This window comes from Ensifer sp. M14 (genome assembly GCF_003355565.1).
GTDB lineage: Bacteria > Pseudomonadota > Alphaproteobacteria > Rhizobiales > Rhizobiaceae > Ensifer.
The window spans coordinates 11090-68760 of the sequence record NZ_QJNR01000013.1 but is presented as its reverse complement, the minus strand read 5'-3'; the positions used below and the strand labels follow the sequence as shown (position 1 = coordinate 68760).

46 protein-coding genes and 3 pseudogenes are annotated in these 57671 nt (G+C 59.3%); 31 read left to right on the top strand and 18 right to left on the bottom strand.

From position 1 onward, the window contains the following. Nucleotides 1-21: 21 nt before the first annotated feature. The 3 genes from BLJAPNOD_RS28340 to BLJAPNOD_RS28330 are packed head-to-tail and all read left to right on the top strand — an operon-like array spanning nt 22 to nt 3448. A complete protein-coding gene (locus BLJAPNOD_RS28340) occupies nt 22-954 on the top strand; it encodes an ABC transporter permease (protein WP_077504504.1) in 933 nt (310 codons plus the stop codon). A gap of 5 nt (nt 955-959) precedes the next feature. Continuing rightward, nucleotides 960-2519, top strand: coding sequence for an ABC transporter ATP-binding protein (locus BLJAPNOD_RS28335; RefSeq protein ID WP_115422323.1), 1560 nt, complete (start codon nt 960-962; stop codon nt 2517-2519). 32 nt (nt 2520-2551) lie between these two features. Next, nucleotides 2552-3448 carry a LysR family transcriptional regulator gene (locus tag BLJAPNOD_RS28330; RefSeq protein ID WP_077504505.1) on the top strand — a complete coding sequence of 299 codons (897 nt, stop codon included), beginning with the start codon at nt 2552-2554 and terminating at the stop codon, nt 3446-3448. Between the two features lie 833 nt (nt 3449-4281). Here BLJAPNOD_RS28330 and BLJAPNOD_RS28320 read toward each other — a convergent pair. Further along, on the bottom strand, nt 4282-8862 hold the full coding sequence (locus tag BLJAPNOD_RS28320) for a putative Ig domain-containing protein (protein WP_147294602.1): 4581 nt from the start codon (nt 8860-8862) through the stop codon (nt 4282-4284). Between the two features lie 590 nt (nt 8863-9452). Between BLJAPNOD_RS28320 and BLJAPNOD_RS28305 the strand changes: the two genes are divergently transcribed. Together BLJAPNOD_RS28305 and BLJAPNOD_RS28300 are read left to right on the top strand one after the other, a co-directional pair. Next, entirely contained in the window at nt 9453-9758 is a 306-nt protein-coding gene (locus BLJAPNOD_RS28305) for a hypothetical protein (protein WP_115422273.1), read from the top strand. 128 nt (nt 9759-9886) lie between these two features. Continuing rightward, nucleotides 9887-11602: a GMC family oxidoreductase gene (locus tag BLJAPNOD_RS28300; RefSeq protein WP_115422272.1), complete on the top strand. Its 1716-nt coding sequence runs from the start codon at nt 9887-9889 to the stop codon at nt 11600-11602. A 141-nt stretch (nt 11603-11743) separates the two neighbouring features. Here BLJAPNOD_RS28300 and BLJAPNOD_RS28295 read toward each other — a convergent pair whose 3' ends face one another. After that, on the bottom strand, nt 11744-13837 hold the full coding sequence (locus BLJAPNOD_RS28295; protein ID WP_115422271.1) for a mechanosensitive ion channel family protein: 2094 nt from the start codon (nt 13835-13837) through the stop codon (nt 11744-11746). 475 nt (nt 13838-14312) lie between these two features. Between BLJAPNOD_RS28295 and BLJAPNOD_RS28290 the strand changes: the two genes are divergently transcribed. Continuing rightward, complete coding sequence (locus tag BLJAPNOD_RS28290; protein WP_115422270.1) at nt 14313-14798, top strand: CYTH domain-containing protein; 486 nt, start codon at nt 14313-14315, stop codon at nt 14796-14798. Between the two features lie 344 nt (nt 14799-15142). Here the strand turns inward: BLJAPNOD_RS28290 and BLJAPNOD_RS28285 are convergent, their stop codons facing one another. Then, complete coding sequence (locus tag BLJAPNOD_RS28285) at nt 15143-15814, bottom strand: pentapeptide repeat-containing protein (protein WP_244611133.1); 672 nt, start codon at nt 15812-15814, stop codon at nt 15143-15145. A 495-nt stretch (nt 15815-16309) separates the two neighbouring features. After that, entirely contained in the window at nt 16310-16720 is a 411-nt protein-coding gene (locus BLJAPNOD_RS35735) for a hypothetical protein (RefSeq protein ID WP_199566050.1), read from the bottom strand. Between the two features lie 405 nt (nt 16721-17125). On the opposite strand from BLJAPNOD_RS35735, the gene BLJAPNOD_RS28275 reads away from it, so the two are divergent. Next, nucleotides 17126-17650, top strand: coding sequence for a universal stress protein (locus BLJAPNOD_RS28275; protein WP_244611129.1), 525 nt, complete (start codon nt 17126-17128; stop codon nt 17648-17650). 50 nt (nt 17651-17700) lie between these two features. Here the strand turns inward: BLJAPNOD_RS28275 and BLJAPNOD_RS28270 are convergent, their stop codons facing one another. Continuing rightward, complete coding sequence (locus BLJAPNOD_RS28270; RefSeq protein WP_147294601.1) at nt 17701-17919, bottom strand: hypothetical protein; 219 nt, start codon at nt 17917-17919, stop codon at nt 17701-17703. Between the two features lie 253 nt (nt 17920-18172). On the opposite strand from BLJAPNOD_RS28270, the gene BLJAPNOD_RS28265 reads away from it, so the two are divergent. From BLJAPNOD_RS28265 to BLJAPNOD_RS28255, 3 genes are all read left to right on the top strand, one after another. Further along, entirely contained in the window at nt 18173-18700 is a 528-nt protein-coding gene (locus BLJAPNOD_RS28265) for an Hsp20/alpha crystallin family protein (RefSeq protein WP_115422268.1), read from the top strand. A 68-nt stretch (nt 18701-18768) separates the two neighbouring features. Beyond that, on the top strand, nt 18769-19599 hold the full coding sequence (locus BLJAPNOD_RS28260; RefSeq protein ID WP_077504514.1) for a universal stress protein: 831 nt from the start codon (nt 18769-18771) through the stop codon (nt 19597-19599). Between the two features lie 269 nt (nt 19600-19868). Continuing rightward, a complete protein-coding gene (locus BLJAPNOD_RS28255) occupies nt 19869-22595 on the top strand; it encodes a cation-transporting P-type ATPase (protein ID WP_115422267.1) in 2727 nt (908 codons plus the stop codon). 143 nt (nt 22596-22738) lie between these two features. Here the strand turns inward: BLJAPNOD_RS28255 and BLJAPNOD_RS28250 are convergent, their stop codons facing one another. After that, nucleotides 22739-24361, bottom strand: coding sequence for an MBL fold metallo-hydrolase (locus BLJAPNOD_RS28250; protein ID WP_115422266.1), 1623 nt, complete (start codon nt 24359-24361; stop codon nt 22739-22741). 79 nt (nt 24362-24440) lie between these two features. Further along, nucleotides 24441-25430 carry an ornithine carbamoyltransferase subunit F gene (locus tag BLJAPNOD_RS28245; protein ID WP_115422265.1) on the bottom strand — a complete coding sequence of 330 codons (990 nt, stop codon included), beginning with the start codon at nt 25428-25430 and terminating at the stop codon, nt 24441-24443. Nucleotides 25431-25717: 287 nt separating this feature from the next. Between BLJAPNOD_RS28245 and BLJAPNOD_RS28240 the strand changes: the two genes are divergently transcribed. Then, nucleotides 25718-26155 carry a hypothetical protein gene (locus BLJAPNOD_RS28240; RefSeq protein ID WP_077504517.1) on the top strand — a complete coding sequence of 146 codons (438 nt, stop codon included), beginning with the start codon at nt 25718-25720 and terminating at the stop codon, nt 26153-26155. Here the strand turns inward: BLJAPNOD_RS28240 and BLJAPNOD_RS28235 are convergent, their stop codons facing one another. Then, nucleotides 26156-26887, bottom strand: coding sequence for a response regulator (locus BLJAPNOD_RS28235; RefSeq protein ID WP_077504518.1), 732 nt, complete (start codon nt 26885-26887; stop codon nt 26156-26158). It abuts the gene before it with no gap. A 140-nt stretch (nt 26888-27027) separates the two neighbouring features. On the opposite strand from BLJAPNOD_RS28235, the gene BLJAPNOD_RS28230 reads away from it, so the two are divergent. From BLJAPNOD_RS28230 to BLJAPNOD_RS28205, 5 genes are all read left to right on the top strand, one after another. Beyond that, complete coding sequence (locus tag BLJAPNOD_RS28230) at nt 27028-27810, top strand: helix-turn-helix domain-containing protein (protein ID WP_115422264.1); 783 nt, start codon at nt 27028-27030, stop codon at nt 27808-27810. Beyond that, nucleotides 27767-29674, top strand: a complete 1908-nt coding sequence (locus BLJAPNOD_RS28225) for a PAS domain-containing sensor histidine kinase (protein WP_244611128.1) — start codon at nt 27767-27769, stop codon at nt 29672-29674. The genes BLJAPNOD_RS28230 and BLJAPNOD_RS28225 overlap by 44 nt, the downstream gene beginning before the upstream one ends. 670 nt (nt 29675-30344) lie before the next feature. After that, nucleotides 30345-31019 carry a BON domain-containing protein gene (locus BLJAPNOD_RS28215; RefSeq protein WP_115422262.1) on the top strand — a complete coding sequence of 225 codons (675 nt, stop codon included), beginning with the start codon at nt 30345-30347 and terminating at the stop codon, nt 31017-31019. A 52-nt stretch (nt 31020-31071) separates the two neighbouring features. Beyond that, nucleotides 31072-31545, top strand: coding sequence for an NUDIX domain-containing protein (locus tag BLJAPNOD_RS28210; RefSeq protein WP_115422320.1), 474 nt, complete (start codon nt 31072-31074; stop codon nt 31543-31545). A gap of 88 nt (nt 31546-31633) precedes the next feature. Continuing rightward, entirely contained in the window at nt 31634-32161 is a 528-nt protein-coding gene (locus BLJAPNOD_RS28205) for a GNAT family N-acetyltransferase (RefSeq protein ID WP_077504522.1), read from the top strand. 36 nt (nt 32162-32197) lie between these two features. On the opposite strand, the gene BLJAPNOD_RS28200 is transcribed toward BLJAPNOD_RS28205, so the two are convergent. Then, on the bottom strand, nt 32198-33436 hold the full coding sequence (locus tag BLJAPNOD_RS28200; protein WP_077504523.1) for an MgtC/SapB family protein: 1239 nt from the start codon (nt 33434-33436) through the stop codon (nt 32198-32200). Between the two features lie 237 nt (nt 33437-33673). Between BLJAPNOD_RS28200 and BLJAPNOD_RS28195 the strand changes: the two genes are divergently transcribed. The 11 genes from BLJAPNOD_RS28195 to arsK all read left to right on the top strand — a co-directional run bounded on the left by BLJAPNOD_RS28195 (nt 33674) and on the right by arsK (nt 44668). Beyond that, nucleotides 33674-34510, top strand: coding sequence for a universal stress protein (locus tag BLJAPNOD_RS28195; protein ID WP_077504524.1), 837 nt, complete (start codon nt 33674-33676; stop codon nt 34508-34510). An 85-nt stretch (nt 34511-34595) separates the two neighbouring features. Next, a complete protein-coding gene (locus BLJAPNOD_RS28190; protein ID WP_077504525.1) occupies nt 34596-36497 on the top strand; it encodes a heavy metal translocating P-type ATPase in 1902 nt (633 codons plus the stop codon). 336 nt (nt 36498-36833) lie between these two features. Continuing rightward, nucleotides 36834-37349 (top strand): NUDIX hydrolase, encoded by a 516-nt coding sequence (locus BLJAPNOD_RS36225; protein ID WP_077504526.1) that lies wholly within the window; start codon nt 36834-36836, stop codon nt 37347-37349. Nucleotides 37350-38443: 1094 nt separating this feature from the next. Next, nucleotides 38444-38797: a metalloregulator ArsR/SmtB family transcription factor gene (locus tag BLJAPNOD_RS28175; protein ID WP_115422260.1), complete on the top strand. Its 354-nt coding sequence runs from the start codon at nt 38444-38446 to the stop codon at nt 38795-38797. A 49-nt stretch (nt 38798-38846) separates the two neighbouring features. Beyond that, on the top strand, nt 38847-39374 hold the full coding sequence (locus BLJAPNOD_RS28170; protein WP_077504529.1) for an arsenate reductase ArsC: 528 nt from the start codon (nt 38847-38849) through the stop codon (nt 39372-39374). Next, complete coding sequence (arsB, locus tag BLJAPNOD_RS28165; RefSeq protein WP_115422259.1) at nt 39374-40447, top strand: ACR3 family arsenite efflux transporter; 1074 nt, start codon at nt 39374-39376, stop codon at nt 40445-40447. Before BLJAPNOD_RS28170 ends, arsB begins: the two co-directional genes overlap by 1 nt. Next, entirely contained in the window at nt 40444-40872 is a 429-nt protein-coding gene (arsC, locus tag BLJAPNOD_RS28160; RefSeq protein WP_115422258.1) for an arsenate reductase (glutaredoxin), read from the top strand. The genes arsB and arsC overlap by 4 nt, the downstream gene beginning before the upstream one ends. Next, nucleotides 40847-41575 (top strand): arsenical resistance protein ArsH, encoded by a 729-nt coding sequence (gene arsH / locus BLJAPNOD_RS28155; protein WP_115422257.1) that lies wholly within the window; start codon nt 40847-40849, stop codon nt 41573-41575. Before arsC ends, arsH begins: the two co-directional genes overlap by 26 nt. Nucleotides 41576-41682: 107 nt before the next feature. Further along, on the top strand, nt 41683-42003 hold the full coding sequence (locus BLJAPNOD_RS28150) for a metalloregulator ArsR/SmtB family transcription factor (protein ID WP_077504532.1): 321 nt from the start codon (nt 41683-41685) through the stop codon (nt 42001-42003). A 56-nt stretch (nt 42004-42059) separates the two neighbouring features. Beyond that, a complete protein-coding gene (locus BLJAPNOD_RS28145) occupies nt 42060-43457 on the top strand; it encodes an FAD-dependent oxidoreductase (protein ID WP_115422256.1) in 1398 nt (465 codons plus the stop codon). 2 nt (nt 43458-43459) lie between these two features. Next, the gene (arsK, locus tag BLJAPNOD_RS28140; protein ID WP_077504534.1) at nt 43460-44668 is read left to right on the top strand and encodes an arsenite efflux MFS transporter ArsK; all 1209 of its coding nucleotides are present in this window, start codon (nt 43460-43462) and stop codon (nt 44666-44668) included. Nucleotides 44669-45069: 401 nt separating this feature from the next. Here the strand turns inward: arsK and BLJAPNOD_RS28135 are convergent, their stop codons facing one another. Further along, nucleotides 45070-45471: a metalloregulator ArsR/SmtB family transcription factor gene (locus BLJAPNOD_RS28135; protein ID WP_244611127.1), complete on the bottom strand. Its 402-nt coding sequence runs from the start codon at nt 45469-45471 to the stop codon at nt 45070-45072. A gap of 29 nt (nt 45472-45500) precedes the next feature. Continuing rightward, nucleotides 45501-45755, bottom strand: coding sequence for a hypothetical protein (locus BLJAPNOD_RS28130; protein ID WP_199566049.1), 255 nt, complete (start codon nt 45753-45755; stop codon nt 45501-45503). Between the two features lie 195 nt (nt 45756-45950). On the opposite strand from BLJAPNOD_RS28130, the gene BLJAPNOD_RS28125 reads away from it, so the two are divergent. Next, nucleotides 45951-47363, top strand: a complete 1413-nt coding sequence (locus BLJAPNOD_RS28125) for an adenylate/guanylate cyclase domain-containing protein (protein ID WP_115422255.1) — start codon at nt 45951-45953, stop codon at nt 47361-47363. A 10-nt stretch (nt 47364-47373) separates the two neighbouring features. Here the strand turns inward: BLJAPNOD_RS28125 and BLJAPNOD_RS28120 are convergent. The 6 genes and pseudogenes from BLJAPNOD_RS28120 to BLJAPNOD_RS28090 form a co-directional block, all read right to left on the bottom strand. Then, nucleotides 47374-48021, bottom strand: a pseudogene (locus BLJAPNOD_RS28120) (IS66 family transposase); the annotation flags it as partial. A gap of 112 nt (nt 48022-48133) precedes the next feature. Continuing rightward, on the bottom strand, nt 48134-50146 hold the full coding sequence (locus BLJAPNOD_RS28115; RefSeq protein WP_115422254.1) for a 5'-nucleotidase C-terminal domain-containing protein: 2013 nt from the start codon (nt 50144-50146) through the stop codon (nt 48134-48136). 650 nt (nt 50147-50796) lie between these two features. Further along, entirely contained in the window at nt 50797-51354 is a 558-nt protein-coding gene (locus BLJAPNOD_RS28105) for a hemagglutinin repeat-containing protein (protein WP_115422252.1), read from the bottom strand. Nucleotides 51355-51536: 182 nt separating this feature from the next. Next, nucleotides 51537-52244, bottom strand: coding sequence for an ABC transporter ATP-binding protein (locus BLJAPNOD_RS28100; RefSeq protein WP_115422251.1), 708 nt, complete (start codon nt 52242-52244; stop codon nt 51537-51539). Further along, entirely contained in the window at nt 52241-53482 is a 1242-nt protein-coding gene (locus BLJAPNOD_RS28095; protein ID WP_115422250.1) for an ABC transporter permease, read from the bottom strand. The genes BLJAPNOD_RS28100 and BLJAPNOD_RS28095 overlap by 4 nt, the downstream gene beginning before the upstream one ends. Nucleotides 53483-53489: 7 nt before the next feature. Continuing rightward, nucleotides 53490-54500 carry an efflux RND transporter periplasmic adaptor subunit gene (locus BLJAPNOD_RS28090; protein ID WP_115422318.1) on the bottom strand — a complete coding sequence of 337 codons (1011 nt, stop codon included), beginning with the start codon at nt 54498-54500 and terminating at the stop codon, nt 53490-53492. Between the two features lie 142 nt (nt 54501-54642). Between BLJAPNOD_RS28090 and BLJAPNOD_RS28085 the strand changes: the two genes are divergently transcribed. From BLJAPNOD_RS28085 to BLJAPNOD_RS36495, 3 genes and pseudogenes are all read left to right on the top strand, one after another. Then, nucleotides 54643-55329 (top strand): TetR/AcrR family transcriptional regulator, encoded by a 687-nt coding sequence (locus BLJAPNOD_RS28085; RefSeq protein ID WP_115422249.1) that lies wholly within the window; start codon nt 54643-54645, stop codon nt 55327-55329. 75 nt (nt 55330-55404) lie between these two features. Continuing rightward, nucleotides 55405-55995 (top strand): annotated as a pseudogene (locus BLJAPNOD_RS28080) (IS6 family transposase); the annotation flags it as partial. A gap of 184 nt (nt 55996-56179) precedes the next feature. Continuing rightward, nucleotides 56180-56548: a cytochrome c gene (locus BLJAPNOD_RS36495; protein WP_343215833.1), complete on the top strand. Its 369-nt coding sequence runs from the start codon at nt 56180-56182 to the stop codon at nt 56546-56548. A gap of 223 nt (nt 56549-56771) precedes the next feature. Here BLJAPNOD_RS36495 and BLJAPNOD_RS28070 read toward each other — a convergent pair. Next, nucleotides 56772-57671 (bottom strand): annotated as a pseudogene (locus BLJAPNOD_RS28070) (hypothetical protein); the annotation flags it as partial.

The window sequence follows — 57671 nt, the reverse complement described above, 5'->3', positions numbered from 1 at the left end:
CATTCCTAGAGGGTCGAACCCATGGACGACATAATATCTCTCACCTTCCTCGCGACGCTCGTCGGCGCCGCTTGGAGGCTTGCCACCCCCTTGATTTTCGCCTCGATTGGCGAGGTCTTTTCCGAGCGCGCGGGCGTCCTAAACATCGGCCTTGAAGGCACGATGCTCGTCGGCGCATTCTGCGGCTTCGCTGCGGCCTCGGCCACCGGCAACATTCCGCTCGGTCTTTTCGCGGGCGTTGCCGGTGGCATGCTGTTCGGGCTCGTCTTCGCCTTCTTCACGATCACAATCAAGGCGGACCAGATCGTCGTGGGAGCGGCACTCAACCTGCTCGGCATGGGTCTGACAGCCTTCCTGTTCCGCACCTATTACGTTTCGACGGGCAAGGGCATCGAGATTGCCCAGCCGGTCCATATACCTTGGCTGAGGGAGCTACCATTTCTGGGCGAAGCGTTTTTCCGGCAGAACCTCATCGTCTATTCGACGATACTCGTCGCTATCCTTGCCACCCTCGTGCTCTACCGCACCTCCTTCGGCCTGACCCTTCGCGCCGTCGGCGAGCACCCGAAAGCCGTCGACGTCGCCGGCCGCAGCGTCCTTGGCTATCGCTATGCCGCCGTTCTCGTCGGTACCGGGCTTGCGGGCCTGGGAGGCGCGTTCCTGACGCTCGGGCACTCCAACCAGTTTATAGAAGGCATAACGTCCGGCCGCGGCTTCATCGCACTTGCCGTCGTGGTGTTTGCCCGCTGGTCGCCGATCGGGGCATTCTTCGTCTCGCTGCTCTTCGGCCTCTTTTATGCCCTGCAACTCATGCTCCAGGCTCAGGCCTCGATCGTCGTGCCCTATCAGGTACTGCAGGCGCTTCCCTACATCATGACGATCATCACGCTCGTCGTTTTCCGCGGCAAAGGTGCCGCACCTAGCAAACTCGGCCAGCCCTACGAGATGAGGTGATCGACATGTCGACAAGACCGTTCCTACGCCTCGACAACATCCGCAAGCGGTTCGGCTCCATCGTTGCCAGCGACGGCGTGTCGCTCGAAATCGAGGAGGGCGAAGTACACTCGCTGCTCGGCGAAAACGGCGCCGGCAAGAGCGTGCTGATGATCATGATATGCGGCATGGCCCGGCCAGATGAAGGCGATATCGTCTACAAGGGGCAGTTGGTGAGTTTCGCCAGCCCGCGCCACGCGATCCGCCAGCGCATCGGCATGGTGCATCAGCATTTCATGTTGGTGCCGAACCTTACGGTTGCGGAAAACTACATCCTCGGCCAAGGTTCGGCGCTCAGCGTCATCTCCGACGTGGACACGGTCCACCGAAAGATCCGCGAACTTTCCGAGCGCTACGCCCTCAACGTGCGTCCCGATGCAATTGTCGAAGATCTCTCAGTCGGCGAGCAGCAGCGGGTGGAAATCTTGAAGGTGCTGTTTCATGGCATCGACCTACTCATCCTCGACGAGCCGACCGCCGTTCTTACCCCGCAGGAGACCGACCGTCTCCTCTCCCTCATGGGCGATCTCGTGAAGGATGGAAAGACCGTCGTCTTTATCTCGCACAAACTGGACGAGGTGATGCGCGTCAGCAATCGCATCAGCGTCATGCGCGACGGGCGCGTCGTAAACACGGTCAAGTCAGCGGAAACGAATGCGCGGGAGCTCGCCCGCATGATGGTGGGGCGCGACGTTCGCACGGAGCTTCCGCGCGACCCTAAGCCCCCAGGCCGGGTCGTACTCTCGGTGGAAAACCTTGCCTGCCGCGCTGAGACTGGCCTTCCGGCCGTGCGCGGCGTGAGCTTCGATGTGCGCGCCGGGGAAATCGTCGGCATCGCCGGGGTTTCCGGCAATGGCCAGACGGAACTCTCGCTCGCGCTATCCGGCCTGTTGTCCGTCGACACCGGGCGCGTCGCTCTCAACGGACAGGACATAACCGGGCTTGATCCCGCCGCGATCAATGCCAGGAGCTTTTCCCACATACCGGAAGACCGGCACAAACATGGCATCGTGCTTCCGCTGTCGCTCAGCGAAAACAGCATCCTCCAACGCTACGACCAAAAACCCTTCGCGAAGGGCGGCATCCTGAACCGCCGAGCAATTGGCGAGCACACCCGCGATTTGATCAAACGTTTTGGAGTGAAGAGCAGGGACGAAAACCAGGCGATCGGTGCGCTGTCCGGCGGGAACCAGCAAAAACTCGTTGTCGCGCGGGAACTGGCACGCAATCCCGATTTCATCCTCGTCAATCAGCTTACCCGCGGCATCGATATTGGCGCCATGGAGTTTGTAATGGAGGAGATGCTGAGGCAGCGCGACAGCGGCCGCGCCATTCTGCTGATCTCCACGGAGCTCGAGGAGCTGTTTGCAATCTGCGACCGCATCCTCGTGATGTTCCATGGCGAGATCCTTGGCGAACTGCCGCCGGATCGCAACCGCCTTGATGAACTCGGCTTGCTGATGGCGGGCAACAAGGAAACAGCCGGCACTTGTGGGGTAGACAAGAGGAGCCTTGGCAGGCTTTGATAGAGGCACGATAACCAGGAGGCCGCGCGTACATGAACATAACCCTGCGGCAACTCAGGGCCTTCATCGCAGTCGCCGAGCTCGGCCAGTTCAACATCGCCGCCCGCAACCTTCATCTCACCCAGTCTGCGGTGAGCATCCTCATCCGCGACCTGGAAGCGGAGATGGGCGTGCGTCTGTTCGACCGGCATACGCGCATGGTCTCCCTCACTCTTGTCGGCCAGGAATTTCTGCCGCAAGCAGGAAAGATTCTGAAGGACTTGGAACTTGCCGTCGGCGACGTGCGCGACAACGCTATGCTGAAGCGCGGCCAGGTGACGATCGCCGCAGCGATCGTGCTCGCTGCCACCATCGTTCCGCCGATCATTGCGCGTTTCCTGCGCATGTACCCGGAGATCTCCGTCAATATTCGCGACATGCCCGAGGAACAGATCACCCCGGCGCTCAAGCGCCACGAGGTCGACATCGCTGTCGGCACACTCTCCGAGGAGGATCCGGAGATCACCGCGACGGCCTTGATGCGCGACAAGCTGATGCTCGTCTGCCGGGAAGATCATCGGTTTGCAAAACGCAAATCGGTGCGTTGGGCACAACTCGAGGACGAAACCCTGATTACGCTTGCCGCCGCCAATCCACTACGCAACATCGTCGAGCACAATCTTATCCGCGTCGTCCCGAACTATCGACCGAAGTACGAGGTGCGTTTTTCGACGACCGCAATCAGTATGATCGCTGCCGGGATGGGTGTTTCGGTGCTGCCGGAGAATTCCGGACAACTCGCCTCGGCCGTCGGGGTGACCACAATCGATCTCATTGACCCAATCGTCATGCGCGACGTCTCGCTCCTTCAGCGGCGCCATCACAGCCTTTCGCCCGCTGCCGAGCATCTGAAGGCAGCCTTCATTGCCAGCGCTACGAGAGACAATTGAGTGTTTCGACAACTCCCTAGTAGCTCCAGGAGTTTACGCGGAGCAGGGATTCAAACCGTACACCATGCGATCTCTTGAGCAGGCTTCCTGCTTAGAAAGCGGAACTTCCTGCCGCCCACGCCGAACTCGGTGCGGAATACCAATTCGAACGACCCAACGACGGAAAGATCCTAACCGGCGACTTGTCGGAAGCAAGGCCCTCGCCATGGTCGTTCTCACTCCGCTCGGGCTTCAGAATGCTGGTGAACGACAACCTCCAGATCGAAGTAACGGGCGGCTATTTGAGCTTCGGCCAGAAAGATCTCGATGTCTGGGAGGGCAAGCTCCACGTGGCGTGGAGCTTCTGAGATCGTAGAACGGCGCTGACGAAATCAAAATGGGCCCCGCCTCCGATCCTTTCCACCGCCGCCCAGCTCGCACTGGGCTGAGCATCTACGCCAATGACGTTCAGCCAGGCGGCTCTTCGGGATACGCGCCCTGGATGGATTTCTCGGCGCCTTTCCTGAACATACACCGCACCGGCGGCCATTCTCCAGCGACGGAAACGCCGGCGCCTCAATGCGAATTCCTGGACCTGATCTGACCGGCGTCCCGGAGCCGTAAAGCTTTGCATAGTTCCGCCCGTGCGCATCAGCATGGTCACCATATAATGTAAGATCAACATCGGGATAAAATCAAAACCGATCCGCGGCCGGTTTCGCGCGGACCCGATCGATGCGGCTGAGAGAGCATGCGTTTCCTGCCCGCCTTCAACTTCATGTTTCAATTTTCATGGCACGTTGAAAACGGCCGCCGTGATCTTCGCGGCGGCTTTGCTTTTGAAGGTCAAACACTCAGAACTGTTTTGAGGCCGTCGCTCTTCCGCCAACTGATTTCTGTCCATCGCCCTCGATGTTGAAAAGCAGGCTTGCCTCAAGCATCCAGAGATCGGCGGTCTCCAGCGTCAGACCGGCGGTAAGTGAGCCAAACGCTCCCGAACCGTCGAGACCTGAATAACCGCCAGTAACACCAAGTTTCGGTGTCAGCGTCGATCCGTTCTCCACCGTGAAGGATCGGGCGATCTCGGCCCCAAGGCTCACGCGGAACTGTTCCGCGTTGAAACCATCTATGGTGAGTTCGTCGCCCGCCGCGTTGCCTACCGAATAGTCCTCGACCTCCTCGTTGAAGTAGACGGCTCTAAGTTCCGGCGTCAGGACCGTCACCTCATCAAGCTGCCACTCACCCATGAGCGCGGTGTCGATCATCCAGCGCGTCGTATCGAAGCCGCCGTCCCAGAAGGCGGTGTCAATGTCGTTGGCGGAGCCGCCATAAAGAAGGCTCGTATCCCAGAACACACCCTTGCCGATCTCGAAGGAGGCATAGGGACCAGCCAGCCAGCCGTTGCCAGTCAGCTCGGCGTCGGCGTCTGTCGGATCGGTCATCCGGTCGAAGTGGAACGACAGGCCGACCAGCGCCTTCTCCGAAAGCAGGTAGTCAGCTCCCAAGCTGATCATGCCGAAGCTGCCCCATTTTCCGCCGTTCTCCTCCCGATTATGCGCCATCAGCGTGCCGTCTATCCAAATGTTGAACGGTGAGGAATAGCCGCCGGCGACGCCGTCCGCGCTGTCACGCGCCGATTCCATTTGTATAAGGCTGGTCGAGAAGCTGGCGGTCACGCCTTCTTCCGATGGCGTCATGCGGGCGGTGACCGGATTGGTGGCGTTCTTCACCTGTCGGCGATCCAGAAGACCCGGAACCTTGATTGTCGATGAGATCATGCTCTGCCGCGTCCGGACGAAGCCATGCACGAGACCATCAATCGTCTCGGCGACCTTGGCCGGATCGTAGCCGAGCTTGTAGGTCACGGTCCCGCTGTCTGAGGCTCCGAGTGCGCTCGTCAGCGTGAAGCCGACCCGTACCGTGCCGGAGAAGGCTGGGTCCGGGATAAACTTCAGATACCAGCCGAGAGGAGCGGAGCCGCTCGCCTGTGCGAATTCTCCTCTGACGATGCTCGCCGTGCCGGCATTAGCCGGTTCCACGAAAGTCCACTTGGCGTCGGTGAACGGACCGCCAGTGGACCCGTGCACCAGATTGACATTGGCTGGCGTTCCGCCGGCCGCAACGTCGATCGTTTTGTCGGTGACGGTGACGATGCGTTCTTTCACCGTGAGCGTGTAGCTTACCGTTCCGCTCGCACCTGATCCGTCGCGCACCTCGATTTTAAAGCTGTATTGCTTCACTTCTGCGTTTGCATTGAGCGGGCCAGTCAGTTCGCCAGTAGAGGCGTTGAGGACCATGCCCGCCGGCAGTTCGCCCGAGGCGAGACTGTAGGTCAGCGTTCCTGTTCCGCCTGTCGCGGAAATCTGCTGGCTGTAATCCTCGGCTGGCATGGCCTCTGCCAACCTGCCTCCCGCTGGCAGGAAGGAGAACGTCACCACAGGCTTTACTGCCACTGTGTAGCTCTCTGCAGCGCTATTGGGCGGGACAGCGCTGTCGGTTGCCGTGATCGTAAAGCTGTAACTTCCAGCCGTGGTCGTGGTTCCGCTTATCGCACCGGTCGCAGGATCGAGCGTCAATCCGGACGGAAGCGTTCCCGCAGTAACCGCATAGCTGATCGGGGCCGTGCTGCCGGAAGCGCTCGCGGTTATCGACTGGCTATAGGCAGTTTCGGCCCTTCCGGCCGGCAAAGCCCCACCTGCAGGGGAGAAGACGAACGTTGGAGCCGCAACCGTGACAGTGACGGCCGCCGAGGTTGCAGCCGCATTATTGGTATCGCCGGCATATTCGGCGGAAATGGAATGCGGGCCGAGGGTGAGCGCCGAGGTGACAAAGGTCGCCTTGGTACCGATGATCGTACCGGTCCCCAGCGTGGCGGCGCCGTCCCTGAAAGTGACGGTGCCGGTGGGTGATGCACCACCCGCCAGCGTCGCGGTGAAGGTAACCGGCGCACCACGCGCAGGATTGCTGTTAGAAGCCGAGACGGAGATCGTCGGGGTAACCTGTCCGACCGTGACCGTGACAGCCACCGAGGCTGCAGCCGTGTTGTTGCTGTCGCCGGCATATTCGGCGGTAATGGAGTGCGGGCCGAGGGCGAGCGCCGAGGTGACAAAGGTCGCCTCGGTACCGGTGATCGTACCGGTCCCTAGCGTGGCGGCGCCGTCCTTGAAGATGACGGTCCCGGTCGGCGATGCGCCACCCGCCAGCGTGGCGGTGAAGGTAACCGACGAACCGAGCACAGGATTGCTGTCGGAAGCCGAAACGGAAATCGTCGGGACACCGGGCGCCGCGTCATCATTGACAATGGTGCCAATAGCCTGGTGGTCGAGAACCGTAGCACCGGAAACATTCGCGACATTGACGAAGAAGGTTTCGTTGGGTTCGAGGTCCACATCCCCGTTGACGATCACGGTAAACGTGGCGCTGCTGTTGCCGGCGGCAATGCTCTGGCTGGTCGAAGACTTGGCTGCGTAATCGCCTGGGGCGCTCGCCGTACCGTCCGCCGTGGAAACATCGAAGGTCACTCCGCCCGCGCCGGCCGGTTTGTCCAGCGATACGGTGAAGTTGAAATTCGTGGTGCCGGCATTGCCCTCCGACTGGCTGACATCGGCTATCGACAACTGCGGCGCTGGAGTGATCACGATCTCATAATCGGCTGACGAGGCGCCGCCCGCCATACCTGCGGCCCAGACTGTAAAGGTGAAGGTACCGGCCACCGTCGGCGTGCCGGTGATGGCGCCGGTCGACGAATTGATTGACAGCCCAGTCGGTAGGCTGGTGGCGGAATAATACATCGCCCCGCTGCCGCCCGTAGCCGAGATCGAGGTGTCACTGTAGGCCGCGCCGACCTCCCCGGCAGTCAATGTCGTTCCGTCTGCGGGCACAAGAACGACGGCGGGGGCGGCGATGGTGATGTTCACCTGAGTTTGGAAACTATAGGGGCCTGCTGCGCCCGTCGAGCTGTCCGTGACCTTCACAGTGAAGAGGAAGTAGCCGCTCTCGGTCGGCGTTCCTGCGACCGCTCCGGTCGCGGTATTGAAGGTCATGCCGTTTGGCAGCATGGGCGAATACTCGAACGTGTAAGGCCCGGTCCCGCCAGTGGCGACAATTGTTTGCGTGGGGTAGGCAACGCCGAGGGCACCCGCTAGAAGGGTCGTCGGTGAGAGCGAGATGGTCGGCGCGGCGACTGTGAGGGTGTAGTCCTGCGTGCCGGTGCCGCCATTCGCGTCGGTCGCCGTCACCGTAATCGTAGGGAAGCTGCCACCCGCCGTCGGCGTGCCGCTGAGGACTCCTCCGGCCGAAAGGGTCATGCCCGCCGGAAGTGTCCCATTCGTCACTGCGAATGTGTAAGGCCCCGTGCCGCCGGTGGCGGTGAACCACGTCGAGCTGTAGGCCACGCCCACTTTGGGGTTGGGCAGGCTCGCGGGCGTCAGTCTGATCGTTGGCGTTACGGTGTGCACGGTGCCGCCGGTGAAACCCGCGAGCATCGCGTTGCCAGCCCCATCGGCAATGTTCGTGCCACTCTTCGTATCGAGCCGGATTGTGCCAGTTCCGGCAATCCCACTCACCCTTACATTGACCGAAGAGCTGCTCGTGCCCGAGACGCTCGCTATCGTTCCGCTGGCAGTTCCAGTTGTCGAGAGGCTGAAATCATCCGTGCTTACATTGGAAACGGCTTTGGAAAAAGCCACGGCAAACACAACGCTTGTATCCGTTGGCTGAGCTCCGACGACGGGGGTCGTGGAATTCACGACTGGCCGGACGCCATCGACCAGAACGCCCGCCGTCGACCCCACACTGTTCAGGACGAGATTGGCAACGTTGCCCGAGGCGTCGATCGTCCCTCCGTTGAGTTGCAGTGACCCAAGGGAAATCCCGTTAGCATCCAGATCGCCTTCAGCTATCGTGTAGCGAAAAGTGAGTGTCGTGCCCCCGCTGCCGGAAGAATAGTCGGCGTTGCGAGACTGCGAGCCAATCGTCAGGCCGAGTTGGGGCGTCCCTGTGACCGTAACGGCGCTGCTGAATGTAACGCTGAAGTCGAGGTTTTGACCGATTGCATAGATGCCGTTAGCCGGAACGGCGACGCTGGCGACAGTCGGATTAGATGCGAATGCTTGCGTGGTCATGGCAGACATGGATGCAAGAACCAGAAGGGGCAGCAAGAGCAATCGAAGCAAAGCGCGGCCCGCCAAGGCCTTCCCGTTCAGACAAGGAGAATGCTCGGAAAGACCAACTCTACCGCTAAAGCCGACCAACGAAGGCGTAGCGAGCGTCGACTGAAGAAACTTGATTGCGTTGCGTACATTCTCACGGACGCCTATCAATGACTGAAAAATCTTGGCTATACTCATATAATTGTGTCCTGCCCCAGCGATGACACTTATTAATAGATAGCGCCACCGTCTTCCCCCGCCTGTCGTGCCGTTCTTTGCTTTCAAGGCCCCAAGATCGACCGAACCTCTCTTGCAGGATTTTCTTTCTCAAAGAAAGCGAGAAACACCCGTCCACGTTGAAAAAATGAGATCGCAATCGATCGCAGATAGCCTTGCGCGACGTCGGGTTTCCTTCATGGACGCGCGTCACTTCGGCAGAATTGTTTTGTGGGTCTATTGGAACCTGATACGCGCGACGGATTTCGTCGACGGTCCTTCAAGGGAAGGGTCGATACGATCGTCTGTACACATGGATCGGACGGCGGTTGCAAAGCCGAAACGACAGTTCGCAATCTCTCGGTTGGCGAGGATGATCATGGCACTCGAACACCGGATGCCTGGCGCAGCCAAGGTCATCGACCTTTAGTATAACCACCTCTAGCCTAAGTATATTCCTAATGCGTAAAGTACTAATTTAGCCCCACCCGATCAAGACATCATGGGCATGAACGCCCACGAATTCGAACTCCCCTCGCAGCCAGAAAACGCTGAGCCCATTTGAACCTTCTCGGTCATTGATGCGGATCAATGTCGGCTTCAAGCGATTATCGTAGCGTTCTTTCGACTTGGTATCATCGAAGCAAGGGAGCATATCCATGTCTCAAGTTAAGACCTATCCGTCGATGGCCTATGTTCCAACAGACTGGTTTTGCATGGACGGCTTGAAGACCTTTGTTTCCGTCGCACGTCTTCAGGCGGACGCTCTGACGACCATCTTCGAATCTCAGATCTATGCACTAAACCAGCTTTCGCTCCTTTGGGACGCACCTCTTTCTGAGCTTGTCGAGGAACTCTATCTCACATCAAGCCCTGTGCCTGGCGAAAGGGGATGCGAGGGCTTTCCTATGCCGGCGGAGGGCGACGAAGGCACTGCACTGGACCTTCAGCGCCTGTCTTGTTGAGCTCGCGGCGACGAAAGGCCGGTACGGAACGAGTGGCGGTCAATCGGTGATTGACAATTTCTGACCGCTCCAAGGCAGTCTTCGATGCCATAAGGACGCATCCCTTTTCGTGAAGAAAATTTGCTTAAATGAGAATTGTGCGGCTTTCGGAGTTCGACGACAATTCAACCATCATGGCCGATATGGTCATCGTCGGGGCTGGCCCGGTAGGGTTGACGATAGCGGAGCACTGTTGCCGGCAGGGCAGACGGGTCATTCTCGTCGAAAGTGGGCTTGAAACCGAAAATCCTGAGCATTCAGCGCTCAACGAGGTGGAGAACGTCGGCGAACTCCAACAAGAAGCACAGATCCGCAAGAGGGTGGAATTTCACGGTTCGCAAGCCAAGTTCTGGTCACCTAACGTGCAACCCTTTGGCGTACGATGCCGAGCGCTCGGGGGTTCCACGCATGCATGGGCAGGAAAATCGGCCCCGTTTGATGCGCTAGACTTTCAGGCCCGAAGCTGGGTTCCCCATTCGGGTTGGCCCGTCGATCGTGAACACATCGTGCCCTACCTGCATCGCGCCATGAAAGTCCTGAACCTCAGTCCAAAGGCACCGCCGGAATGCTTTGACACCGGAGGACTACGCTCATTTTACTGGCAATTTGCTCGCTCGCGCGTCGATCGCCTCGATGTCATGCGGTTCGGACCAGAATTCCTGGGGCGGCAACCGGCCGATATTGACGTTCTCCTCGACGCGACAGTGACAAACATCGGGCTGAATAGCGATGTGTCTCGGTTTTCTCATATCGACGTCGTCAGCATCGGCGGCAAGCACGCGCGCATTGAGGCGGAAATTTGCGTGCTGGCTGCCGGCGGAATTGAGAATGCCCGATTGTTGCTAGCGTCCACCGAGGTCCTTTCAAAAGGGGTAGGCAACCACAACGATGTCGTCGGGCGATATCTGATGGACCACGTTGAGGCACGTGTGGGGCGGTTCCCGACCGATCAAATGGCACGGCTCACGAAGCTATTCGGGTTTTATGGTGTTCACCATGAAAAACGGGCGCACATGTTTGCCCACGGCCTTGCCTTAACCGATGGCGCGCAGGAACGGGAACAGGTCTTGAATGCGGCCGTCTTCTTTTCGACCGAACGTGCGCCGGACGACCCATGGGTTGCCTTGAAGAAACTGTTGCGTTCGCGCAGCGACGATATCGGACGTGATATTCTTTCCGTCGCCGCCGGTTCTGGCTTCATCGCCAGGGGGATCGGGATGAAGATCCTTTCTGACCGTCGTACGCCCAAGGTCTTCAAGGACCTTGTGGTCAACGCTGCAATCGCTCTTTCGCCCAATCTCGTAGCCGATGAGTTCCAGTCCCAAGGTCTGCCACGCAAACTGACTGGTTTGCGCATGGAGGCGATCTGCGAGCAGGCGCCAAATCCGGCAAGCCGGATCAGTCTCAGCGACCGGAAGGACAAGTTCGGCGTACCGATTGCCAAGATCGATTGGCGGATCGGTGATCTCGAGCGCAAGACATTGCTCAGGACCGCTGAACTGTCCCATCAAGCCCTTGCCCAAGCAGGGCTTGCGACCCCAAGTCTGGAATCCTGGGTCACAGAGCGACGAACACAGGATCTCGTCATCATTGACATGGCGCATACACTCGGAACGACGCGCATGTCGACAAACCCGAGAACGGGTGTTGTTGACGTCAACTGCAAAGTCCATGGCATCAACAACTTGTACGTCGCCGGCGGCTCGGTGTTTCCAACCAGCGGCCACGCCAATCCAACGTTGATGATCCTTTCACTTGCCATTCGATTGGCCGATCATTTGAACCTGGAGCTTGCGCGAGGGTAAGTCATGCCCTCTTTCCCAGCGGCAGGAAACGCACGCCGGTGTCGTAACCAAACCAGATTTGTACGGCGCTAAACTTGCCAACAGCGGTTCGCGAAAGCAGATCGCAATCAGCGCCGAGACCGGGGAGGTCCATCAACTGTCTCAGGCCGCAGCATCCCCTTCCGCCAGCAATGCAGCCTGAGCCTTCTTGGCCTCCTGCTGGAGTTGATGGGCAGCGGCCGCGTTGTCACCGCTCCCCTCCACATGAACGGTGGGGACGGCAATCTTGATACCGTTTTCGTCGAATGACTTCTTGATCATGACGAAGGCACGCCTTCTGATGGCGAACTGCACTCCGGGCTTGGTCATGAGCTTGAGCCTCAGAACGATTGCAAAGTCGCCGAAGCTGTCCACCCCCTGCATCTTCAGCGGCTGCAGTGTGTCCGCGGCGAATTCTGGATCAGCGGCAAGGTCCTGACCGATCTTCTTGATGAGTTTCCGCGCCAATTCAATATCGGAGTCATAGGTCACATTAATCGTCATCTTGTCGATCACCCAGTCACGGCTCAGGTTCTGGATTGCTCCGAGCTCCCCGAACGGAACCGTGAAGATGGGACCACGATGGTGCCTGAGCCGGACGGACCGCAGGCTGAATGATTCCACTGTTCCCTTGTAACTGCCGCTCTGGATGTATTCGCCGACACGGAACGCATCATCGAGCATGTAGAACACGCCGCTTAAGATGTCCTTCACCAAGGTTTGCGAGCCAAACCCGATTGCGACGCCGAAGATGCCGGCCCCCGCAATCAACGGCGCGATCTGGACGCCGAGCCCAGACAGGATCGTCAACACCGCGATTGCACCGATGAAAACCGCCAAAGTGTTGCGGAAAATAGGCAGGAGCGTTCGCAACCTGCCGCTTCGCGCCAGCTCATCCGTGGTCGTTCCCGAATGTTCGGCAAGATCCATTCGATAGGCAATCAGCGCCTTGGATGCTTGCCAGAGCAAGTCGGCAAACAGCAAGACAACAATGGCATTCAGTATGCCATTGACTATCAGCCCGCCGATCTGGCTGCCGACCAGCGCTGCAGAGCTGTAGCGCCAGGCATAGGCTAACCAGGCAACGGCCGCAGCGATAACGAGGGCGCGGGCACCCCTGACGATCGTCACACTGAGCACAATACCCAGGGCACCGCCCAGTCGCACCTTGTCGGCGACGACTTGAGCAATTCGTCCTGCGCCGCGGGTTGCCGCTGGAAGAACCAACGAATAGATGCCGACGAACAGCAAGCCAATCAGTCCACCGACCCATGCAAGCCACAACGCAAGCAAATAGAGGGTGAGGAGCGCACGGACGATCGGAGTCCTTTCAGACCCCGGACGGCGCCAGACAATTTCAATTGCAACACCAAGGACCCCCAGCCCGAACGCCAACGCTGCAAGCCTCGTCACATCCGCTGAAAAGTCCACGGACCGCATGACGCTTACGGCGGCCCAGCCGAACAACGAGAAACCGGCGATCAGACCGATCCGTCGAAGCCAGTATCGCCCTGCAACATCGCCAGGACCTACCCCCTCCGACTGATCCAACGGCACACTGCCAGCCCCGCCGAACGCAATCGAAAAGCGCGCCGCAGCATAGACAAACCGGTATGCGATCACTGCCACGAGCATCGTCAACACGACCTTGCGCAGCAATGGTGGCCATTCGAACGCGAGGAACGATCCAACGCTCGCCAGCGAAAACATCGAAAGCGCGATGGCTTGCGAGGCCATGGTCTGTTGTAGGCCTTCTCTCTCGGTTGGTACCCGCCGAAGGGCCAGCCTGACCAGCCACTCCACGCCACATCCGATGGCAAGGACAACTGCCAGTATCCCGATGACGAGACCGGGTTTGCCCGAATTCACGTCTTTGGTCACCACGCCCACAGCGCGATTGAGCTCAACCGGCACGCGGCGGGCAGCCCCTGCCAGTGCTTCGATCCGGGCGTCGACTGTGGCTTCCCAGTCCAACAGGGCATCGGAAAGATGCGAATCCGTTGGTGTGACTGGAACGGCGCTCTTGCCTTCCAAATACGCCTTGACATCTGGGGTATTCGCCAGCTCGATGAACTGACGCACCTTTTCGGAAGGCGGGCCGCCAGGAGCGGTTGTTTGCGCGCCCGATACGCCCTGCAGCGTCAGGAGCAGGAAGGTTGCGAACGGCAAAGTCCGCAGAACGGGCACCCGCGCAATTCGGCTCAATAAATTGAACATGTTTCGGCTTCGCCTATCTTGGCGCCTTCCTTCAACAGGCTTTGGTTGCCGTCGCGTACGTCCAGGACTGTGTTCGTGACGACATGACCTGTGATCGACGCTTTCCGTCAGGCATGACTTCGCAGTTCACCGCCATGACCAGAGGCACCTCACAGACGATAGAGCTAATTTAGCGATCCGCGTTGATCCGCATCAAATCGGCATTTAAGCGGCAGCGCGCAACGGATGAGATCCGATGTTGCAGTGAATTGGGGCATGGCGTGTCGCCAATCGTCACCAGTCGCTGCAGAAGCTTGTTCCTGATCAAAGTCCGACCTCGATCGTTGCCTTACACTGGTATCGGTCCAAGAGGCCCCGTGAAAAATCGTCATGGACAGTCGTCTTACTGCGCGTCGGCAAATTCCGAGATCGGGATTGCGATGGAATTGGCAGCGCACCGTTTCGGACGATGTTTCCGTTTACGTGAGGAGGTGACATGACAGCTGAGATCGAGCGGAAATTCAAGGTATCGAACGATCGTTGGCGCCAACACGCTTCCGTCGGGACCGAACTGCGCCAAGCCTACATCATGGCGTCGAAGGACCGCATCCTGCGCGTCAGGACCATTGATGCACATCGTGCAGTACTCACCGTCAAGATCCGCATCGGTCGCCTGCAACGGGACGAATACGAATATGAAATCCCCTACCTGGATGCGATCGAGATGTTTGCGCGTGCTCTCGGAAAGATAATCGAAAAGACCCGCTATGAAGTCGAGTTTGGTGGGCATCTCTGGGAGGTAGATGTCTATTCCGGCGAACACCGTGGCCTTGTGACTGCGGAAGTTGAGCTGGCGAACTGTGACGATGTCCCCCCGCAGCCTACGTGGATCGGACCTGAAATAACTGGGAACCAACTCTATTCGAACAGAGCGATGGCAATGAGGCGTGCAACGGCAAGCCTCTGTGCTGGCGTGAACTGATAACAACCGTCTGTGCGGCCGGCGCATCGGCAGAGGCCCTGGAGGATCGCCGCATAACCGAGCATTATCGGGAATGTGTCCGCCATATTGATCCCATTCTGGCCGCCCCGCGAACGAAGGTTCAGCGCCGGTTGAGACCACGAGACTGACGGAATGACGCGTGCCGCGGTGTGATTGACGACCACCCGACCACTGCATCGCTTGCGGACGCAGTGGGCTAACGCGCAGTTGTATAGCCTCTGACGCCGCATTGCGCTCGACCAACGCCCATTTTACCTCATTGGTGACCAAGACCGCGCGAACGCCAAGGCGGATGGCGAGTGGCGGGAGACGCTACAATTGGTCTAGTCGAACATACACGGCCAGCTTTTCGGGGCAGAAATCCCGCGCGGTAGTTTTGTGGCCGCGTCCCCGCATGCTGCATCAATTTGCGATTGCCGTAACCCTGTGGCGGCTGAGATATCGACACCCTCCAACCTCGTTAGAAATAGGATGGCTTGATCAAGTTCAATCGAACCCGCGAATGAAGCACCGCTGAAGTCGGCCCGCGACAGATTAGCGAGCGTAAATCGGACGTCTTTCAGTTTCGCACCGACGAACTTGGCCCGTCCGAGCTCCGCCTTCTCGAAATTGGCTTTCTTTAGCCGCGCTCGGCCGAAGTCCGCACGTTGCAATTCGGCGCCGGCAAAGCTGACGGCCTGGGCGGAAAACGCAACGAAATTGGCCCTGTGTGCCTCTATACGCGTGAACGCTGCGTTGTCGGCATTTGCCCCGGCAAGAGACGCGCGCACTAGCTTTGCCTTTTCAAAATTGGCGAAGTTAAGATGGGATTCGCGCAGATCGGTCATGGAGAAATCCGCGCCAAATAGGTTGGCGCCTTCCAGATTGGCGCCCGCGAGCATAAGCCGGCTCTTATCGCAGCTGCTCCAGTTCAGCCCGGGCGCCGGCCAGCTTTTACAGTGTGCAGCATGCGCGGAACCGTTGAAGGCGAGGACCAGGCACCACACCAAAGTCAGGCAAAGTGAATTTGTGACTGCCTCGTTGGCATGGTCAGTCCGACTGGGTCTGAAGCGTAAAGTCATCAAGGGGCCTCGTACCATGTCTCATTCGAAATCTTGCCGGGCGGGTTTGGCAAAGTTTGTACCGATTGATACGGTCGGTCAGGCGTGTTCCATTTGAGGGACTCCTGCCCGTTTAAGAGCACGGGCGTAGAGCCCCCTGAAATTGACGCTGATCCACGGTACCGCTCGACCAAGCCAAATCCGCTATTGTCTCCTTGACGTAAGCGGGCAACCGGGGGGCTTAAGCGGCCACTGCTGCGGAGAACGACTTTGTCCCCGCGTTCGAACATCGTGCCGACGGCAAGCCCACGAGGTCGGCCGGGCACTGCGCCATCCCGTCACACACCGACATGCGCCTTTCGCCCCGTCGCAGAAGCACAAGAAAGATTACCGGGTGCCGAAGCGGGCAAAAGCGATCAATGGCGTCGACTGACCGCAAGTCCTTCTCCGTCAAGCGGCGGGATGATGGAGGCGAGTATGGCTGGCTGTGTTGGCGGCTCTTCTCTCCTTGCGTTGCGACGACGGTTTGCTCTTGGCGCGTTTATGCCCACTTGCGGCGCCCAGCTCCCTGAGCCGTTGCGCAATAGCGAGGGCAGAGATCGTCTGCAGGATATTGCTATCGTCCACCTTGGGGTCTGAGAATGCGAGCATGGATGCCCGGATGATCTTACCGCTTGCGGCCTTAGGGCAGCGCTCAACCGTAAAATCGTAGAGCTCGCTACCCGAGAGCCCCTCGGTTGCCCCTGCCAGGATCACTTCATACATCCGCCTGCGTTTCTTACCCATCACAATGTCCTCCGGGTTTGGTCGGTGATCTTGTTTAGTGGACAACATCCAGAGGAGATTTGCATTGATGCGCATCAACGATGCGCTTCGGATTTGGCCAGTTCCACACGGCGAAACTTGAAACGTCGATGGTCAAGTTGAGAACGAACATCGGCAACGCCCTGAACAGCGTAAGCGGCTTCAACCTTACGAGCGACAAGGACCTCAAACCTGAGATTGGACATGCTGGCGGCTGATAGTGCCGACTTCGGTTGATGACAACAATGAGGCCAACGTCCTTGGCATCAAGGTTGCCGATGCCAAATCGACGTGACATTCTCGGCGGAATGAGACCACCGCAGTCGCGCTGTCATCCATTATCCGTGGCCTTAGCCTTCGCTGCTCACGTCATATCCGGCATTGAAGCTCGCGCGGAGCATTTTTGACCGGCATCAATGGATTCCGCTTAAGTTGTGGGAGACTTGCTGAAACGGAGGGACGATGATGGTCAAACACGTTCTCGTTGCAACAGACGGCTCCGAAACGGCTTGGAAAGCCGTGGAGATGGCCACCAATATCGCAAGGGCTTGCGGGGCTCGCGTCACAATCCTTCACGTCATAGTAAACGGTTTGAGGGCCGAGGAAGCAAGCCAACTTGCACGAGCCGAGCATTTTGTGCGACGTGTGTCGCCGATTACGATGCCTGGGCAAGAGCGGGCTCTCTTCTCGATGGGCGCTCTATTGCAAAATTCGCAAGGCGACATTGGCAAGGCGATGTCGGCGCTCGGCGAACGCATTGTCGAGGATGCGGCCGAACATGCACGAACTCTTGGCGTCGACGACGTGCACACGCGGATCGAACCCGGGGACTATTCCGGGACCATTCTCGCCGTGTCGGATGAGATTGGTGCGGACATGATTGTCGTCGGAAGCCGTGGGCTTGGAAGATTGGCCGGCATGCTGCTTGGAAGCGTCTCAATGAAGGTTGCGCAACAGGCGACTTGCTCGGTCATGATAGTGCGGTGAACGCACCCGCTGGCGTGAAATGAGCTGTGCCAAATAGCGCTTCCCTATTTTCAGGCCCGATCAGTCACGACTTCTTGTCCAACAGAGGTAAAGGGCGGGAGACCTGCTAAGGCTTTATGCGGCTCAACGTTCGGATATTTTTCTTTGAACAGAACTCCTTTGATCAAGAGTACGCTGAAGATCGACGCAATCACCAAAACGATCAGAATCAAAAGCAGCCTGTTCAACAGGGTGCCCAGTAGTGCAGGAAGTCTCCGGCGCTTGTCCATCTCAATCCCCGAAATGTGGATCGTGATTTCAGTAACGGCACGATGGGCAGCCCCCTGCATTGCTCAACGTCAAAGCTGCGGCAACATCGCTTTTGACGGCCGTCAATGCGCGCCCCGCCCGGACGCGGTTTAATTGCGATCTCTGGTAGCCAGCAAACCGAACGCCAGAGAGGAACGGCGACCGAACCGAGCCGCCCTCCCCTCACGTGCGTCACCCGCCGCGATCCATATCCATTTGAAGGAGAAAGCAGTCATGGCAGAGACAGCAACCAAACCTCCAATCAAGCAAGAGGAAACGGCAATCGGAGGCCGCCAGGAAACGTGGGCGCCGTTTGAAGGTCTTCGAGCCGAAATCGACCGTTTGTTCGATGACTTTATCCCCCGCATCTCGCCTCGCCGCTTTGCGCCCACCAACCTTCAACGAGCCTCTCTACTGCCGACCTGGGCAATGGCGCCGTCTGTCGATCTCGTGGAAAAAGAGGCCAGCTATGAGATCACCGCCGAGCTCCCGGGCATCGAGGAGAAGGACATCGAAGTGAAAGTTTCGAACGGAAATCTGACAATCCGGGGCGAAAAGCAGGAAGCAAAAGAAGATGCACACAAGGAATACGTGTTGTCGGAGCGGCACTACGGTTCGTTCCAGCGAACGTTCAAAATGCCTGAGGGCGTCAAGGCCGACGACATTGCAGCGACCTTCTCGAAGGGTGTGCTGACCGTCACCCTGCCAAAGAGCAACGAGGCTCGACAGAGCGAACGAAAGATCCAGGTGAAAACTGCCTGACCATCGAGCGTCCCGCTCAGCAAGGAGCACTGACACTTTGCGGAGCGGCGCGTACAAGGGAGGAAGACATGCCATTCAAGACGATTTTGAGCGTGCTGGGCGAGCACGGGGCTAGCGAGGATCTTCAGATCGCCATGAAACTCGCTGAGGAGGTGAGCGCTCATCTAAGCGCCCTTCTGGTTGTCATGGCGCCCATACCAAGTGGGCGCTATCAGACGCTATCACCAAGTTGGCTGGAAGTGCGCGAACGCAACCTGCAGAAGCTTGCCGAAAGCCTCACCACTATCCGCGAGCGGATCGCGGTGAGCGAATTGTCATTTGACGTCGACGGTGTTTACGCAGAAGTCACCGGACCAGCCTATGACATCGGTGAGAGGGCGCTTTACGCCGACCTGGTTCTGGCCGGCCCTAACCTCTTTCGGAACGAAGAACTGAAGTCGCAGGCCATCAATGGCGCACTGTTTCAAGCCGGGCGTCCTGTCTTGTTCGTTCCGCCCGATGTGAAGGCGACGCTGCAGCCAAAGAGGATCCTGCTGGCGTGGGATTCGCGCCCGAGTGCGGCGCATGCGGCAAGGGACGCGCTCGAAATGATGAGGATGGCCCAGTCCGTACATGTCACCATGGTCGATCCGGTTGCTGCATCGAGAGTGAGTGGCGATGAACCCGGAGCGGATGTGGCTACCTATCTGGCCCGCCAGGGCATCAATGTCTCCGTCGAGACCCTGCCGAGTTCAGGCCACCTGGCCGCAGAGACGTTGCAGAGGCATGCGTTGGACATAGACGCAGACATGGTTGTCATGGGAGCCTACGGCCATTCCAAACTGCTGCAGTTGCTCCTTGGCGGCGTCACAAAATCGATGCTCAAAGAGGCGCGGTTTCCGATTTTCATGGCGCACTGATCGGACGGCGATTTCATCGCGACCTGTTTGCAAACAGGAAGGGGACAGTCATGCAGCCGAGAATTCCACACGATCGCTGGGTTTCGGCAATGCGGCGGAGCCAAAAACCAGGCGACATGTAGAGCGGCGCATCGCGCACGGGTTTGCCCAGCCGCGGATATGACGCGGCCCCGCTGGGCATCGCTGTCGGCATTGAAGGGAGCAGTGCCTGCGAGGCACGCCACTCTATCGATCTGTCATGATCGTCCGTTGAAAAAGCGGAGGTGAGAATGAAACCGGAAATGACCGGGGCGCAGACTTTACCATACCGCGCGTACGCCCACTCCGTAGCGGCCGTTGCGGATCATTTTGGTGTGGACCCGGCAGTTGGACTAACCCAGCAGGAGGTAGCGCGGCGGCTTGGCCGCTTCGGGCCGAACAGAGTTGCTGCGCGCAGGCGAGTCACCGAAATGGCCCTGATCGGGCGGCAGTTTGCCAGCTCCGTCGTGGCTTTACTGGCGGTCGCGTTGGTGCTCTCGCTCGTTTATGCGGAATGGAAACAAGCAGCGGCGATCGCGGCTGTGCTCGTGATCAACGCAGCCATAGGCTATTACACCGAGCGACAAGCTGTGCGTTCAATGGAGGCGCTGCGGCAGATGGCGGCGCGCAACGCGCGGGTGCGCAGGGACGGCCAGTCTCGCCAAATTTCGGCCGACCAGCTTGTGCCCGGTGACGTGGTGGTCGTCGATGCGGGCGACGTCGTGCCAGCCGACATGCGGTGCGCAGGCAGTGCCGCGTTGAGCGTGGACGAGTCTGCCCTCACTGGCGAGTCGCTCCCGGTCGAGAAAGGTGTCGAGCCCAATCCCGATTTCGCCGTGCTCACCGAATGCAGTGCAATTCTGTTCAAGGGCACGCATGTCGTGCGGGGAAGCGGTGAGGCTATTGTTACCGGCACGGGTGCCTCAACCGAGATCGGACGTATCGCCGAACTCGTCGAAGGGGCAGAGAGTGGCGATTCACCACTCGAGCGGCAACTTGCGCACCTCTCCCATCAACTCATCTGGCTGACGCTTGCGCTCGCCGCCGTCGTCGCCGCGGCTGGAATCTATTCCGGCAAGCCGATCTTCCTGATGGCAGAGACGTCGATCGCACTCGCGGTGGCAGCAATCCCGGAAGGTCTGCCGATTGTCGCGACGCTGGCCCTCGCCCGCGGCATGCTGCGCATGGCCGGTCGCAACGCGCTCGTTGAGAACCTGGCGGCAGTGGAGACGCTCGGGTCCACCACACTCATCCTCACTGACAAGACCGGCACCCTTACCGAGAACCGTATGGAGGTGGAGCGCGTCCTCACCCCGTCCGGCGAGTTCTCCATCGACCATTTGCACGCTGTCATCCTGAAGGAAGGGAACCCGGTTGATCCCGCCACGGATCCTGGGCTGATGCGGGCACTGCTCGTCGGCGTACTCTGCTCAAACGCCGAATATGACCACCATGCCGGTTTCGGCACCGGTGACCCGATGGAAGTGGCGCTGTTGCGTGCCGGCGGCTTTGCAGGGCTGCACCGCCGTGAGCAGACCGACACATATCCGGAAGTGCTGGAGCATCCTTTCGATCCGGCGACCAAGCGGATGACGACTGTGCACCGCCACGGCGAGGGCCACTTCGCCGCCGTAAAAGGCGCACCTGAAGAAGTGCTGGCAGCAGCCGATCGGATCGGCGTCGAGGCAGCTTCGCTCGACGACACCGGGCGGGCGGCATGGCTCGGCCGCGCCGAGTGTTTGGCGACGGATGGCTTGCGTGTACTCGCGGTCGCCATCCATCCGGAAGCAGGGCCTGAGGAACCGGTTGCCTGCGGTCTCTCCTTTCTCGGCCTTGTCGCCTTCCGCGATCCCCCACGGCACGACATCGCGAATGCCGTCGCGGCAATGCGCAGCGCCGGCATTCGGGTCGTGATGGCAACCGGTGATCATCCGAGCACGGCGCTCAGTATTGCTCGTGCCGTCGGAATGGCGGAGCGCGATGCGACTGTAACGACCGGAGCAGAACTGTCGCGCTTTGAGAAAACAGCGGATGCCGAGCGAAAGAAGATCGCTCACGGAGATATCTTCGCCCGCATGTCTCCTGAGCAGAAGCTCGACTTGATCGCCCTCTTCCAGCGCGAAGGCGAGGTGGTTGCCATGATCGGAGATGGCGTCAACGACGCGCCGGCGCTGACTACGGCCAATATCGGCATCGCCATGGGACGGCGCGGCACCGACGTGGCACGAGAGGCGGCCGACATGGTGCTGCTCGATGATGCCTTCTCCACGATTGTTCATGCAGTGCGCGAGGGCCGGATCATCTTCGACAACATCCGTCGCTTCTCGATCTATCTGCTCTCCTGCAATCTCGCCGAGGTAGTGGTGGTGGGCCTTGCCGTCTTTGCCGGCCTTCCGCTGCCACTGACGCCGTTGCAGATTCTTTTCCTCAATCTGGTAACAGATGTCTTCCCTGCCTTCGCGCTCGCCGCTGGCGAGGGCGAAGGTGACGTGCTGGCCCGGCCGCCCCGCTCGCCAAAGGAGCCAATGCTCTCGGCCCGACAGTGGCGCGCAGTGGTGAGCCACGGTCTGGCGATTGCGATGGCAACGCTGATCGCGCTCGTCGTAGCATCCTACGGGCTCGGGTTTGGAGCGCAGGAGTCGACGACGATCTCCTTCCTCACCATTGCGCTTGCCCAGCTCTGGCACGTGTTCAACATGCGCAGCCGCAGCAGTGGACTATGGCAGAACGCCGTTACGAAAAACCGGTTCGTCTGGTTTGCGCTCGCACTTTGTCTCGGGCTGATCTTGGCAGCTGTCACCGTGCCGGTCTTGGCCGAAGCGCTTCAGATTAGGCCGGTTGGAGCGCTCGGATGGGCACTGGCAATCGCATGCAGCTTGCTGCCGCTGATCATGTGGCAGGCATCGCTGGCAACTGCGCGCGAACGGTCGGAGCGAGCAGTGGGAAAGCTGCGCAGCCGGAGTGCCCCACAACAATAGTATCTCCGGTGGAGAACCGCTTGAGGATAATGCCCAAAGTCGGGTTCCCAGCCCACTCGTTCCTCATTGAGGATCTATATGCAACACTCCAAAGGCGAGTTTACCGTGGCTGGAGTTTCTGATCGCGAGAGGAGGCGCTTTTATCATGGGTCTGGTCTTCTATGCTCATCCTCGTCGGACGCCTCAAAGGCACGTCTCATCTTGCGCAATGTTGCCCTTCGCGCCTTATCATCAGTCGCGCGATCGAGTTGATCCCGCAGGTCAAGCACGAAGGATTGAAAATCATTGTGCCAATCCCTGCGACCCGTCCTTACGGGATCGATCCGAGGGGGCAACAGAGCCTGAGCGATCGCTGACGCTCCCTCCGGACCCAGGACAAAACCTGAATCCAGATGCGGCTGGATGAGCGTTTCTTCAGGCAAGAATTTTGCGAGCCTTTCTTGAAGGCCGTCAAGCCCGGCTACCTCGCCGTGAACCAGAAAGACGTCTCGCTTTATCGGTTGGCGCGCTCGCACCCATTCGGCCAACTCGCGACCATCAGCATGACCACTATAGATGTCCAGCTTGCGGATACGTGCACGCACGGTGATATCGTCGCCCTGAATGCGCACAACCGTTGCACCATCTTGGAGAATCCGGCCGAGGGTGCCCGCTGCCTGATAGCCGACAAGAAGCACAGTGCCCTCCTCGCGCCAAAGCCAGTTTTTCAGTCGATGCCTTATCCGGCCAGCTTCACACATCCCGCTGGCTGCAATCACGATATGAAAACCCTTGATAAAGTCTATCGCCTTCGACTGTTCGACAGTTTCGGTGAAGCGGACGTTTTTTGCCCGCATCGCCTCCGACAACAGCCTGCCATTTTCAAGCTCTGAAGCATGTCTTTCGAAGACTTCACTGGCGCGCGTGGCCAGGGGCGAGTCAATCAGGATCGGGCTGGTCTTGATTGCCCCGGAACGCATGAGAACGATGAGGTCCGTAAGCAGTTCCTGCGTCCGCTCCACCGCGAACGATGGTACGATAAGCGCTCCGTTGGGATGGTCTGCAGCAAGCACCTCATCGCGCAACTGTCGGCGGCGATCCTCATCGGTGACATCGTCTCGATCGACCGCACCGTACGTGCTTTCGCATATGACGTAGTCCAGATCCCTGGGGCCGTCGGCGTCGAACTGCAGGAGCTTGTGGCGGGGCCCAATGTCACCTGAGAAAAGCAGGCGTCGGGGAGACGTCGCCGTTTCGACTTCCATCTCGACCGATGCGGAGCCCAACAGATGACCGGCATCCCAAAATCGAAATCGTATACCTTCGGCAGCTTTGTGCCATCTTCCCAACGGAACCTGGCGGAACAACGTGATGGCTCTTGCAGCATCAGCGGCGGTGTAGATTGGCGTGACGGCTCGCTTGCCACGCCTCTGATTGCGCCGGTTGAGATGTTCAACCTCGCTCTCCTGAATATGGGCGGCATCAGGAAGCATAACCGAACACAGATCGATGGTCGCAGGCGTTGCAAAGATTGGTCCGCCGTAGCCCATGCTCGAGAGCTTCGGCAACAGGCCGGAATGATCGATATGCGCATGGGTCAGAATGACGGCATCAATATCAGTGGGCTCGAATGGGAACCGCCGATAGTTCAGTTCCTTTTCTGTCTTCGAACCCTGAAACAGGCCGCAGTCGACCAGTATTCTTGCATCCGACGTCTCGATGAGCTGGCAAGATCCAGTCACCGCGCCGGCGGCGCCGTGAAAGTGAATGGTGGGGTCCATCGGCATCTCATATGCCTCCTGAGGATAGACTGCGGCTCTGCTGAACAAGATCGCCGCTCTTTGCCGCGTGATGTGCCGGGTCCGGTTAGTGCGCCAACGTCGCTACAAGGATTGCCTTCGTGGCGTGAATACGGTTTTCAGCCTGGTCGAGAACAATGGAAGCCTTTGATTCCAGAACATTCCGGGATGCGTCCGGCGAGCCGGTTTCTTCGCTTGCCGACTTGTGCGCATGATGACCGATGAAATCGGGCACGAAGCGCATGAACTTGCAATGTGGGTTGCCGGTCGCCTCAAGCGTCGCCATTCTGACGCCGAACGGCGTGAGGAGTGCGACAGCGCGGTCATTACGGGTGTCCTCCTCCTCGTGGGGAACCCAGCGACTGGCGTAAATAAAGTCCGCATCGAGCACGCCGGCCCCAACGTCTTCCAGCACGGCAAACTTGCCACCGTTTTTCCATGCTTCGGCTTTGACGCTGTCGACAAATTGGTGATCCGGCCACAGGTCCTTGGGCGACACGAGGCGGAAATCCATCCCCACCTTCGCAGCACCGATCGCCAGTGTTCTAGCGTCGCTGACCCGACCGTTTCCAACCACCGACAATGTCAAGTCTGAGAGGTGCTTATGCGTGAACTCGCGCATGGTCTGGAAGTCAGCCACAAGCTGGCAAGGATCGCATTGCCGTGACAGGGCATTGTAGACGGGAATGCCCGCCCGTTCGGCAAGGGCAGCCATGACATCGTCTGCAAGCCCGCAGCATTCGATTGCATCGAATATTCTTCCCAGCATGCCGGCCATTTGCCTGATCTCGCCGGGCGCTGCCTTCGCATACTGTTCCGGCCCGATGCAGATGACGTGGGCGCCTTGATCGTGGGCAGCGAGTTCGAACGCCGCACGCAGGAATGGCAGTTCACGCCCATGCAGAAACGCCAGACTCTTTTGGAAAAGTTGTTGGCGCTCACTGCCACAACGTTTTGCGACCTTGAGGTCGCCGGCCAGTTGCACAAGAAACCGCAACTCGCCTGGATCAAGCGCCTCCACCGAAAGGACGTTACGGCCATGGAGATTGATCGACATAGCGTTTCGTAGCTCCCATGATTGAACCGAAACTGGACCGCTCCGAACTGAATATCTCGAAGTTGGCCTTGGAGCTTTACGGTCCTTCGCAGTCACGCAACTGGCGACAAAGCCAACAAACCACAGGCCGACACCAACGGCATTGACCGGCGTCAATGATCTTGCCGGACGATTGCCCGATCCTTTTGCGGGTACAGGCTGCGGTCAACGTGCGCGAGGATCCCTCATGACTCAGGCCGACGCCACATGAGATGCGGATAGACCGAGACTTCATCAGGGAGATGGTGATGGCAATGGCGTATCGAACCGGACCGATCCTGCGTCATCAGGTCGACAAGGCATACCGTCTGATCGAGATCGTCGAGTATCCTATCGATCTGGCACAATGGCGATCCATCTGCGAACACGACTTCAACCGGCGATATATTGCACCCACCCACGGCTCCATCGTCACTGTCGAGAACTCAATCGGCTATGTCCAGGGCATCAGCATCGCCCATCCAGGAAGCGACCCGAACTATGGCCACATACTCGATGTGCCCGTTTTTATCGTGGCAACCGCTGCCGACACCGCCGGCGTTTCGAACGCACTTCTGGGTCATTTGAAAGCGATGGCCCGAGCAGATCACTGCAGTTACATGATTGTCGCAAACATCGACCCGAATATATGGCCTGACAAAGGATCTGATCCTCGAAAGGGTATCGTCATACCTATAACGGTGTGATCATTGCCGTACGGGTCGGGCACTGAAAACATATCCCACTCCCCGCACCGACTTGATCAGTGAAGGATTGGTGGGATTTTCCTCTATCTTTCTGCGCAACCGTGCAACCTGCGCATCGATGGTCCGGTCAAATGCCTCCAGATTTCGACTGCGCGTAAGATCCATCAGGATTTCGCGCGCCATCACACGGCCGGCATGTTTTACGAAGACACAAAGCATATCGAACTCGCCTGTCGTTAACCGGATCTCCTCTCCAGCCCGCGACCAAAGTTCGCGTCGCGCCAGATCCAGCCGATAGCCATCAAAGCAAAAGACTTCTCCCTCCTCTGCTTCGGCCCGGCCACCGCCGACCGGAAGCCGGCGACGCAAAGCAACCTTGATGCGTGCGAGCAATTCGCGAAGATGGAAAGGCTTGGAGATGTAGTCATCTGCACCGAGTTCCAGGCCGACCACCCGATCGACCACATCGTTGCGTCCGGTCAGCATGATAAACGGAATGTCTGATCGGGCGCGAAGATCGCGGGCAAGGGCAAAACCATCTGCGTCGGGAAGGACCACATCGAGTAGCACGACGTCGATGCCGCCACGCGCCAAGCAATCGCGCATTGCACGACCATCGCCTGCAACGCTTACCCGGAACCCCTCATCTTGAAGGTACCGATCCAGCATATGGCGAATTCTCTCGTCATCGTCGACGACAAGAACATGCTCCGGCTGCTTGCGTGAAAGCATTTTGAAGCACCTTGTCAGCGGTCAAGTGCCGCAAGCAGTTACACTCTGTTACAGACCCGAACGAAGTGTAGCATGTCTGTCGTCCGCCCGTCACGCGTTGGCCATCAACTTGATCGGTCACGATCAGCGGAGGATGCCTTATGAACATGCCACTAAGGCTGGTTCAGCCAACAAATCAAATCTCGATCGAAGATGCTCCTTTCGGCACAACCGGGTTATCGTCTCTCTTTAGACACCTGCCGCTCGAACGCTTCGCTGCGGGAACAAGCGTCTTCTGGGAAGGAGACAAGGCAACTCAGGTCTTCGAAGTTGTTTGTGGCATGGTGCGCGCTGTCCGTCTGCTGAGCGATGGTCGCCGCATAATCGTCGGCTTCTTGCGCCCAGGTGATCTCCTGGGAGTTTCGTTCAAGGACCAATACGTCTACACCGTCGAAGCCGTGACAAAGGTAGAGTTGCGCCGCTTTCCCCGCCATCTCTTCGAGCTCGAAATCGCTCGTCAACCGACCATGCGGGAGCTGCTCTTTTCCAAACTCTGCGATGAGATGACTGCGGCACAGGACCAGGCCGTCCTGCTTTCGCGTCGAAGCGCGGACGAGAAACTTGCAAGTTTCCTCCTGCGCATGGCGACCCGTCGCATAGGACAACACATGGTGGTCGATCTGCCCATGACAAGGCAGGATATTGCCGACTATCTTGGCATGACCATCGAGACGGTCTCGCGCACCACGACCAAATTCGCCGGGAGCGGTATTGTCGCCATTGCGGATCGACATATCATGACAATCTTGAGGATGGATGCGCTTCGCTCGATCGCCGAGGGTGAGGAATGCGACAGCTGGATCGCTCCATCGATGGCGAAAGTGCGCCAGCAGACTGCGGATGCGCGACAATCAATGGATGACCATGGCCGACAACCGCATTAGCGAGATCCTCGAAGTGTTCGACGACGCGAACGTCATCGTGCATGCACCCGATGGGACGATCAGTCACTGGAGCAAGGGGTGCGAGCAGCTCTACGGGTGGTCACGCAGCGATGCAGAGGGGCAGATTGCGCGGCAATTGCTGAACACTTCTTATCCTATTCCACTCCAGGCAATCCATGATCTGTTGCGCCGATCAGGCAGTTGGAGCGGTGAATTAAGACATACACACCGCAATTCCAGTTCTGTGTACGTGGCGACACGCTGGGTGCGACTGGGTCCGGCGAACGTCATCGTTCAGACAGACACCGACATAACCAGCCTGCGCAAAACGCAGTCGGAGCTTGCGGCCAGGGAAGCACACCTGCAGTCAATACTCGACACGGTGCCTGAAGCCATGGTGGTCATCGATGCCGGTGCAAGGATCATGTCGTTCAGCGCTGCGGCCGAAAGCCTTTTTGGATACAGGGAAAATGATGTCCGCGGCCAGAATGTGAGGATGCTGATGCCGTCACCCGATCGCGATGCTCATGATCGCTACATTGGCAATTATCTGCGCACTGGCGAACGCCGGATTATCGGCATCGGCCGGGTCGTGACGGGCCTTCGCAAGGATGGAACAACCTTTCCCATGGAATTGTCGGTCGGCGAAGCCATCTCTGATGGCCAGCGCATATTTACCGGCTTCATACGCGATCTCACCAGTCGTCAACGAATAGAAGAGGAACTCCGTCAGGCGCAGAAGATGGAAGCCGTTGGTCAACTGACCGGCGGCTTGGCGCATGATTTCAACAATCTGCTGACAATCATCACCGGCAACCTTGAGATGCTGGAGGCCGGCTTAAGCGACAAGCGCCATCTCGACCTTTTGAGAGACGCGCAAGCTGCCGCGGACGATGGCGCCAAGCTAACCGCCCAGCTATTGGCCTTTGGACGACGGCAACCGCTCAATCCGAAGGTCGTCGATGTCGGCGATCTGGTTTCAGATTTCTCAAAATTGCTGGCTCGAACACTTGGCGAAACGGTCGAACTTCACACGGCAACGACCGGTGTCGGCAACGATGCCGTCGTCGACGCTTCCCAGCTTCAGAACGCTCTGCTGAATTTGGCACTCAATGCACGCGACGCGATGCCCGATGGGGGACGCGTCAGCATCGAGATATCCTCTGCAATCCTTGATCGGGCTTACGTCCTCCAACATCCGCTAGCGCGCATGGGCAAGTTTATCCTCATCACCGTTACCGATACGGGGAGCGGCATGAGCGAAGAGGTAAGGCAGCGCGCCTTCGAACCCTTCTTTACAACAAAGGCTGTTGGCGCAGGAACCGGACTTGGCTTGAGCATGGTCTATGGCTTTGTCAAACAATCGGGTGGCCACGTCCAACTTGACAGCTGCCCCGGACAGGGAACCTGCGCTCGCCTCTATCTCCCGGCAGCCCCCAAGCAGGTGACCTCCGTCGGCGCCGGCGACGGCGGGACGGAGGTCGCGGCTCAGCACGGACACGAGTCGATTTTGGTTGTGGAAGACGAACCCAGGGTGCGTCGCGTAGCAGTGTCACGCCTTAGCCAGGCGGGGTACATCGTCGTCGAGGCCGGCACCGGTGCTGAAGCGCTCAGGCTCCTATCCGAACATCCGGAAATCTCGCTTCTCTTTACCGATGTGATCATGCCAGGTGGGATGGCCGGCGACGAGTTGGCCCGCCACGCCCGTGCACTAAGGCCGGATATCAGGGTGCTCTATACATCCGGCTATGCAGAGCCGACGATCTCCGGCCGCCAATTGTCCGGCGACGAAGAGTGGCTGGCAAAACCCTATACTGCCCTCGAACTGGAACTGAGACTGCGCAAGCTACTGGATGCTTCTTGATGCTTGCTCTTGCCGCCGAGGATCGATTCAGCCGTGGCGAACCTTCGGTATGATGGCCACACCGCCACAGGCGCCATCAACCGCCTTGATCACGTGTCTTCCGTCCCGTCATGGCAGCAATATCGATGCTGCAGAATAATTGCTTGTAGCCGGGCGCGATCTCGGGCGCCGTCGGTTTAGCCCCCTGGGTTCCCACCGGTTGGGGTGTTTTTCGAGCAGCGACCATGCAGGAAGGTACCCGTAATGCCATTGGCCATCCGACGTGAGCTCCTGAAGGCGACTGTCGATCACGACGCTTCGCCACACCTGCCGGCACATCGGCTCCTCCACGAGCACACAGACCTTGGGATTGGCGCGCATCCATTCGACCCCATTTGCCCGGCATCGAGAAGCTGTAGAGACAGCGTCCAGCCATGGCATAGTAAATCGGGACGACATGGGATTGTTTCCCTTGCAGCACGCAAGCCTGGCGAAGTGAGAAGTGGCGACAAGGCTGCCGCATTCATGGTGAGACATCTCTTCGGCGAACATGGTCCATCCTTTCCGGGAAACTGGCTTGCCGACAAGCGTGGCTACGGCGCGCGACGTTTGCATTGATGCCGCTCAATGACAGCGCCGTCAGCTGCCATCAATAATCTTTGGAGCCAATACACTTCAAAGGACGAGCGCGATGAATGACCTCAGCCTTCGGCAGGATATTATCGACGAGCTCGAATATGAGCCCAGCATCAACGCTGCCAGCGTCGGCGTGGCCGTTGACCACGGCATCGTGACGTTGAGCGGTCATGTCCAAAGCTTCATGGAGAAACATACCGTCGAGCGGATCGTTCGCGGCCTGTTGGGTGTAAGGGCCATTGCCCAGGAGCTTGAAGTTCGCCTGCCTGAACATCAGAGTTGGTCGGACGATGAAATCGCCGGCCGGGTGCTCGCCGTGCTCGCGTGGGCGGCCCCGGTGTCCAATCAAGGTGATATCGAAGTGACGGTCAGGCGAGGGTTCGTGACGCTGAAGGGTATGGTCGATTGGTACTTCCAACGCACCGCCGCTGAAGCCGCAGTGCGGCAGCTTGCCGGGGTGACTGGCATCAGCAACCAACTTGAGATGCGCCGGAGCGTCAACCGTTTTGCCATGAAGCGGGACATCGAGGAGGCACTGAGACGAAATGCCGAGATCGCTGCTGGCGATATCCGGGTAGAGACCTCGGGCAGCCAGGTCACATTGCGCGGCAGCGTACGGACGCTTCGCGAGCGTGCGTTGGCCGAGAGGGCAGCGTGGTCGGCCCGAGGCGTAACCGTTGTGGAGGACCGACTGCTCGTCGACGATCAAAGTAGCGGACTGTCCGCCTGAACCATCTGCTCACGATCGGGGTTGGTATCCACAACGTTGAAGGATGAAACAGTTGCCAAAGAAGAGCGCGGGCATTCTCGCCTACAAGTTCGACCTGGGCTTGCCCCGCGTGCTGCTGGTTCATCCGGGCGGCCCTTTCTGGGATAACCGCGACCACGGGGCGTGGTCGATCCCCAAAGGCGAACACGATGAAGAAGAGGGAGCCGAAGATGCGGCGCGGCGTGAATTCGAGGAGGAAACAGGCCGAGCCGTCGCCGAGCCCCTGTTCGGACTTGGGGAGGTCCGCCAGAAGAGCGGGAAAATCATCGTGGCCTATGCCGCCGCAATCGACTTCGACGCGGTGCGGCTTCAAAGCAATGTTTTCGAACTCGAATGGCCGCCGCACAGCGGCCGCATCGAGCAGTTCCCTGAAGTGGACCGTGCCGAATGGTTCACGCTTGCAGAGGCGCGTGACAAGATCAGTGTCGGCCAATTGCCCCTGCTTGATCGGCTAGAAGAATTGCTGACCTCCAGCGCTGGTCCTTGACCACGGTCAAAGCGCCGAACGCGTTTGACCCTAAGATTTGCGGAAAAAGGAAGACAAGCAGCGTTGCCAACCTGGGAAGGACCGTACAATGCAGGCCCAAAGCGACATCCAGGCAGACCTAACAACTCAATCGGGAGTTCGGCTCCGCGTTCGGCATGCGCTCCCTGCCGATGAAGTGCTCGTCGCCGACTTCTTCGCCCACGTTACGCCGGAAGATCTGTCTTTCCGCTTCCTGTCCGGCATGAAGGAAGTGTCGCACGAACGTCTACGGGCGATCACGCGCGCCGACGATCCCAGGATCATCAACTTTCTGGCGTTCTCGCCCGCGGAGATGCTGGTGGCAGTCGGGGCTCTAGCGATCGACGAAAGCCTTGTTCGGGGCGAGGTCGTCCTCTCGGTGCGCGCCGACCATAAACACCTTGGCGTCAGTTGGACGTTGCTTTCCCATATTGCGCAGTACGCGGAGCGCCGTGGTCTCAAGAGTATCGAATCGTTAGAAAGTCGCGCAAACCGGGCTGCGATCAACCTGGAGCGCGAGATGGGTTTCGAGATAACCCAGGTTGCCGATGATCCAACGTTGGTCCTGGTCAAACGGGAGTTGCACCCGGGACCCTAGCCGGTGTCAATCGTCACGCGCCTCGTGCGCCACCGATCACCACAACGCGTAAGCGGCGGCACCAGCGCTCAGGGCAAGGATCGTGGCAATCGTCAGCCGACCCCAATAGGTTATAGGCGAAGCGATCGCTGCAAGCGCCAGCCTCCCGAACGCATTAGCGACAAGCGCGACCAGGATCGCTGACCTAACGGTGTCTGAACCTGCGGAATGGTTCAAGAGACGGAGGGAGCTGAGTATTGAAACGTCGACATCAAAAAGGGCCGACACGGCCGAGACCACGAGGATCCCGGCATTGCCGACCCGGCTGGCCAAGGCTGCGCTGAGCGTCATCGTGATGGCAAACATCCCTGCGAAAATCAAAAGCGAGCGTAGATCGAAGGGGTTGTGAGCGGCGACCTGAGCGTTGTCCTTGGAGGTGTTCCGTGCGAGCAGGATCGCTCCGCACAGCGCAAAAACCAGAGCTGCGGCAGACATGGGCGCAACCAGGCCAAGGACGAGTGAAGGCGCCAGCACAAGAACCAGGGTAAGTACGCGCGCAAGCGATACGGTCGCCGCCAGCATTGCGGCACCTGCCAGTGGTGAAGATTGTCCGCCACTGGCCGCCTTCTGCCCGAAGCTCACTGTTACCGCCGTCGATGAAACGAGTGCGCCGGCAAGACTGCTGACGATCAAGCCCTTTGTCGTCCCCAGCAAGCGAACCGCAATGTATCCGACGTAGGAAATGACCGCACTTAGAACCGTGAAGAACCAGACCGCGCGAGGATTGAACCCACCCCAGGGATCGATCGGGCGATCGGGAAGCAGAGGCAGAACAATCGCCGTCATGACGGCAAGCAACAGTGCAGAGCGCAGCTCCACCCACGTCAGGCGCTGGAGCAAGCCATGCAGTAGGTCACGGCTGGACAGAACCGCCGCCAATGCTGCCCCCCCTGCGGCGGCAGCTCGGTAGTCGCCCGAGACTGCCAGGCCGCCAAGGGCAAAGACGCACAGACCGGCAACGACGCCGGTCACACTGAAGTCGTTGTCATGCCTGGCTTCTCTGATCTTGAACCAGGAAAAACTGATAGCGAAGCCGATAAAACCGGCGGCAAATACAACCCCCTGCTCCTCGGTCAAGGCAGCAAAGACGCCTCCGAGCAAACCAGCGATACCATAGGTGCGTATTCCCGCTGTCCGGCTCCCGGCCGGCGCATCCCGTTCACGCCAACCCCTTTCCAGACCGACAAGCAAGCCAATCGCCAAGGCAATCCCAAGCCTCGAGATAAGCTCTTCCATCCGCACACCCCCCGAAATAGCTGATCAGCAACCTCAGCCTGGTTTCAATGCTGCGATGACACGGCCCAACGTCAGAAACGAAGAGAGAGCATTTTTGTAGCACAGCAGGCGAACGCGCCTCATGGCCCAGCATAGACTCCCATCGCCCGCCACAGTTGACGAGGATCAATGCGTTGGTGTGCATCAACGATAGATTGAACGAACTGGCCTTCGGGCGGATCATCGGGAGAGACTGCGATGACCTATAAAACCATTCTTGCTGTCGTCGGAACCCACCATAAAGAACAGCACCTGCTGTCTGCTGCGGAAATTTGCGCGTCCGTCGGAGCACACCTTTCACTGTTGATTGTCAAACTCGCAGCCCCACCGCCAATCGGCGATTATGTCGCCGCAGTTTCCGTCGATTGGCTTGATCAGCGCCAACGCGATATGAACCTGCTTGAGGAGGCTGCGGAAAAGGCCAAGGCAATCCTGGATCGCCCAGGAACGTCCTTCGACGTCGCCACAATGTATACGGAACTTGCCTGGGCAGATGACGAAATCGGAGCTCGCGCGCGCTATGCGGATCTCATACTGGTCGGCGATGGCCTGACGGCCGACCCGGAGCTGCGATCACGTGCAATAGACGCGGCGTTGTTTCAGTCGGCACGGCCGGTTTTGATCGTGCCCAAAGGCAAAACGGCGACACTCACACCGAAGCGGGTCGTACTCGCCTGGGATTCAGGCTTCGAGGCCGCTCGCGCGGCTCGCGAGGCATTGGACATTCTTTCCGGTGCCGACGATGTGTACGTGACGATGATCGACCCACGTGCCAGTTACGGCCGCAACGGCGAAGAGCCCGGCGCCGACATTGCGGGATATCTCGTTCGCCACGAGATTTCGGTTTCTGTCGAGCGGCTGCCGAGCGAAGGGCGAAGCATCGACGAAGTGCTCAATCGATACGCCCAGGATGCCTCGGCGGACTTGATCGTCATGGGCGCCTATAGCCACTCGAGAATGCGTGAGCGGGTCTTTGGCGGGGTCACCCGCTCGATGTTGGAAACAGCAACGGTGCCAGTGCTCATGGCGCATTGATCGAAACAGCAGAGCTTCCAGGGGTGACGGGATGCCGGGCATTCTACCTTCTGGCTAAGGACGACACAAAGGAGATGCCAGCGGCATGATCGCCGGTTCAATCCATCTTGCGTTCCTGTTGATCGCCCTTGCCGGGACGATCGTTGGACTTGTCGCGCAATGGTATGACTGGGTCCCGTATGACTGGGTCCCGGCGGCGAACCTCATTTGGAGCGTTGCGACCGTTCCCGTCGTTGTGGCGCTGACAATCGCGATTGTGCGGGATTTCCGGGCAGGTCGGTTGGGCGTGGACGCGATAGCGCTCGTTGCCATGGTGGCATCGATCGCCATGGGGGAGCCGCTGGCGGGTGCAGTGGTTGCCATGATGTATACAGGCGGCAATCTTCTGGAAGACTACGCACGCGGCAAGGCCGAGCGCGACCTCAAGTTGCTTCGCGATCGGACGCCTCGTATTGCCCACAGGCTTGCTGGTGGCAAAGTCACCGACATTGCAGCCGACGAGATTGTCACAGGCGACGAATTGCTGGTGAGGGCCGGCGAGCTTTTGCCGGTCGATGGCTATCTTCTGAATGAGCGTGCCAAGGTGGACGAGGCAGCCGTAACCGGCGAACCTCTGCCCGAAACGCGGATCAAGGGCGATCAGCTGAGAAGCGGCACAGTCAATGCCGGCGAAGCCTTCCACTATCGCGCGTCGGCTCCCGCCAGCAACAGCACCTATGCCGGCATCGTGCGCATGGTCGAAAAGGCACAGACCGCAAAAGCACCATTCATCCGGATGGCCGATCGTTTTGCCCTGCTGCTGCTGCCAGCGACGCTTCTGGTCGCAGCCTTTGCCTGGTGGCTATCGGCCGACCACATGAGGGCGCTCGCAGTGCTCGTTGTCGCTACCCCCTGCCCGCTCATTCTTGCAGCACCGGTGGCCTTCATCGGCGGCGTTTCGCGCGCCGCGCGGGCGGGCATCCTGATGAAAGGAAGCGGCGCGCTCGAAGCGCTCGCGCTTATCCGCACTGCCATTTTCGACAAGACCGGGACATTGACGGAAGGCGGAGCGCGATTGATTTGCCTGGAGACGGCGCCGGATAATGACGCCAATGAAATCCTGCGCTTGCTCGCATCTCTCGAACAGGCTTCACACCATGTCTTGGCCGAGACGATCGTTGGCTTGGCGCGAACGAATGGAATGTCCCTTTCAGCGCCGACAAATGTCCGGGAGTTTCGCGGCTCCGGATTGGAAGGCATTGTCGCCGGCAGGCACGTGCGTGCCGGTTCACGTGCGTTGGTGCTTGGTGATGACGAAGTGCCGACATGGGCATCCTCGGCTGCATCGGCCCGCCAGGGCAGCTCCGGACTCGCAATCTATGTGTCCGTGGACGGTCGGATCGCTGCATTCCTCCTATTGGCGGACGCAATCCGACCGGAGGCGCCGATCGCATTGGCTCAGCTTCATGCAGCCGGCATCTCGCGCATCATCATGGTTACCGGCGACGACGCCGGAACTGCCAGCACCGTCGCATCGTCCCTTGGCATCGATGAAGTCTATGCCGATCGAAGTCCGGCTGAAAAGCTTGCAGCCGTTGCGGCCGAACAGCTTCGCCAGCCGACGATGATGGTGGGTGACGGTATCAATGATGCGCCTGCCCTGGCTGCGGCCGACATCGGGATCGCCATGGGCGCGCGCGGGGCGACCGCTTCGTCGGAGGCAGCGGACGTCGTCATTCTGGTCGAGCGGATCGATCGCGTGCCATACGCTGTCGAGATCGCACGGCGTACCAGGCAAATCGCGTTGCAAAGCGTCGTCGCCGGGCTGGCATTGTCAGGCATCGCGATGATCTTCGCTGCCTTGGGCTACATCACACCGGTCGCAGGAGCCCTGCTGCAGGAAGGCATAGACATCGCAGTGATCGTCAACGCATTGCGAGCCTTGAGCGGCCCGACAAGCCGTGGCTCCGCTGAAGGATCTGCTCTGCTTGCCACGCGAGTGCAGTAGCGGCGTCACATTGACATAAGTGCCGCACGTGCCTTGATGCCGGCATTTACAGCTGCAGCCGCGGATATCAACAGGAAAGAGCTCATGGACTGTCTCGAAGATTTCTGAGGCAAACGGCGCCGTGAGCCGTTCCCCTCACGCTTTTGAGCATTTGACTGGAGATGGCACGCAGCGCTCCCATCCCGAGGACCTCTTGCCATTTTTTGTGGCGCCATTGTCGAAACACTCGCAATGGCGGGCCGATGGCCAACGCTCCAAGCCACGTTGACATGTAGGTCGACTGTCATACATGTCGATCGGATAAGGCTGCCCGCAGTTGCATGAGGCTCGAAGGCGATCACGAAACGCAAGATAGACGCAAGAGAAAAGCCCAAGACGCTCCTGCAACGCCTAGCAGCGGCTCCCGACAAGCTGTTCACGGGGGCGTTTCGACAGCAGTTTGCCGCCCTGTGTTTCCGCTACACCTCCGGCAGTATTGAGATACTGGTTGTAACCTCGCGCGATAGCGGTCGTTGGGTCATCCCAAAGGGGTGGCCAATAAAGAACAAGAAGCCTCATGAAGTCGCGGAAACCGAAGCTCTACAGGAAGCCGGCATCCGGGGAATAGTCAGGAGGAAAGCTCTTGGCAGCTACACATATCTGAAGATGATGAATGACGGCGACTTCATTCCATGTGTCGTTGATGTCTACCAGATAGAAGCCACCCGCCTTGCGAACAAATTCAAGGAAAAGGGCGAGCGGGTCCTTGCTTGGGTTAGTCCCGAAGAAGCGGCACGGCGCGTCCGCGAAATCGAACTCAAATCCATGTTTGTCGAGTTCAAGCCACACCGGCACGAGGCGAACGCTGAATAGTCGACGTCGCATTTCGGCATCTTGCGATCGTCGTGATTTTCTCGAGGTCCCCCTATTTTTGCTTCCTCTCCGGACACCTACCCCTTGCGAGGTTAACCTGTCGCGCCGGCACACACTGTCCCTCGTCTAGACCATGACCTCCTTGAAGACAGGTCGCTAAGTGAACGCCTAGCCAAGTGCCTATGGCACCAGACGTTTGAACGCAAGCTCTGCGCGTGCGGGTCCCCGCCCATGCCCGTGCTGGCAAAGCTCTCATAGAAAGAGACAAGCGTCGTTCGAGCTATCCGGAGCGCTTTTTTTTTAACTTGAAGGGCTCGCAGACCATCACTTGAGCAACCGTTGGTGCGGTGCCGGCCGTGCAGCTACGCATCCCACTTTGTCACCAAGGTTGAATATCCAGTGCAGCGGATGGCTGGAAGTGATAAATCAGCTCTATAAATCGATCCCTATCGAGCAGCAAGATAAGGCTAGCCTATGGCCAAAGCAGTTTTTCCCCGGCCCACCGATGATTTGGTGCAGCAGTTCTCGAGCGCCGGCGAGCCGTTAAGAAGAAACCTCTCCCCTCCGACAGTTCCACGACGAAGCTTACCCTCACCTTGGACACCGAGGTGGTTAATTGGTTCAAGGCGTCTGGCGACCATTGGCGTACAAGGATGCGGGAGGTCCTTCGAAATGCCGCGGAGTTCGACAAGAATAGTTGAACCCTGTGACGCGTGTGTCACGGCTTTCACGAAGCGAGCAGTCCAGCCAAGGTTCGGCGGGGCGCTAGCATGAAACTCGTCACGATACCGGCAGTTTTCCTCCTCCTCCTCTTCCTCGCAGGATGCGCGATGGCTGGCTTGACCGCAGAGCAGGGCTATGGGCCTCTGCGCTAGGCCCTCACGCCGCCTCGCCCGGGCTGCCCCTCTACCAATCGGCTCACTTCGGACCACGGTACCGCAATGGCGCGGCAGACGGCCGTTCACGACGAGGTATGCGACGAGGCCGATCAGCAGGCTCCAGAACGCCCCGCCAATGTCAAGAAGATTGGCGTTCGCAGCGGATATTCTGGATTAACTATTGACGAGGCACAACATATCCATCAGTGTGGATATATGGATAGTTCCACAGCGATTACCGCGCTCGCCGCGCTTGCTCAGAGCACCCGCCTCGACACGTTCCGGCTTCTTGTCAAACACGAGCCTGACGGCCTGCCCGTCGGCGAGTTGGCGAAAACCATCGACGTGCCGCAAAACACGATGTCTGCGCATCTCAAGATACTGACGCAAGCTGGCCTGATCGCCGGCGAGCGGCATAGCCGTTCAATCGTCTATCGCGCAAACCTTGACGTCTTCCGGGAGCTGACGTTGTTCCTGATCAAGGACTGCTGTGGCGGCAACGCGGAGATTTGCACCCCACTCATTGCCGAACTCATGCCCTGCTGCCCGCCCGCAAAGGCGACCGCATGAGTTCTCGTAACTCTCAGAACCCGGATCAACACCACTAGGGACAAGGACAATGTCTGACCGCGTTTATAACGTGCTCTTCTTGTGCACGGGCAATTCCGCTCGCTCTATTCTTGGAGAATCCATCCTCAATGCCGAGGGCAAGGGCCGCTTCCGCGCCTATTCCGCTGGCAGCAATCCAAAGGGTGAGGTCAATCCTCACGCCATCAAGGAGCTTGAGGCGCTCGGATATCCGTCCACGGGGTTTTCCTCGAAAAGCTGGGACGTCTTCGCCGAGCCAGGTGCACCGCAGATGGACTTCATCTTTACCGTCTGTGATAGCGCGGCAGGCGAAGCCTGCCCTGTGTGGATTGGGCATCCCATGACCGCCCATTGGGGTGTCGAAGACCCGGCAGCAGTCGAAGGCACCGACATCGAAGTGCAAAAGGCATTCGCCCAGGCAGCAAGGTTCCTCAAGAACCGGATTGCGGCGTTTCTCAGCCTACCGCATTCCTCGATCGACAAGCTCGCGCTCGAACAGCACCTTCGGCAGATCGGCAGGATGGAAGGCGCCACGCAACCCCAGGAAAAGGCAAGCTGATGTCCTCGTTCGAACGATACCTCACCGTCTGGGTGTTTCTCTGCATTCTCGTCGGCATTGCGCTTGGACACTTGATGCCCGGCGTCTTCCAGGCGATCGGTGCGGCGGAAGTCGCCAAGGTCAATATCCCCGTGGCCGTCCTCATCTGGCTGATGGTCATTCCCATGCTGTTGAAGATCGACTTCGGATCCTTGTCCAAGGTCGGCAGCTACTGGCGCGGGATCGGCGTCACCTTGTTCATCAATTGGGCGGTCAAGCCGTTCTCAATGGCCCTGCTCGGCTGGCTGTTCATCGGCTGGCTCTTCAGGCCCTTGCTCCCCGCTGACCAGATCGATTCCTATATCGCCGGCCTGATCATCCTCGCTGCGGCACCTTGTACCGCCATGGTCTTCGTCTGGTCGAACCTCACCAAAGGCGAGCCCCATTTTACGCTGTCGCAGGTCGCGCTCAACGACGCCATCATGATCGTCGCGTTCGCCCCCATCGTCGGCCTGTTGCTCGGCCTCTCCGCCATCACCGTGCCGTGGGACACACTGATGATCTCGGTCGCGCTCTACATCCTCATCCCCGTGGCGATCTCGCAGATCCTCCGGAAAATGTTGATGACCGATGGCACGACGAGGGCTCTCGATGGACTTCTGATCAAGCTGCAGCCTCTGTCGCTGGTGGCATTGCTCGCAACGCTGGTCCTGCTGTTCGGCTTCCAGGGCGAACAGATCATCGCCCAGCCGACCATTATCGCGCTGCTTGCCGTTCCGATCCTGATACAGGTCTACTTCAACTCCGGGCTGGCATACCTGTTGAACCGGATGTCCGGCGAACAGCATTGCGTTGCGGGCCCGTCCGCACTGATTGGAGCATCAAACTTCTTCGAACTCGCGGTCGCGGCTGCCATCAGTCTATTCGGCTTCCAGTCGGGTGCTGCGCTGGCAACCGTCGTGGGGGTCCTCATCGAAGTGCCGGTGATGCTGTCCGTCGTCTGGATCGTGAACCACTCCAAGGACTGGTACGAAGCAAGCCCTGCCGTCGCCAAGAACACCTCCGTCGAAAAAACCATTGCCGAAAGGGCATGATCATGGACGTCACCATCTACCATAATCCCGAATGCGGCACGTCCCGCAACACGCTGGAGATGATCCGCAATGCGGGAATCGAGCCGACTGTCATCGAATACGTGAACTTGCCACCGACGCGCGACCAGCTCGTGCAGATGATTACCGATGCGGGGCTTACAATCCGTGAGGCGATCCGCGAGAAGGGCACTCCGTATGCGGAACTGGGCCTCGATAATCCGGATCTGTCCGACGATCAGTTGCTCGACGCCATGCTGAAGGACCCGATCCTGATCAACCGTCCGTTCGTCATCACGCCGATGGGTACGCGTCTTTCCCGTCCGTCCGAAGTCGTCCTCGAAATCCTTCCGGACACCCACAAGGGTGCGTTCACGAAGGAAGACGGCGAACGTGTCCTCGATGAGAAGGGGCGGCGCATTGTCTGAAGCACTTACCGCCGCCGTTTCCGAGCACTTGCGCATGCCTAATCTCGATGCGCTGCGTCCAACCTTCTCGACACACAAGCCGCGCATCCTGATCCTCTACGGTTCACTCCGGGAAATCTCCTACAGCCGACTTCTCGCTCACGAAGCCCGCCGTCTCTTGGAGCACTCCGGATGCGAGGTGCGGATGTTCGATCCCAAGGGCCTGCCACTTCCCGATGAAGCACCCGTCAGCCATCCCAAGGTGAAAGAACTGCGCGACCTTTCCGAGTGGTCCGAAGGCCAGATCTGGGTCAGCCCGGAGCGGCATGGCGCGATGACCGGCATCATGAAGGCCCAGATTGACTGGATACCGCTTTCGCTCGGCTCCGTCCGACCGACCCAAGGCAAGACGCTGGCGGTCATGGAAGTATCAGGTGGCAGCCAGTCGTTCAATGCGGTCAACCAGATGCGCATTCTCGGTCGCTGGATGCGGATGATCACGATCCCGAACCAGTCCTCGGTTGCCAAGGCCTACCAGGAGTTCGACGCCGATGGACGGATGAAGCCATCGTCCTATTATGACCGCGTCGTCGATGTCTGCGAAGAGCTGGTGAAGTTCACGTGGCTTACCCGAGACGCTTCCGTGTACCTTACTGATCGCTACAGCGAGCGGAAAGAGGATGCGGAGAAGCTGGAAAAGCGTGTCCAGCTCAAGGCCATCTGACATGCAGCAGCAACCGTGAGACGATCAGGGTCGCCGCCTCGCGGTTATTTCGACAATAGTGGAAATAAGACTTGACCAGATGGCAATCGGGGACGTAGGCTATTTCCATGATTATAGAAAAAGCAGCTTCCCAACTCGAAGCCCTTGGAAACGTTACCCGCCTGCAGATTTACCGTGCGCTTGTGCGTGCCGGGGACGATGGCCTGCCGGTGGGAAGGCTTCAGGAAAAGCTTGAGATTCCGGCGTCCACTCTTTCCCATCATCTGAAGCGTCTGATCGACACCGGCCTGGTCATCCAGGACCGCCAAGCCACGACCCTGATTTGCACCGCGAACTACAAGCATATGAATGCGCTGATTGGATACCTTGCTGACGAGTGCTGTGCCGATGCAGCTTGCTCGAAGCAGACCGACGAAACCGTAGCCTGAGCGCATTTTTTTGCGCTTTAATTTCGAAATTTCCAGAAATACGAAAGGATAGGCAGATGACCTTTGATGGCAACCTCCCTGTGGCCGTGATCGGCGCTGGCCCCGTTGGCCTCGCGGCTGCGGCCAGACTGGTCGAGGCGGGTATCACACCGCTTGTCCTGGAAAGGGGGGCATCCGTCGGTTCGTCTCTTATCGATTGGGGGCATGTGCGGGTGTTCTCGCCCTGGAAATACAACATCGACGATGCCGCGCGGCGATTGCTCGATGATCATGGATGGAACGCCCCTCAGGCCGATGGTGTGCCGACGGGTCGCGAGATCGTTCAAAACTATCTGCTTCCGCTTTCCGGCACTCCTCAGATCGCCGCCAACCTGAAACTCGGCGCTGCAGTCACGGCGATCACGCGTCAAGGCTTTGACAAGGTCTCATCAAATGGCCGTGAGGATGCACCGTTCGTGGTTCGATACACCGATCCGGCGGGTGAGCACGACGTCCTGGCACGGGCCGTAATCGACGCATCCGGCACATGGACACAACCGAACCCGATGGGGATCAACGGCCTGCCCGTCGTTGGTGAAAGCGCCTCCGGCAGGCTCTCCTATGGAATTCCAGATGTTGCCGGGACCAGGCGGTCTGACTTCGCCGGCAAGCGAACGCTGGTCGTAGGAAGTGGTCACTCCGCGATCAATGTCGCCTTGGCTCTGTTGGAACTACAGCAAAGTGATCCGGCGACTGAAATCTTCTGGGCACTTCGCCATCATGGTGTGGCTCGCCTGCTCGGCGGTGGCCTGAATGACCAACTTCCCGAGCGCGGCGCCCTCGGATTGGCCGCCAAGAAGGCCATGGACGAGGGCCGCCTCAAAATGCTGACATCCTTTGCCGCCAGGAGCGTGAAATCCGACGGCTATGAGGTGGTCGTCGAAGCCGTCTCCAATGGAGAGCCAGTTATGCTGGTGCTCGACCATGTGGTCGTCACGACAGGTTTCCGGCCCGACCTGTCGTTTCTGCGAGAACTGCGCCTTGAACTTGACCCTGCCGTCGAGGCATCGCCAGCCTTGGCTCCGTTGATCGATCCGAACCTTCATTCCTGCGGAACCGTCCCACCCCACGGCGTCATCGAACTCGCTCATCCGGAGAGGGATTTCTATATCGTCGGCTCGAAGTCCTATGGCCGCGCTCCAACATTCCTGATGAAGACCGGCTACGAACAGGTTCGTTCCGTCGTCGCCGAACTCGCAGGGGATCATGTCGCCGCACGACGGGTCGAACTTGTCCTTCCCGAAACCGGCGTTTGCTCCGTCGACCTCGCAGTGAATGCAACATCATCGGGATGCTGCGGAGGGCCTGCACCTGTAAAAACGGATGCCTGCTGTGTCGCCGACGCAACCGCCAAATCCGAGGGAAAAGCCGGCTGCGGTTGTTCGACTGTGATCGTTGAAGAAGAGCGAGCGTGATCATGGAAGGACGGACGCTTCCTAAATGGGCACTGGCGGGCCTCGGCGCATCACAAATCGTTGGATACGGCACGCTCTATTATGCCTTCAGCATCCTGGTGCCGGAGATCGCAAGAGACATCGGCAGATCGCAGCAATGGGTGTTCGGAGCTTTTTCGGTGGCTCTTCTCGTTGGCAGCCTTGCCGCCCCCCTGTCCGGGTACCTCGCCGACCGGATCGGTGCAGGCCGATTGATGGCGGCAGGATCGCTGCTGGCATCCGCATCCCTCGTCTTGATGGCCCTATCCACCGGGCCCATCACCTTCGCTGTTTTACTGGCACTGACCGAGGTAGTCTCGGTCGCTGTTCTCTATGCCACCGCTTTCACGGCAATCGTCCAGACCGGGGGAGCCAAAGCTCAAAAGTCGATTGTTCACCTGACACTGATCGCGGGGTTCGCGTCCTCGCTGTTCTGGCCGCTGACATCCTGGCTGCACGGTTTTCTGTCCTGGAGGGAGGTCTACCTGCTGTTTGCAGCGTTGAACTTCCTCGTCTGCCTGCCGGTGCACTCGGCGCTTGCACGTCTGACAACGACCGCCATATCCGCTTCCAAGGCAATGATCGCGCCCGTTAGCGAACACCGCACTATTCCGAACGGAACGTTAGTATTCTCCCTCATGCTGCTCGGCTTTGCAATCGAAGGCTATGCGCTGTCAGCGATCCTCATTCACATGGTGCCGCTGACACAGGCGCTCGGCTATGGTGCCGCAGGTCTCCTGGTCGCCTCGCTTTTCGGCCCGGCTCAGGTTGCAAGTCGTCTGATCAACCTGCTCTTTGGTCGTGAACTGTCGCAGACATGGCTGGCTGTCATTGCAACCGCGCTTTTGCCAATCGGGTTGACGATCCTCCTGATGACGACACCTTGGCTGCCGGGCGCGGTCCTGTTCGCTATCTGCTTTGGATTGGGTTCCGGTCTGACCAGCATCGTCGGCGGGACACTGCCGCTCGAACTGTTCGGACCAAAGGGATATGGCAGTCGTCTCGGCTGGGCCACCTCAGCCAAACAGATGATGTCGGCGATTGCGCCGCTCGCCATGTCGATGTCGATGGCAGGGATCGGTGTCGTGCCTTCCATCTGGATGACTGTGGCCATCGGCATAGCCGGGGTGGTGGCATTCTTCGCCATAGTGGCGGTCGTGCACCGACCTGTCGAACTGCGACGTCTGGCTTAAGCTCTGAAGTTCGGCACAGGCGCCGCCGCCCTCGGAGTTAGGTTGAGCGGCTCCAAGAAACGTTGTCGCCTCGCCTTCGCGTCCGGGTGCCGATCCCGCGCGGCATCTCACAGACCAACCTCCAGTGCTTATACGAGAGCGTTGTCGCCGAGCTGAAGTATCCTGGATGTGCATTGCTTACGTCTTGTCGGAGTGGCGCAAGTGACGCATCCCCCCTCCCCGACCGGCAATCCAGCCTCCAGATTGGCCAACATGGTTCCAACATGGTTTCAGAACGGGGGCAGCGCGCGAGATCGCAAACAGTTCGACAAGCTCGCGCGAGGTCAGCCCGGGTCTATTCCCATCGGATTTTACGATGGGGATCACGGACATGGCTCACCTCGTTTACAATTCTTACGAAACTATTCGGCCCGGTCCATGCGCGCGAAATGGGCGGCATCACCCTTTCTTGACAGGTTGTCTGCTGCCTTAAGTTCGTCATTTCTGGGCTTGGGAGCAGCGACCTCGGCATTGCCACTCTGCTCCGTGCCGCAAAACAGATCGAACAGCAGTCCCATGACCGCCTCGGCTCTACCATCTGCAATCGAATAATAGATCTGTCGTGATTCCCGCCGCGTCTTGACGAGGGCGGCCTGCCGCAATTCCGCCAGTTGTTGTGAAAGTGCAGGTTGCTTGACACCAAGCGCTTCCTGGATGTCGCTGACGGAGCATTCATGGCGTGCGATTTGGCATAGCGGCATGAGACGGTTTGCGTTGCTGAACAGACGCATGAAGCCCGCCGCCTCCGGCGCTTTGGCGATCATCGTCCCAAGCGAGACTTTCGATGTACCGCTCATGCGCGCTTCTCCCGAAAATACCAGGTTTCGCCCTCGCGCAGATGCTCATCTTCGCCATGCGCCGCAGGCGCCTGCTCGACAAGCGCATCGCCGGGCCGCCACCCCTCTGGCGCCGAAGCATCTTCACGCTCGACTGCCTGGAGTGCGGCGACAAGGCGCAGCAATTCGTCGACGGAACGTCCTGCATTCATCGGATACCAGACGATGGCGCGAATGATACCTGCCGGGTTGATCACATATGCCGAGCGCACGGTCGCGCTGCTTTCGGAGGCGCCGTGCGGTGGAAGCGGGAAGTGTAGCGACGCCAACCCCAACCAATCGGATCGCGGTCAAAAGCGTCGGGCAAAGGCCGCCACGGATTGCAGCCTCTCACGTAATCGGTTCTGCCAAGCTAGTATGTGAAGCGCAGACGGCCCAGCCGCCTCGCCCGTGCGGAGGGTATGTTGATGGCGAAATTTCAGCTCGATGCTTCTCAGTCCAATTCAAACCAGCTCAGTCTGACGAGCAAGTCCGTCGAAAACGCATTCTGGGAAGCGGAACAAGAAGCCGAATACACGATCGGATGGATTCGGATCACGGTCGGCGTTGTCTTGTTCGCGATCGGTCTTCTCGTCTCCTCTGAAACGGCCGGCTTTGCCCAAGAGTACAACTTGACCCAGCTTCGCGTGACGGCGCTGACGACGGTAGCCGCCTTTCTGGCTCTCGGCATCACGTCATTCCTGCTCGTGATCAGCCGTTGGTTTCGGCCCTGGATGGCGTTTGCGCTCGCTACCGGCGACGCAGCGGTTGTCGGGGCCAGTCTCTATTTTGCACTGAACGATCTCGGTCTGGCGGGCAATTGGGTGGCGACCATACCGACCATTTGGGCCGTACCTCTGCTTCTTGCCGTCGGCGCGCTTCGCTATCGGCCCCTCGTCCAATTATGGGCCACGTTGGCAACAATGATGGCGATAGTCGGCGTCGCGGTAGCGCTTGGCTTTGGCCGGACGGCCATTGGGAACGCGGCAATTGCCGGTAAGGGTGTAAGTCTCCTCCTTTCACTTCCTCCATACATCATGCGCGCTATCATGTTGATGCTGACGGGCCTCATCACGGCATTGGCGATGGCACGTTCTCGGCGCCTTCTGATCCGCATAGCGAGTGAGGCAGCCAAGCGCGCAAACCTTGCCCGCTTCCTGCCGGCCGAAATCGCACCATTGGTGGGAGAGAATGATATTGCTACGTGGCGGCAGGGTCGCCGGCAACAGGGCACTATCCTGTTTGCCGATATACGCGGGTTCACCGCTTATGCAGAAAAGCTAGATCCGGAGAGACTGTCCGTCTTCATTTCCTCCTTTCGGCGACGCGTCATGCGTGCAGCCGAGGCGTCGGGCGGTGTGATCGACAAATTTATAGGCGACGGCGCTCTGATTGTCTTCGGTATCCCAGAACCACGGGAGGATGATTGTGCTCGCGCCATAGCCTGCGCTCGCCGGATTCTCGCGCTCGTAGACCAATGGAACACCAAACGCGGTTTCGATCCGCCGATCCGCGTCGGAATCGGCATCCACAGCGGCGAGATGTATTATGGGCTTGTCGGCGACGAACATCGCCTCGAATTCACAGTGCTTGGCGATACAGTCAACGTGGCAGCCAAGATAGAACAGGCCACGAAGCGCTTTGATACACCGCTGCTTGCGTCGGAGACGGTTGTGACAAAGGCTGGCCAGCAGGACGCATGGGCCGCAGTCGGTCGCGAACCCCTTGGAGGGCGCGGCGAGCACGTCGCACTCTTTGCATTCACCGGGACTGGTGACATCGGTCTGGAGGTCGCGGCCGCTCCTTACCCGGGCGGAGCCAAGACCCGTGGTAAGCGGTGACGTTAGGCCGTTACGTCTCGAAGTTCCAAGGTATCAGAGCATCGAGATCGCTTGATGGCCAACCTGCGGCGATACACTCAAGCGTCTGCGTCAGCCATGCCAGCGGATCGACTTCGTTCATCTTGGCAGACTGGATGAGCGTAGAGAGCGTGGCCCAAGTCCTTCCGCCGCGGGCATTTCCGGCAAATAGGCTACTTTTCCAAACAATTGCCTGAGGCCTGATTGCACGCTCAACAAAGTTGGAGTCTATCTCGATGCGCCCGTCATGGAGGAACTGTTCGAAGGCTTCCTTTCGATTAAGGGCATAGCGAATGGCTTCGGCGAGCTTTGATTTTCCAAAGATGCGGGGCAGCGTGTCCTGCCAGAGTTTGTAGAGATCGGCAACGACTGCAGCGGAGGCCTCCTGGCGGGCGGCTACGCGAACATCGGGGCGTTGTCCGCGCACCTTTTCCTCAATCGACCAAAGTGCGCCCATCTTTTCGATTGTCGCCGTTGCCACCTTTGAGCTGTCGTTTGCGTGCAACTCGTAAAACCGACGGCGACCATGCGCCGAGCACCCCGCCAAAAGAGCGCCGCCGTTTCCGCGCTCAGGTCGAGCAACACGGTTATAGGCAGTGTATCCGTCGATCTGCAGGATGCCGCGATAGCCTTCGAGATGCCAGCAACACCGTCATAACGTCTAGGCGTGCAACACGTCGCGCGCAATGCCGCGCCTCCTTCGGAGACGCGGCATTGCGGTTCATGGCGCATCGAGCCATCCAGCGGCTGCGTTAGCGGACGACACGCACACGTTGGTCCAACGCCACGCCGGTTTGCACGCCTACGGTCCTGACTTCGCGGATCATCGCCACAACTTCATTCCGATAGACCATTCCGGTGTGGTCAAAAGGAAGGCTCCTGAGATCCATGCTGGGGATCTGTCCGGGGACGTCGCCGCCTACCGGCTTGCCGTTCCAGGTCTCGCCAAATCCACCCAGCGCAACATAGGTGTTGAACGCCACCTTGAAATCCTGATCGAGTGCATGCTCGATCGACTTGCCAGCTATGGTGATGTCGACTGCCTCGGCCTCGCGAGCACTGCCATTGAGCTTGATGGCATAACGCAAGGCGGAAGAAAAGTGCAGGAACCCACGCGACACAAAAGCCGAAGCATCGATCTTGTCGACCTCTTCGGGTCGCAGGATGCGTCTTGCGTTGCTCGTGAGCATGTCCCGGATCTGCGCCCCGGTCATGGTCGCAACGTGCACGCCATCGGCATAAGGCATTACATCATACCACTGGCGAAAGTTGAGCGAACCCTGCGACAGACCGGACGCAAGGCCTGAGGCGTTGAATAGGGCAATATCGATGCGACCATTCGGGAAGTTCTCTGAACGTTTGACCAGGGCATCGTTCATGAAGTTTGCCAAGGCCGTTTCCCCGACATAGCGGTCGGCGAAGGTGCGCTTGGTCGAGACAAGCTGGTCGTCGGGCACTTGGCCGATAACTTCGTTCAGACGGGTATCAAGCGCCTTGATCAGCGGCGCCACGTGGGTCTGTTCGAAATCGACATCATAGTCCTCCTCTTGTTCGAGAGCTTCGAAGCCGGGTTCGCCAGCCTTGACGCGCTCGTCTCGGCTCTTGGTGGGACGCAGCCCAACTGAACTGAACCATCCCTTGCGACCATTTTCGGCGCGGATCGACATCACGATCTCACCCAAGAAGGCACCGTGTGCCTGGGCTTGGGTGATCAGAACGCCCTCGACCATATTGTGAGGGTCTATGCCCTCGGCATTGAGCTTGGTGTGTGTGTGAGCGCCGATGATCACGATCGGCTTGTCCGTCAGCGGAGCAATGGTTTCGGCGATTGCAAAATCGCCTTCGCCAGTGGTCCGTGTTGTGCCAGCCTTACCGCTCTTGTGCTGCTCGCTGCCATAACCGCAATGCGACAACACCACGACCATGTCGGTAATGGAGGCCAGCGCCGGCAGCACGTTGCGTACCGCATCGAGCGGGCTCGCAACCGCCAACCCCGGATCGGCGGGCTGCCCAACACGGGTATCGACGGACGTAGTGAGGCCGACAAAGCCTATCCTCAGTCCTTTTACCTCGCCAATGGCGGCGGCCACGTAGTCATCGTCGCGCTTCAAGAAAGCCGATCCATGCACATTGGCGGAGAGCAGCGGAAAGCGAGCATCTGTGGCGATGCCTTTCTTGAGCACTTCGGCGCCACGGTCGAATTCATGATTGCCCAGCACCGCAACATCGACGCCTCCGGCCGAATAGACCCGATATCCGGCATCAGCGATGAATTCCTTTGGCGACCAACCCATCAGTTCGTCGAAGATTGAGCCGGTGTGGTCGTCACCACCGGAGATGAACAAGACCACCTCGTCGGCGGCGGCGCCGGCGCGGAGCGCTTTCACTTGCTTGACCATCTGCGAAAAGACGTGTGTGTCGCCCTTCTTCGCATGCATTTCGGTGATGTGATTGTGCATGTCGTTGAAGTGCAGCAGCCGCACCAGTCGGCGCTCGCCCTGCTCAAGCCCGGAGGCAGGGACCGACGCCCCAGTTTCGGTGACGATCGACTGGATCGGTCCCGCAAGGGGGTCACCTTTAAGCAGATAGAGCTTCTCCAAGGCACCTTTCGGGTTCGGCGTGCCGGCGATCATGGCCAGTTCGCCCTTTGCGGGCGCCGCGTGAGCGCGAAATACCAGATATGGCGAGACGGCCGCAGTGGCTGCGAGTGCCGCCCCGCCTCTCAGCACCGTGCGCCTAGAGAAACGGCCTTCAATTTTCGTCATTAGTGTGCCCTCTTGTCAGTGACGCGCAGGTTGCGTGCACCTGTGCGCCGCTGCACTACCGAAACCGCATGACAGGGGGGTGACAGGCAATGCCAAGGGTGCGAGCGATCGCCTCCTCGCTGCGCGGCGCTCGCGACGTTTCGGGCCACACTCGGCCGACAACCGTTCGCCCCGACATTCCATAGCGAGTTGGGCCAGCCCAAGGCCAACCACTGAACATTAATCGGCAACGATCGGTTTTCGGAAAGCGCGCCGAGGAACGGGACGACCTCGTACCATGTTCACGAATTCAGGAGGTCTCCCACCTCTTCACACATCTCCATCCTGATCCGATTGCCTTACAGTGCCGCCGGATCTCGTGAATTCACCGTGCCGTCGGACTTCGACTTGCCCGTCGATGCCCCGACGTTGCCGGTCAGGCCGATTCCCGCGCCATTGAGCCCGATGCCGCCGCCGATACCAATGCCGGCGGAAAGGCGGATGTCGCCGACTTTTCCGTTGTCGTTGTCGTTCAGAATCGCTTGCGACAGTCGGCTCGTCCGCGCGCTCCACCGACGAACTGCTCTTCTTCAGGAAGCCCTTCGACGAGGTCTGCTCGCGCATCTCGTGGCTGTCTTTGCCCGACGAGATGACGATGTCGCCTACCGACTTCAAGTCGAGGTCAGCCTTCCAGTCCTTGGTGCCGGCTCCGAGGTTCGAGGCCGAGACCAGCGTATCGCCATCCGAACGGGTGGTAACGCCCGTGCCGCCGGAAACCGAATAGCCAACCGCCGTTTTCGTTTCACTGCGGCTGGATGATTTCGTACGGCCCCACTTCCAGGAAAGATCCAGGGTGGAATTGTCGCGGGCTCGGCAATCGTCAGGTCGTCGGCGGCCTTCAGATCGACGCGCTCCTTCGCCTGGAGCCTGCTCCCCACGATATTGAGGTCGTGATCCCCCTTGTCCGAGCCGGCAGTCACGGCGATCGACCCACCGGCGGCAATCGCCGAACCACTATGTTGCTCGGACGTTCCGCGGTTGCTGCCGAAGGTTGTGGCAACTTCTTCTCGCGCTGCAGTGATGTTGATCTCGTCAGCCGCCTTGAGCGTGACATCCGCCCCACTGCGGATCGCCGAGCCGGAGATGAGGATGTCGTTGCCGGAGCCGATGGTCTTCGAAACACCGTAAACGATCTGGCCCTCCTGCTGGCGCTTTTCCCTCGTCTTCATGAGCCGTCGCCGGCCTTGCGGGTAACATCGGTACTGACAAAATTGACCGAACCCAGCTGCGTGGTGATCGTCACCCGTCTGTCCGGATCCCAATGGAAAAGTAACGCAGTATCGACAAGCGCCAATTGGCCGAGGCTCTGTGAGGGCCAACGTCACCCCCGTCGGGCATCAGCCTTCACGTGTCATGAGCCGACCGAAATGGCGGTCGTGGCTGCCCCCATGGTCAAGCGACCATCGATGAGATGAAGGCGCCGGTCCATGCGCGAGGCCATGTCGAGGTCATGGGTAACCGCGACCACTGTCTTGCCCTGTTCGCGCACCAGCCTTTTCAGGATATTGAAGACCTGTTCGGAACTCTGGCTGTCGAGGCTGCCTGTCGGTTCGTCAGCGAGGATCAGTGGCGGATCGTTGGCGAGCGCGCGGGCCACCGCCACGCGCTGGCGCTGTCCGCCGGAAAGCTGGTCGGGACGCTTGTCGAGGTGATCTGCAAGACCCAGTGCAGCAAGCAGGTCGCCAGCTTTTTGGCGCATCTCGTTGCGGCCGAGATGCCTGAGCTTGCGCATGGGCAGCTCAACGTTTTCGCGGGCCGTGAACTCCGGCAGGAGGAAATGGAATTGGAAAACGAAGCCGATGTTGGCAAGCCGCATGGCGGCCAGTTCGTCCTCGTCCATCAGGGCCGTGTCCCGGCCGCGGATGCTGACCGAGCCGTCAGTTGGCCGATCGAGCAAGCCGAGCAAATACAGAAGCGAGGACTTGCCCGAGCCTGAGGGACCGGTAACCGCGACGAATTCCTTCTCGCCGATGCTCAGAGACACGTCCCTCACCAGGGTGACCGGCACCGTCTCTCTGAGGATGCGTGTCAGATCCCTCGTTTCGATCAGCGTGCTCATGTCGCTCCCCTGATGATATCGACCGGATTGGCGCGAGCTGCCCGCCTTGCGGGCAAATAACCGGCGACCGCTGCCGATCCGAGCGCGAAGGCAGCGGCGATCAGATAGTGCAGCATGCTCCAGGCTATCGGAAGACGGGTCATCTCCTGGCCGGTCGTCGATATCTCGAAGCGAACGAGCGAGAGCGCGTAAACCATGGCAAAGCCAAGCGCCCAACCGATGAGCGTGCCGGCTGTCGCAATTGCCACACCTTCGAGTACGAACAGGATGCGCATGTCGGCCTCGGTGAAGCCTAGCGACTTCATGATGGCTATGTCTCGGGCCTTCTCGTGCGTGATCGTTGAGATGATGTTGAAGATGCCAAAGCCCGCGACCAGCATGATCGCCGCAACGACCGTGTACATGATGACATTGCGCACAACGAGCGCCTCGAGGATCGACTCGTTCGCCTCCTGCCAGGCGACCGCCTTGTAGCCGAGTTCCGCCTCGATGCGGCGTGCGACGGTCGGCGCGGTGTTCGGGTCGTCGAGCTTGATGTTGATCTCGTTGATCGCGTTCGGGCGTGCCGAAAGGATCTGCGCATTCTTCTGCAGTACATAGGCTTCGCCTTCGTCGCGCGCCGTCGTGCCGGTGTGGAAAAGTCCGACAATCTTGAAGCGACGGCTAAGCCCCTGAGAGGAGACGGCGGTGATCGTATCGCCGAGTTTGGCGCCTAGCCGGGATGCCATGGTGTCGCCGATCACGACGTTGTTACCGCCGGCGGCAAGTGCGGCGAAGTTGCCCGCCTTGAAATCCCCAATGATCGGCGAGACCAGAGGTTCCGCCTGCGGATCGATGCCGATGACGGCCGCGCCGACCTCATGGCCGGAATAGCGGATGACGCCTTGTGCCCTGAGGGTTGCGGCAAAGCGGCCTGGGATCCAGCCGCCGATCCAAGAGAGCGCTGCGGTCGGGTTGATGATGCCGCGGCGGTCGTCGCGCGGCCTGAGGCCGGAAATGGCTGCCGCATCGAACAGGTCCTCCGCCGGTTGCCGCCGCGCCGTACGATGCTCATCGGTCACTTGCACATGCGGCATCGTGTCAACGAGCTGGCGGACGAAATCGTCCTGGCCGCCCTGCATCAGCGCTGCCATCGCGATGGAAAAGCCGACGCCAACGGCGACCCCCAGCATCGCGACGATCGTCTGCCGGCCTCTGCCGGAGATGTGCGTCAATGCGATGTCGAAGATGAGGTGCATGGCGAACTCATTTCCCTGGGGTAGGCAAGACCTTGACGCGCGTGCCATCGACAAGACCGGTTGGGAAAGGCGAGACGACGCGGGCGCCCTCGTCCAGTCCGGAGAGAACCTCGACGCCCTCGGCGCCGCGTATGCCCGTTTTCAATGTGCGGATCGTGAGATGACTGCCCTCGATCGCCGCTACCTTCGTTCCTTCCAGTGCCACGGTCGGGAGGATCAAAGCGCCCTGCGACACCCGCACGATGATGTTGAGGTCGGTCGACATGCCGATCCGAAGCGGCGTGTCGTCCGGCAGGCGGAAGCGCACGCGATAGGTCTTCGTCACTGGATCGCCCTTGGGCGTGATGCTGTCGACAGTCGCCTCCAGCTGTCGGTCGGGGAAAGCATCCGATCTTAGCAGCGCGCGCTGACCAACTTCGACGCGCGGAATATCCTCTTCGTTGACTTCCGCCGTAACGATCAGCGGTTTCGGCTCCCCGACCCAGAAGAGCACCGTGCCGAGATCCGCGACTTCACCGATCTCGCCATCTTGCCTCAGCACCTGACCGGCGCTCGGCGCTCTCAGCACATAGGTTGCAAGACGCGCCTGACGGCCTGCGACGAGCGCTTCGAGTTGGCCGAGTTCACTACGCGCCCGGTCGACCTCCTGCTCGCTGATGGTGCTCTTCTCGGCCAGCGCCACCTTGCGCCGATACTCTTCCTGCGCCAGCGTCAGCCGCGCCTGCAGTTCGCCGAGAGCTGCCCGCGCCTCGGTGTCGTCGAGGCGGGCGAGCACATCGCCTTCGGCGACGCGCTCACCCTCGCAGTTGCACTGTTCGACGATCCGCTCGGCAACAGTTGGCGTGACTTTTGCCCAGGTGCGCGGCTCCACGACCCCATCGGCATAGATGATCTCCGCCGCATCGCCGCGCTTCGGGACAATGACGGACACGGGAACCGGGCGAAACAGATACCAGGCACCGACCGCGCCGATGGCGACGACGATCACCGCTGCGATTGCATAACGAGCTAGCCGCATGAGACACTCCTTGAATGCTTCCAGTCCGCTCTGCATAACTAGACCGACGGTCGGTTTGTTTCAAGGATCCGTTTCGGCGTTGTCGTTGGAGATCGTGGACCGCGGTGTTAACCCGTGCTAAGCCGCTGGCTTGGGAGTGCTTATGGTAAGAACGAAAAAACCGCCGGAAGTCCGATCGAACGAGCTGATCGATTGCGCCGAGCGGCTGTTCTTTCAGCACGGTTACGAGAACACGACGGTCAACGACGTCATTCGAGCGGCAAATGTCTCCAAGGGCGCCTTCTACCACTACTTCGTTTCAAAGGAGGCTCTTCTGGAGGCTGTCGCCACCCGGCTGGCCCAGAGGAACCTGGAGGAGTTGCAACCGCTCATCGAGGATCCAACGCTTGATGCAATTGGGCAATTGAACGCATTGTTCGCCGGTTCCAGGCGGATGAAGCTCGATATGGCGTCTCAGTTAAAGAACACCTTCAACGCCCTTTTCAAACCGGAAAACGTCGTTCTCTATCATCGCATCGACGAAGCGCTTCAAACCGTGAGCCTTCCAATCATCGCGGATATGCTCAGCCGCGGCCATCAAAAAGGAACGCTCGATGCACCAGATCCCGAAGCCGCAGCCTTGATGTTGCTGCAACTGCGCGTAAGCGTCGCCAAGGTGATGCACAAGACGCTGCAGCGTTACGAGGCCGGCGATCTCGATGGTGCAGCCGCGATGCTCGACGGCTGGATGCGGACCTATGGAACTGCAATTGAGCGCATCCTGAAGCTCCCGGACGGAACGATAGAAGTGACCGAGCCGGGGTTTGCCCGCGCCTTCCTCGAAGCGTAATCAGCCTTAATCAATGTTCGACGGGGTGTTGTCACATAAACCTGCTGTCAGCGAGTGGGGCGTTGAGATGGTGGGATGAAGCATTCCGCCATCAGCTACAAGCGCCACCGTTTCCCGCAACAGATCATCGCCCATGCGGCCTGGTTGTACTTTCGGTTCCCGCTGAGCCTGCGCCTGGTCGAGGAATTGCTGCTGGAGCGCGGCATCGTCGTTTCGTATGAAACGATCCGCCGATGGGGTCGGAAATTCGGACCGGCCTCCGCGAAGCAAATCCGTCGCTCGCGGCCGTCGCACCGGGACGTCTGGCATCTGGACGAGGTGGTGGTTTCCATCGCTGGCCGCAAACACTGGCTTTGGCGTGCCGTTGACCAGGACGGTTATGTTCTGGACGAAATCGTTCAAAGCCGGCGCGATACGAAAGCCGCGCAGCGATTGCTGATCAGGCTAATGAAGAAAGCAGGCATGCCGCCCAAACGGATCATCACCGACAAGCTCCGTTCGTATGGCGCGGCCAAGCGTGACGTTATGCCGGCTGTCGAACACAGGTCCCACAAGGGTCTCAACAATCGAGCGGAAAATTCTCATCTGCCGCTGCGAAAACGGGAACGCGCTATGCAGGGTTTCCGATCAGCCGGCAGCTTGCAGCGGTTCATCTCGACCTTCTCGCCTGAGCGAGCGCCAAGTATTCCGGCTGCGGGAGCGCATCAGGACAGTTGGTGCGGCGTCGATCCGGCAGAAGGTCTGCGGAGCAGCGTATCGACCCTATCGGTGAACATGAGGCCCACTCCCGTGCACGCCGCGCTCCTCAGCGTTGCCCTTGGACGCCGAGCGAATCCTCGACTTTGCGCGAATGTTAGTCTCAGAGTATCCTCGTGCCGCAATAGAAAAATCGCGCCGAGTGACCATGTCGTCACTAAAGTCAGTTCTTCTGGTCTTACTATCGGTTCCTTCATCGGCGTGGGGGGCATCCGAGCTCGAACGAGGCCGGTTTTTGGCGGAGGCTAACTGCAGCGGCTGTCACGCTATTGGACCGATTGACGCGAGCCGACATCCGGACGCACTCCCATTCCGCAGGTTTTCTGAGCGCTATCCAAAGGGGACGCTCGGGGAGACGCTGGCAAAAGGGGTCCCCCTCGAACATCCCGACATGCCCAATTTCCTGGCGACATCGAGCGAGATTGACGAAATCGTTGCTTACATCGTCAGTGTTCAACCCTGACACTGCTCGAAAAGCAGCACTTCGTCATCACCTCGAAAGGCAATCCGCCGCGCTATCGAGATGCGGCCGGCGTGGTGACGATTTTGTGATGCCCATCCTTTTGCACAGGCAGGCTCACGACCACTAATACCAATCGTCACTGAGTCTGACTCTCATGATTCCCAAAAGCCGACGAATCTTCTGTGGTTGCCGCCCGTGATGCAAGAAGTCTTTGAACCGAAGGTCATGTGATCGAGTGCGGTCTTCTGTGAGGCCTGTAGATACGGCGTTTACAGAAGCCGCTGGCCGGTATGGTGTAAGCGGTTAGCCGACCACGCTCGACTCGAAGTTCCACGGCATCAGAGCGTCGATATCCTGCGCGGGCCATCCGTTGGCCAACAGCGAAGCTATCCTGAAGGTCGGCGGTCTCCTGGTCGAGGGAGTGGGTTCGTGCTCCGAGGTAGAGTTCCGTCTGCAGGTAGTCGAGGTTCTGGACGATCTGCGCCCCGAAGGAATCGCTCTCGCTGCCCTTGCCCGCAATGTCCTTGCCGAAATAGGCGTCGACCGAAAACGCGGTCTTGCCGACATCGAAAATATCGGCCTGATAACCGACCTTCACGTAGCCATAATGTCCATCAACTGTCTCCTTGTCGGAATAGGCCGCTGCAAGGGTGAGGCTGAGGCCGGTATCCAGATGCAGGACGGAAACGGACGCGTCGTAAATCGAGTTGCCGTCCCCTGGCCTGGAAAAGGCAATCGCCGCACCAACCTTGAAAGCATCGTAGGTCTCGTCGTATCGAGCCGCCAGGTCCCACACGGTGACGTCGGTCGTTTCCGGCACGACCTGCGTGCCGACCGATGTCGCAAAGCTGAACCCACCGAACGAAGGCGTGTCGTACCGGACGCGGAGCTTGCGGCTGAGGCCGTCATAGTTGGTGAAGGCGTCCTTGACATGGACCGTTGAGAGCGTCCCGTCACTGTTGCGGAAAAACGGTCCACCGGCCATATCGGAAACCAGCGAATAGCCGACCACGCCCGTGCCGGACAGATCGACCTCAGCGGTCGTGTCCGACGCCATGCTGCCTTGGCCGAACCAGAACTTTCCGTATTCCTTCGAGTCGAGGTAAATTTCCGCCTTGCGCAG

Excerpts from the sequence above, each read along its gene's own strand:
- BLJAPNOD_RS28340 (WP_077504504.1), top strand. The coding sequence starts at position 22 with ATGGACGACATAATATCTCTCACCTTCCTCGCGACGCTCGTCGGCGCC.
- BLJAPNOD_RS28335 (WP_115422323.1), top strand. The coding sequence starts at position 960 with ATGTCGACAAGACCGTTCCTACGCCTCGACAACATCCGCAAGCGGTTC.
- BLJAPNOD_RS28330 (WP_077504505.1), top strand. The coding sequence starts at position 2,552 with ATGAACATAACCCTGCGGCAACTCAGGGCCTTCATCGCAGTCGCCGAG.
- BLJAPNOD_RS28305 (WP_115422273.1), top strand. The coding sequence starts at position 9,453 with ATGTCTCAAGTTAAGACCTATCCGTCGATGGCCTATGTTCCAACAGAC.
- BLJAPNOD_RS28300 (WP_115422272.1), top strand. The coding sequence starts at position 9,887 with ATGAGAATTGTGCGGCTTTCGGAGTTCGACGACAATTCAACCATCATG.
- BLJAPNOD_RS28295 (WP_115422271.1), bottom strand. The coding sequence starts at position 13,837 with ATGTTCAATTTATTGAGCCGAATTGCGCGGGTGCCCGTTCTGCGGACT.
- BLJAPNOD_RS28290 (WP_115422270.1), top strand. The coding sequence starts at position 14,313 with ATGACAGCTGAGATCGAGCGGAAATTCAAGGTATCGAACGATCGTTGG.
- BLJAPNOD_RS35735 (WP_199566050.1), bottom strand. The coding sequence starts at position 16,720 with ATGCGCATCAATGCAAATCTCCTCTGGATGTTGTCCACTAAACAAGAT.
- BLJAPNOD_RS28275 (WP_244611129.1), top strand. The coding sequence starts at position 17,126 with ATGATGGTCAAACACGTTCTCGTTGCAACAGACGGCTCCGAAACGGCT.
- BLJAPNOD_RS28270 (WP_147294601.1), bottom strand. The coding sequence starts at position 17,919 with ATGGACAAGCGCCGGAGACTTCCTGCACTACTGGGCACCCTGTTGAAC.
- BLJAPNOD_RS28265 (WP_115422268.1), top strand. The coding sequence starts at position 18,173 with ATGGCAGAGACAGCAACCAAACCTCCAATCAAGCAAGAGGAAACGGCA.
- BLJAPNOD_RS28260 (WP_077504514.1), top strand. The coding sequence starts at position 18,769 with ATGCCATTCAAGACGATTTTGAGCGTGCTGGGCGAGCACGGGGCTAGC.
- BLJAPNOD_RS28255 (WP_115422267.1), top strand. The coding sequence starts at position 19,869 with ATGAAACCGGAAATGACCGGGGCGCAGACTTTACCATACCGCGCGTAC.
- BLJAPNOD_RS28250 (WP_115422266.1), bottom strand. The coding sequence starts at position 24,361 with ATGCCGATGGACCCCACCATTCACTTTCACGGCGCCGCCGGCGCGGTG.
- BLJAPNOD_RS28245 (WP_115422265.1), bottom strand. The coding sequence starts at position 25,430 with ATGTCGATCAATCTCCATGGCCGTAACGTCCTTTCGGTGGAGGCGCTT.
- BLJAPNOD_RS28240 (WP_077504517.1), top strand. The coding sequence starts at position 25,718 with ATGGCAATGGCGTATCGAACCGGACCGATCCTGCGTCATCAGGTCGAC.
- BLJAPNOD_RS28235 (WP_077504518.1), bottom strand. The coding sequence starts at position 26,887 with ATGCTTTCACGCAAGCAGCCGGAGCATGTTCTTGTCGTCGACGATGAC.
- BLJAPNOD_RS28230 (WP_115422264.1), top strand. The coding sequence starts at position 27,028 with ATGAACATGCCACTAAGGCTGGTTCAGCCAACAAATCAAATCTCGATC.
- BLJAPNOD_RS28225 (WP_244611128.1), top strand. The coding sequence starts at position 27,767 with ATGCGCGACAATCAATGGATGACCATGGCCGACAACCGCATTAGCGAG.
- BLJAPNOD_RS28215 (WP_115422262.1), top strand. The coding sequence starts at position 30,345 with ATGAATGACCTCAGCCTTCGGCAGGATATTATCGACGAGCTCGAATAT.
- BLJAPNOD_RS28205 (WP_077504522.1), top strand. The coding sequence starts at position 31,634 with ATGCAGGCCCAAAGCGACATCCAGGCAGACCTAACAACTCAATCGGGA.
- BLJAPNOD_RS28200 (WP_077504523.1), bottom strand. The coding sequence starts at position 33,436 with ATGGAAGAGCTTATCTCGAGGCTTGGGATTGCCTTGGCGATTGGCTTG.
- BLJAPNOD_RS28195 (WP_077504524.1), top strand. The coding sequence starts at position 33,674 with ATGACCTATAAAACCATTCTTGCTGTCGTCGGAACCCACCATAAAGAA.
- BLJAPNOD_RS28190 (WP_077504525.1), top strand. The coding sequence starts at position 34,596 with ATGATCGCCGGTTCAATCCATCTTGCGTTCCTGTTGATCGCCCTTGCC.
- BLJAPNOD_RS28175 (WP_115422260.1), top strand. The coding sequence starts at position 38,444 with ATGGATAGTTCCACAGCGATTACCGCGCTCGCCGCGCTTGCTCAGAGC.
- BLJAPNOD_RS28170 (WP_077504529.1), top strand. The coding sequence starts at position 38,847 with ATGTCTGACCGCGTTTATAACGTGCTCTTCTTGTGCACGGGCAATTCC.
- arsB (WP_115422259.1), top strand. The coding sequence starts at position 39,374 with ATGTCCTCGTTCGAACGATACCTCACCGTCTGGGTGTTTCTCTGCATT.
- arsC (WP_115422258.1), top strand. The coding sequence starts at position 40,444 with ATGATCATGGACGTCACCATCTACCATAATCCCGAATGCGGCACGTCC.
- arsH (WP_115422257.1), top strand. The coding sequence starts at position 40,847 with ATGAGAAGGGGCGGCGCATTGTCTGAAGCACTTACCGCCGCCGTTTCC.
- BLJAPNOD_RS28150 (WP_077504532.1), top strand. The coding sequence starts at position 41,683 with ATGATTATAGAAAAAGCAGCTTCCCAACTCGAAGCCCTTGGAAACGTT.
- BLJAPNOD_RS28145 (WP_115422256.1), top strand. The coding sequence starts at position 42,060 with ATGACCTTTGATGGCAACCTCCCTGTGGCCGTGATCGGCGCTGGCCCC.
- arsK (WP_077504534.1), top strand. The coding sequence starts at position 43,460 with ATGGAAGGACGGACGCTTCCTAAATGGGCACTGGCGGGCCTCGGCGCA.
- BLJAPNOD_RS28135 (WP_244611127.1), bottom strand. The coding sequence starts at position 45,471 with ATGATCGCCAAAGCGCCGGAGGCGGCGGGCTTCATGCGTCTGTTCAGC.
- BLJAPNOD_RS28125 (WP_115422255.1), top strand. The coding sequence starts at position 45,951 with ATGGCGAAATTTCAGCTCGATGCTTCTCAGTCCAATTCAAACCAGCTC.
- BLJAPNOD_RS28115 (WP_115422254.1), bottom strand. The coding sequence starts at position 50,146 with ATGACGAAAATTGAAGGCCGTTTCTCTAGGCGCACGGTGCTGAGAGGC.
- BLJAPNOD_RS28105 (WP_115422252.1), bottom strand. The coding sequence starts at position 51,354 with ATGAAGACGAGGGAAAAGCGCCAGCAGGAGGGCCAGATCGTTTACGGT.
- BLJAPNOD_RS28100 (WP_115422251.1), bottom strand. The coding sequence starts at position 52,244 with ATGAGCACGCTGATCGAAACGAGGGATCTGACACGCATCCTCAGAGAG.
- BLJAPNOD_RS28095 (WP_115422250.1), bottom strand. The coding sequence starts at position 53,482 with ATGCACCTCATCTTCGACATCGCATTGACGCACATCTCCGGCAGAGGC.
- BLJAPNOD_RS28090 (WP_115422318.1), bottom strand. The coding sequence starts at position 54,500 with ATGCGGCTAGCTCGTTATGCAATCGCAGCGGTGATCGTCGTCGCCATC.
- BLJAPNOD_RS28085 (WP_115422249.1), top strand. The coding sequence starts at position 54,643 with ATGGTAAGAACGAAAAAACCGCCGGAAGTCCGATCGAACGAGCTGATC.
- BLJAPNOD_RS36495 (WP_343215833.1), top strand. The coding sequence starts at position 56,180 with ATGTTAGTCTCAGAGTATCCTCGTGCCGCAATAGAAAAATCGCGCCGA.